The organism is Christiangramia aquimixticola (assembly GCF_048285835.1).
In the GTDB taxonomy this organism is placed as follows: Bacteria; Bacteroidota; Bacteroidia; order Flavobacteriales; family Flavobacteriaceae; genus Christiangramia; species Christiangramia aquimixticola.
Genome location: NZ_JBLVTL010000003.1, coordinates 445,521 through 487,345 on the forward strand (window position 1 = coordinate 445,521; position 41,825 = coordinate 487,345).

Here is a 41,825-nt window from a genome sequence, read left to right on the forward strand (position 1 = left end):
GTGGGAATGCTGGTAGGTTTTTATGTAGCAGGTTTGATCACCAATGCCTATGTTACCGGGGATAAAATGCATGACTGGGAAACCATCTGGATCTATCCGGCAGTATTTGCATTTGGAGTAATGCTACTTTTCGCCTTATTTTTCAAGAACGAAAAGATCGATAAAAAAGATATTGAAATTTAAAAGCATATAATTTTATGAGTAAAATCAAACTTGGAATACTTGGCGGAGGGGAAGATTCTCTTATAGGAATTCTTCATCGTGTTGCCGCCAATATGTTTGATCAATTTGAGATCACCGGTGGAGTGTTTGATGTAAGCCATGAGAAAAGTCTGAATTTTGGAAAAAAACTTCAGTTAGATCCAGGCAGGATTTATAAGGACCTGGATGATCTGGTTGCCAAAGAGGCTGCCCTTCCCGAAGATGAAAGAATGCAGGTGGTTTCTGTGCTTACCCCAAATTTCCTTCACTTCCCTATGGCTAAAAAGCTATTGGAAAACGGTTTTAATGTGATCTGTGAAAAACCTTTGACCACAACTTATGAAGAAGCGAAAATTCTGAATAAACTTCAGAAGGAAAAAAACACGGTATTCGCGGTAACTTATACTTATACAGGTTACCCAATGATACGCCAAATGAAGACCATGATCGCCAATGGTGAAATTGGGAAAATTCAGAAGGTGGATGTACAGTATTATCAGGGCTGGATCAATCCGCTTATCCATGATAAGGAAAAAAGAGGAGCCACCTGGAGGCTCGATCCTGAGAAATCGGGAATAAGCTGCTGTATAGGAGATATTGGTACTCACGCCTTTAATATGGCCGAATTTGTAACCGGTATTGAGGTCAGAGAAATCCTTTCAGACCTTAATTATCTTTACGAAGACAATCCAATGGATATTGACGGGACCGTCCTGCTTCGTTTTTCTGAAAAGGTAAAAGGAGTTTTACGTGCCAGCCAGATCGCTACGGGTGAAGAAAATAGTTTTACCGTCCAGATCTATGGTGATAAAGGTGGTTTGAAATGGGAACAGGAAAATCCTAACTATCTTTATCTGTTAACAGAAGGTAAACCTATGCAGGTGTTAAAGCCCGGCCACGAATACAATAGTGAATTTTCTCTGGAAGGAACCAAATTACCTCCGGGACATCCGGAAGGGATTTTCGATTCCATGGGTAATATTTACTATGGAGTAGCTATGGTTATTAAAGACAAATCAAAATTCAAAGGAGCTTATCCGCAATTAAATGACGGGATGCGCGGGATGCAATTCATAGAAAAAACAGTTGCTTCTCACAAAAACGGAAACGTTTGGACGAAAATGGAAGATTAATCTAAAAGATTATAAATGAAGACAATCAAAGGCCCGGCAGTTTTTTTAGCGCAATTCATCGATGACAAGGAACCTTTCAATTCTTTGGATGGCTTATGTAAATGGGCATCTGGCTTAGGATATAAAGGAATACAGATCCCAACCTGGGAAACGAGGCTTATAGATCTAAAAAAGGCTGCGGAAAGCAAAACTTATTGTGACGAATTAAAAGGAAAAGTGGAATCCTACGGACTCCAAATAACCGAATTAAGCACGCATTTACAGGGGCAACTGGTTGCTGTGCATCCTGCTTACGATATCATGTTCGATAATTTTGCTCCAGACGCATATAAAAATAACCCGGCCGAAAGAACCAAATGGGCGGTTGATCAGTTAATGTATGCCGCCAAAGCAAGTCGAAATTTGGGAATTGATGTACATGGAACATTTAGTGGGGCTTTATTATGGCACACCTTTCACCCCTGGCCACAAAGACCTGAAGGCCTTGTTGAAGCCGGTTTTAGCGAACTCGCCAAAAGATGGATGCCTATTTTGAATGAATTCGATGAACAGGGTGTAGATGTTTGTTACGAGATACATCCTGGGGAAGACCTGCATGATGGAGTCACTTTTGAGCGATTTTTAGAAGCTACCAATAATCATAAAAGGGTGAATATTCTATACGACCCCAGCCATTTTGTGTTGCAGCAACTGGATTACCTTGAGTATATAGACCATTATCATGAATTTATAAAGATGTTCCATGTCAAGGATGCGGAATTCAAACCTAACGGCAAAAAAGGAATGTTTGGTGGATATGGAGACTGGAGAGACAGGGCCGGAAGGTATAGACATCCCGGAGATGGGCAGGTGGATTTCAAAACTGCTTTTTCCAAATTAACCGAATATGGATGTGATGTCTGGGCGGTATTGGAATGGGAATGTTGCATAAAATCACCTGAGCAGGGAGCTCGTGAAGGCGTAGATTTTATTCAGAAACATATTATTGAAGCAACCGAAAAACGCTTTGATGATTTCGCAGGATCAGAAATAGATGAAAATAAATTAAAACGAATTTTAGGAATATAAACCAACGAATATAATGAAGAAAATAGTATTAATAGGCTGTTCTATCCTTGCATTCTCTGCATGTAAAAATGAAGAAAAGGAAACTGAAACACAGGTAGCTGCCTCTGAAGAAATAGAAGTGCAGCAGGAAGAATCACAGAGTGAATGGAAGGAAATTTTCAACGGCAAGAACCTTGATGGATGGAAGGCTTACAACAAGGATTCTGTTTCACACTGGAAAGTAGAAGACGGAGCTATAGCATTTGTACCTTCTAAGGATCAGAAAGCTTCAGAAAATCTTATTACCGAAGAAGAATTTGGTGATTTTGAAATGAGTTTTGAATGGAAAATTTCTGAAGGCGGAAACAGCGGAGTTATGTGGGCCGTACAGGAAGATGAAAAATTCAGTGAACCTTATCTAACCGGACCCGAAATACAGGTATTGGACAATCAGAAACATCCTGATGCCAAGAATGGACTAAACCGTACAGCCGGAGCTTTATACGACATGGTTCCTCCTTCCAAAGACGTAACCAAACCTGCCGGAGAATGGAACAAAGAAGTAATCCATATAGACCATAAAGAAAATAAAGGCTGGGTTGAACTTAACGGCACCAAAGTGGTAGAATTCCCTCTTCATGGAGAGAAATGGGAAGAAATGGTTAAAAAATCCAAATTTGCAGATTGGGAAGGATTTGGAAAACACCGTAAAGGTCATATCGCCCTTCAGGATCATAGCGATAAGGTTTGGTACCGCAACATCAAGATCAAAAGTTTGTAATCAAACTTAAAGTTTATTTAAAGCTGCCTACCGGGCAGCTTTTTTTTTATACTTTCTTTTTCTGAATTCATTTAAGAGACAAAAATCCAACTATGAAAAAGATAGATGTAAGTTTTAAGAATTCCGAGGGAAAGGAGTTACAGGGAGTTTTGGAATTACCTGTCAATAATTCTCCGGAACATTTTGCAATATTCGCACATTGTTTTACCTGTAATAAGAATTTCCATGCGCCCACCAATATAAGCCGAAGTCTTGCTTCTCATGGATTTGGAGTGCTTCGCTTCGATTTTACAGGATTAGGTGAAAGTGAAGGAGATTTCGAGGATACCAATTTCTCGGGAAATGTTGAAGATCTAATTTCTGCAGCAGATTTTTTAAAAGAGAATTACTCCTCACCCAGCCTGATCGTGGGACATTCGCTGGGCGGTGCAGCTGCTCTTTTTGCTTCGAAAAAAATTGAAAGTATCAAGTGTATGGCGACAATAAATTCGCCATCCAATCTATCCCATATCAAACAACATTTTGAATCAAGTTTAGATCAAATTAAAAAAGACGGATTTGCCAATATAAATATTGGAGGCAGGGGTTTTAAGATAAAGAAGCAATTCGTTGAAGATCTTGAAAAGAATAATGATTCCAATGCGCTAAAGGAAATTAAGAAAGCCTTGCTCATTCTTCATTCACCACAAGATAATATAGTATCTGTAGATCATGCCGAAGATTTATATCGCTCCGCGTGGCATCCCAAAAGTTTTATAAGTCTTGACGGGGCAGATCATTTGTTAAGTGACAAAAAAGATTCAGAATATACCGGTAACATTATCGCAGCCTGGTCTTCAAGATATATTGAGAGTGCGACAATTGAGGAAACCGATACCGATCATAAAGTGACTGCTAACCTTGGGAAAGAAGGATTTACTACTCAGATCAAAGCCGGCAACCATAATTTAATCGCCGATGAACCTCCGAAAGTCGGGGGTGCTGACCTTGGTCCTACTCCGTACGAGTTTTTATCCACCGGACTGGCTGCCTGTACTTCAATGACCATACAAATGTATGCCCGAAGAAAAAAATGGGTGATAGATAACGTAGAAACTCAGGTAAATTATTCCAAGAAACATTCTACAGATGGGGAGAATTGTGAAGATAAAGATGCTAAGATCGATACCTTCGAAAGAGAGATCACTTTTAAAGGAGAGCTTGATGAAAAGAAAATTAAAAGATTAATGGAAATCGCAGATAAATGCCCTGTGCATAAAACCCTCTCGGCCGGTGCGAACATACATACTAAACTATCTGATGAATCGTAGGGGCAGCGCATTGTTAAGCTATCCTTAAAACTTTGGCTAAAGTGAGCAATAACTTTAATTTAGAACTAATAATTCAATTTAAACCAATTAGAAAATTATGAAGCGTATTAGTTTATCCCTGATTCTGTGTGCCGGTTTAGTATTTACCGGATGTAAGAATGATAAAAAGGAGAAGGAAATGGACGATCAGCAAGAGACTGAAGTATCCAAAGAAATGGAGAAAGAAGTAAATGAAGAAGTTCGTAAAGTCAAAGTTAACCTTCAACCTGTAAGTGATTCAAAACTTAGCGGAAACGTTGTTTTTACAGACGAAAACGGTAAAGTTTCAATGACCGCAATTATTAGCGGTCTTGCTGAAGGAACTCATGCCATTCATTTGCACGAGAAAGGTGATTGCTCTGCAGCCGATGGAAAATCTGCGGGAGGTCACTGGAATCCTACCGGAGCTGATCATGGAAAATGGGGTGATGACAAAGGTTTTCATAAAGGTGACATAGGTAATTTTAAGGTAGATGCCAATGGAAACGGTACTGTTAACTTAACTACAGACGAGTGGTGTATAGGTTGTGGGGACATGAACAAAGATATTCTTGGTAAAGCCGTTATTGTACATGACGGAGTTGATGACTATACTTCTCAACCATCTGGTGCAGCAGGAACCCGTGTTGGATGTGGTGTTATTAGCAAATAATACATATTGATATAAAAGATTATAAAGCGGCTATCCTGCCGCTTTTTTTATACTTATTTTAAATATATTTAGTTCTTCAATTATAATTTATGCAGCAGGACGGATTAATCCTTGAATTACAGAATGGTAATCAAAGGGCTTTTGAGAGAATCTATGAACTTTATTCAGAAAGTGTTTATGGAATAATCTATAGCATTGTCAATGAAAAAGATGTGGCAGAAGAGATTCTGCAGGATGTTTTCCTTAAGATCTGGAACAATGCTTCTTCTTATAATTCAGAAAAAGGAAGATTTTTCACCTGGATCCTGAATATTGCAAGGAATGCATCTATAGATCAACTAAGGTCAAAATCTCACAGGAACAGCAAAAAAAACCTTGCAGCCGATAATTTCGTAGATATTCTGGAAAGTAAAAGTAATTTTATCGGTACTGCAGATGCTATCGGAATTCAGAAATATATCAAAGTATTAAAACCGGTTTGTAAAAAGCTTATTGACCTTTTATTTTTTAAAGGATTTACTCAAAAAGAAACAGCCGAAGAACTTGAAATTCCCCTGGGGACAGTGAAAACCAGAAACAGGGCATGTATTAATCAACTTCGGGAATTGTTAGCAGATTAATTTATGGAAATAAAAGAATACATATCATCCGGAATACTTGAACTCTATGTTTATGGGGCTCTGCCTGAAGCTGAAAGTCGTGAGGTTACAATAAAATTGAAGGAACACCCTGAAATTAGAAAAGAGGTTGAAGAAATTGAAAATGCCCTATTAAAATTATCCTCTTCTGCAGCACCTTATAATCCGGAAGCGGTTTTAAGCAGGATCAAACAGAAAATAGGTGATAAGGATAACAACGAGGTTATTCAACTGGAAAAGGAATCTGGAACTCCCTGGGTCTCCTATATTGGCTGGGCAGCGAGTATTGCTCTATTGGTGGGCCTTTTCTTCCTTTACCAAACCAATAATGATCTAAAAGAACAATTAATTGCTGAACGAGTTCGCGCTTTACAACTGGAACAACAAATTGCCGATATACGGGATAATGCCGAAAATGCAGAGGAATTACTGGCAGTGCTAAGAGATAAAAATATATCCAGAATTTCGTTACAGGGACAAAATGTAGCTCCGGAAGCTTTTGCAGCAGTTTACTGGAATAAGGAGAAAAACAAGGCCTATGTGGATGCCAAGGAATTACCGGCCCCACCACGGGGAAAAGTATACCAGGTATGGTCTTTAAAACTTGACCCCCTCACCCCCACCAGTATTGGGTTACTGGAAGATTATGCAGTTGACGATAATCTAATTTTCGAATTGGAGAATGCCAACGAATCTCAGGCATTTGGAATCACTCTTGAACCAGAAGGTGGCAGCGATTCACCAAGCATGGATCAACTCTATGTATTGGGAGCGGTATCTGCACCTTAAAATAATAGCTTACCAATAAAATTAACAAAGCCCCGGGAGTCCGGGGCTTTGTATTTTACCATAGATCATTAAATCCATGGCATCTAACCAACCAAAACAATTTCCTGACCTTATAGGGGGAAGTCAGGTAAAATGTAGAATTATATTAATATATACGCAGATTAGATGAATACGGTTTTATCCTTTTAAAAAAATTACAAATTAAGATTCATTAAGCCAGTTTTTAAAGTCTTTTACCCGCTCTCTGCTTACTATTAACTGAAATTCTGAAAAATTTTCAAGCTTTACTTCCAGTCGGGAATTGGTATAAGAAAGTATGTCTTTAATAGCCCTAATATTCAGAATGCATTTACGGTTGATCCTAAAGAATTTAGAAGGATCCAGTTCTCCTTCCAGTTGTTCCAAAGGAATATCTAATGGGTAATTCCGGTTATTATTACAATGAATAAATGTTGCTTTATTTTCAGAATAAAAACAAGCAATATCACCAGTTTCAATAAGTTTTAAATGTTGCCCAACCTGAGCGGTAAATCTGGTTTTGTAGGATCGGTTTTGATTCTGGGAGATGAGAATGGAACGCAACGCCTCCATATTTAACCCCTCATCCAAAGGCTGATTATCCCGGTATTTTTTAACCGCTGCTTCAAGCTCTTCTTCATCTATTGGCTTAAGTAAATAATCGATACTGTTTAGTTTAAAAGCCTGCAAAGCATATTCATCATAAGCCGTAGTGAATATAATAGCGCTCCTGGTTTCTACATGCTCAAAGATCTCAAATGATATCCCATCACTAAGCTGAATATCCAGAAATATAAGATCTGGATGAGGATTGGCATTCAACCAGTCCACCGAGCTCACGACGGAATGTAGTAAGACATCAACTTTGAGTCCCAGTTTTGATATCATTCGTTCTAAACGACGCGCAGCTGGTTTCTCATCTTCAATTATTATAACTTTAATCACTATCTGAATTTAGATTAATATTATTTCCACAATTGTTTTTTGTCCTTCTCCATTATCTCCTTGATCTTCTTTTCTTCCCAATTCTTCCCAAAGAATAACCCGGTACCAAATACACTTACCCAATGGGCCAGCAAGCCAATACCCCAGAAAAAAATAGTAGAGTAATTAGATAATTGGGTTAAACCTTCCATGATCCCTTCCTGCCTGGTTCCTACAATAAAGATGGCGATATTGATCACAATGTAAACCAGCAGGTGTGTGTAAAAGCCTTTGATATCTTTGATCCGTTTCCGCGCATTTTCGTAACGAATGTTTTCTGTATGCTTTTCATCAAAATTTTCCATTATTTCCAGGTTTTTATGTTTTCACGATCCTTTTCCATTAATTCTCTGATTTTTCTTTCCTCCCAGTCTGCTCCATATCCAAATACTGAAAAGCCATGAAAGGTCAATCCTATCCCCCAACCTAAAAGCGGGAACCAGAACCATTGAAAATCCCAATAAGTCCTGTAATTAATAAAGATCAAAAATGGGATAACGATACAATAGGCCACCAAATTAGTATAAAACTCTTTGATCTCCTTTACCCTTTGTTTTGCTTTATAATAAGCGTTTTCCTGATTGTTGTCTACTTTTTCCATGATTGCTATTTGTTTGGTGAGCACCGGTAATTTCACCCTAAAATGATCTTCGGTTTGCTCTATTAAAACTTTCCTTTTGGTTACAAGATTATAACGGTTTACTATATTTTGAAGCCCCACACCTTTTCTGTTTCCCAGCACTTCTTTTTTCTGATAATTATTCTCCACGACCAGATAACCGTCTCTTTCAAAAATGCTGATCTTTAAAGGATGGGCATCGCTAACAATATTATGTTTTATGGTGTTTTCTAAAAGTAGCTGAAGCGATAAGGGAACAACTTTAGCTTCTTCAGAAGATATGGTATCCGGCAGGTCAAAAAAGATGCTGTCTTCAAACCTCATCTTTAATAACTTCATATAAGTACGAGCAAAATTAAGTTCTTCTTCCAGGCTAATAAGTTCCTTATCCTTCTGTTCCAATACATATCTGTAAACCTTGGAAAGCGAGGTGGTGAAGCGTTGCGCCTGTTCGGGATTCTCATCAATTAACGCTGCCAGTACATTTAAACTATTAAAAAGGAAATGAGGATCCAGCTGGTTGCGCAAAGCATCGAACTTTGCAGATGCCGTCCCGGCAATTATCTTCTGCTCCTTAACTTTCTTTTCCTGTAAGGCCCTATAGAAATATATTAGATGGAACAATAGAGAAACTACGGTTGTAAAAAGTAAGGGAAATAAGTAATAGCTTAAATTCTCATTTTTTAAAAACACATCAACCGGAACTTCCCGAAACATGGTTTGATCGACAAACCGACAAAAGAAAAACCCAATCAGAGTCAATATTATAGATCCACCGGAAGCTATCAAAACCCTGGTTAAACCCGCATTTCTCCATCCAATTTTCTTACTGAAATAGGAGAAATACAAAGCGTTTATCGCAGTTAGAACAAACGAATAGAAATAATAAACTGCCCAATACTCCAGGTTTGTCAGCCTCTCATAACTAAATCCATTAAAAAGATTTACCAGTAGGATGATCACTACACAAATGATGGCGCTGATCCTGAATATTTTTAAAAGAGTCTTCATTATTTGTTTTCTTAAGGTAAAGATGCCGGCAATCTCCCTTTTTGCAAAAAGGAATTTACCGAACTGTATAAAATGGCTGCCGAATTGTTTTTGGTCAATTTTGGCATTCCCGTTTGAAAATTAAATAATCTTTAACATTTAATTGAATAACTTGAAAATAATTACAAAAATCAAACAATGACTATTTTCGAAGCGCTGCGACAGGAACACGAAATTCAAAGAGATCTAATAGATAAACTCATAAAGACAGAAGGAAAGACTGAAGAACGCCAAAAAGTATTTAAGGAGTTAAAGCATGAACTCAAGATCCACGAAGATGCTGAAGAACGGCATTTCTATATTCCATTAATGGAAAAGGATATGACTCAGGAGAAGGCGCGACATAGCGTGGCAGAGCATCATGAAATGGACGAATTGGTAGAGAAACTTGATGATACAGAGATGGACGCTTCTAACTGGCTTAAAATTGCAAAAGACCTGGAAGAGCAATTAATTCATCACCTCGATGAAGAGGAGCATGAAGTATTCCAAATGGCAGGAAAGGTATTGACCGAAAAACAAAAAACTCAACTGGCTGAAGATTATAACAAGGCCATTAAGGAAAACCGATAAATTAAAAAGGCTGTCCAACCCAGACAGCCTTTTCTTTTATACTTTATCCCTTTCCCCGGCCATGCTTTCCTCATGACCCTTAAAGGGTCTAATAATAAGCCGGGCTGCTTTATCATAATTCACGTAATTATATATCCAATTAAAAAAGGTTACAGTCCTGTTTCTGAATCCAACCAGGAACCAAAGATGGACAAACATCCATACGAACCAGGCGAAAAATCCCGAGAACTTCCATTTATGTAAATCTACTACTGCCTTATTACGTCCAACGGTAGCCATCGCCCCTTTGTCAAAATAATCAAAGGCCTTCAGTTTTTGACCACGTATCAATCGCTTAAGATTCCCCGCCAGGTGTTTTCCCTGCTGTATTGCCGGTTGAGCTACCATGGGATGACCTTTCGGAAAATCTTCAGTCTGCATCAGGGCAATATCCCCAATGGCAAAAATATTTTCATAACCTTCAACCTGATTAAAGCCATTGACTTTATATCTATTAGCTTTCTCAACCATGGCAGATGCATTCAAACCTTCAACCGGAGCACCGGTCACCCCGGCAGACCAGATAAAGGTTTCAGTTTTAATACGCAAATCGGTATTGGTTTCTACCATATGCCCATCATAATTTTGTACCATGGTATTAAGATGGATCTTTACTCCAAGGTCTTCCAGCATTTTATGGGCTTTTCGCGAAGCATGTTCACTCATTGGAGGCAATACTCTGTCCATCCCTTCCAGCAAATGTATATTCATCTCATTCGGGTCCAGATCTGGATAATCTTTGGGTACTATATGATTTTTAAGTTCAGCTATCGCACCGCTTAATTCAACCCCGGTTGGTCCTGCCCCTGCCAGAACGAAATTCATCAATGCTTTTCTACGTTCCGGGTCATTTGTAATTGTTGCCTGTTCAAGATTCTCCAGAATTAGACTCCGGATATTCAGGGCCTGTGGTACGGTTTTCATCCACATCCCGTGTTCTTCTATACTATCATTCCCAAAGAAATTGGTTTTTGAACCCGTGGCAATCACCAAATAATCATAAACCAGATCCCCTATATTGGTATGTACTGTATTTTCCTGAGCTGAAATTGATTGAACTTCAGCTAATCTAAAAAAACATTTTTTACTTTCCCTGGTGATCTTTCTAAGAGGATAAGCTATTGAATCCGGTTCCAGCCCGGAAGTGGAAACCTGATATAGTAAAGGTTGAAAAGTATGGTAATTATGTCTGTCCAGAAGAACCATCTGTATGTCTTCCTTTAGCAGCTTTCTGGCAAGGGACAATCCTGCGAAACCACCTCCTATTATTACAACCCGGGGTAAATTCGTACGTGGAATATTCATAAACTGGTAGGTTTTACCCAAATTTACCAATTATAGATAGAAAGGAAACCTGATTAACTTTATATTAAAGTTTTTGTAACGTATAAGCCGTTTTTACTACTTATTAGCGCTAACCTACATTTCGTGAACAAAGAATTAGAACATCAGTTTGTAACCAATCTGGAGAAACACCAGAATATTGCGCACAAGATCTGTCGTATCTATACCAATGATCAGGATTCACATAATGATCTGTTTCAGGAAATTACCATTCAATTGTGGAAGGCCTATCCCAAGTTTAGAGGAGAAGCTAAATTTAGCACCTGGATGTACCGAGTTGCCCTGAATACCGCCATTACCTTATACCGTAAAAAGAAAAAATCCCTTAAAACTCAGGATTTTGACACGGTACACTTTAAGATCAAGTCTGAAGAATACGATCCGGCAGCAGAGCAACATCTCAAACTTATGTACGATGCAATCAAGCAGTTAAATGATATTGATAAAGCTCTGGTCTTTCTATATCTTGAAGATAAGAATTATGCCGAGATATCGTATACCCTGGGAATTACTGAGGTGAATGCGCGAGTAAAAATGAACAGGGTGAAATCAAAACTGAAGAAAATAATTAATCCTTAACTGTTATGGACGATCTGGATTTATTAAAACAAGACTGGAAGAAGCAGGAGAAAAATCTCCCGCACCTTTCCTATGATGAATTATATGGACTGATTTGGAAAAGGTCCTCCTCCATTGTTCGATGGATATTTATAATTAGCCTGGTTGAATTTGGCCTGGCTACCCTTTTAAATATCTTCCTTGCCGATGATGAATACTGGAGCGAAATAAAAAAATATGATCTAACTGAATATACCATAGCGGTATATATTATATCCTATGCATTTACCTTCTACTTCATCTATAGGTTCTACAGAAATTACCGGGCCATAAATAGTACCGACAGTGCAGTGGTTCTGATGAAAAATATTATAAGAACAAGGAAAACCGTAAAGTACTATATCGCATATGTGCTCATTTCCACTGCAGTGGTTTTTATGACCACTATCGTGCTAATGCTACGTCAACACGCCTTAACACAAACCGGTGACAGCGATATGGCTTTTGACACCACAAACTGGATACTTTTTATTGGAGGAATACTATTGATCCTTATTGTATTACTTGGTTTGATCTGGCTTATTTATCGCCTGGTCTACGGAATATTACTGCGAAGGTTGAATAAGAATTATAAGGAATTAAAAAAGCTGGAAATGGAATAGGAAAGCTATTGGAAATAAGGCTTTGTGGTTATAATTGGAGTGATTAAAATCCAGTTTTTAAAAGTGGACTTATATATTGCTATACCTGAATTAATAACCCCAGCGTCTTTCCTCATTAAGCTCCTCCATAACCTTGATCTCTTCTTCCGGAATTACCTTTAAAAAGGATGGATGTTGCTCTATGGCATATTCCAGTTTACATACGATATCTTCGATAGAATCGTTATCGTAATCTATGTCTAAAGGTTCTTTGATCTGGAAGCTTTGTAAGATGCCTCTCTTTTTCATGCGAAGGCCTTTCTTATCAAACGATCTTCTAAACCCATCAATTACTATTGGGATAACTATTGGACGGTGATTTTTGATGATATGGGCTGTTCCCTTTCTAATAGGTTTGAAAGGTTTAGTAGTCCCTTGCGGAAATGTAATTACCCAACCATCGTCAAGTGCTTTCCCAATATTTTCGGTATCATTCGGGTTTACCTTCCTTTTCACTTCCTGGCCTTTGGCTCTCCAGGTGCGTTCTACTGTAATGGCCCCGGCGTAAGCCATGATCCTGGCTAAAAGCCCTGCTCTCATGGTCTCCTTAGCTGCTACATAATAAATGTTGAGCTTGGGTTGCCAAATATATCCTACATTCTTAATACTGTCTACTCTCCCACTAAGGCTCGCATTGAAAACATGGAACATAGCTGTAACATCTGCAAAATAAGTTTGATGGTTTGATACAAAAAGTACCTTATTGTCTGGAAGATTGGTGATAATTTCAGATCCTTCTATCTGTAACTCATTAAATCCACGATATCTTCTATGGGTAAGCACCCCAAAGATACGGATCAACCATTTCTTGATATATAGATAATGTCCAAATGGATTCTTCTTAAATAATCCCATTACAGATCGGTTTTATTTTGTTTTAACCACTTTGCAGCTATTAGCAGATCTTCAGCAAATATAGCAATTACTTCATTTAAATTTTCAGGAGGAGCTCCCTTACTTCGGCCAACATCATGCCGGTTGCTCCCCAAACTACATGACCATTCAGCTTATATGCCGGTACTTCAATATTCTCTGCATAGGAGGTGGTAAGATTTTCTGTGATAAGGCTGGACTCATCCAGAAAATCTGCAAGCCTCACTTCCAGAATTTTCTCCACCTCAGATTCCTGCGGAATAAGGATTGGAGTTTTATGCATAATTCCCATATATGGTTGCACCCAAAAATTAGACGGAGGAATATAAAGTCTGGTCAGTTTTTTTAAAACTTCAATTTCCTGTTGGGGAATTCCAACTTCTTCTTCAGTTTCCCGCAATGCAGTTTCTTCCAGATCCCTGTCTTCCAGTTCCAATCTTCCACCGGGAAAGCCCACCTGATTAGAGTGTACACCTTTATAGGTCTTCCGCAGAATGAGCACCAATTTGGTATGCTGCTCCAGATCCGGATAAAAAAGCGCCATCACTCCGGCATGCTGAGGCTTCCTCTTCTCGATATTCAAATTCTCCAGTTCCTGAACTCTCATAAGTGGAGCCAGTTTTCTGTGAGCTTGTTCTCCGGGAAGCGGCATTTTTTTTAACTTTGAAATCCTGTTTCGAAAAATTTCAAATTCCATGCTTAGAAAGCTTTCTTTATTAGCAATTTTTACTGTATTCCTTTTCGCAAGCTGTGAAGATAAGGAAACTTCCAGAGAAAAAAGCAAAACCCATAGCCCTGAACAACTTAAAAAGAAGCGCATGGAAGATTCCATACAAAGGGCCAGAGACAGTATTTTTGAGTTAAGAAAAAGAGAACTGGCAAAGCAGGATATTGAGACGAAAATTGAAAAAAATCCCATGTTCCCAATATCTCAGGAAGAGCTGATCCCTACCCTAAAGGAGTATGGAAATAACAATCCGGAAAACAGCGTTCGCATCAAGACGAAATTTGGAAATATTGAAGTGGAACTTTACCGGGATACTTTTCTGCACCGGGCTAACTTTATTATGCTGGTGAAAAACGACTACTTTAATGACACATTTTTTCATCGGGTGGCTCCGGGATTCGTGATACAGGGAGGAAATGCAGATAACCAAATTACCGCCAGCAATCGTGGTGATGTTGGAAACTATTTAATCCCCAGTGAATTTGAAGCAGGGCATAAACATCACTACGGCGCATTTTCTGCAGCTAAATATGCAGAACAAAATGTGAGCAAAGCTTCCTCTCCTTTTGAATTTTTTATAGTGATGGATAAGGAAGGAACTCCTCATTTAGATAACGACCATACTGTATTTGGCCGGGTGATTAGCGGGATGGACGTTGCTGAAAAGATCGCAAAAGTAAAGACCGGAAATTCTGAATGGCCAATTGACAATGTGGAAATGGATATTGAAATTATAGATTAACTACCTGCCGGTATAATAATTATAATCCTTCAGGACCCGTTCTATAAATACCATAGGCCTTTCCTCGAATTTCACATCCAACAGGCTGGACACCTTTTCGCTTAAGGATAAAATAAGGTGGTGATGGCCTTCCTGTTTAGCCTTGAAATATAAATTTTTAATTTCCTGAATGTCTTTATCGTTCAAAACGGTAACCTGGGAATATTTTGGACGATAATCCGGAGCTACTTCCATGCTCAGGGTACTGTCAATACTATATTTTTTCTTTTCAGAAATAACCGTGGTCCCGGCAGCGATATCACCAAGACGTTGTCCTTTTCCATTAAATAAAATGGTTACTACTGCAACCCCACCACTACTCAAACTAATATCAATAATACGCAGCAGCCACCTTACCAGATAATTTGACAATCCTGGCCTGGTACCGTCAATTTTTACCACCCTGATATTCATAATGGCTTTCCCGGGTGTTTGTCCATTCCACAAGGATTCCCAGAGCAAATAATATAGAAATGCTGGGAGTCCAAGCACCAAATAGTACATCATTCCACTGCCATTTCCAGCGGTGATCCCGGCCATTACAATTCCCGCAAAGATCATATAGACCACTATTATGGCCAGATCTATAAGGAAAGCGAGCATTCTCTCGCCTACTCCTGCCACATTATGTTGAATACTTATATTTTGAGCAGTTTCAACTTGAAAATTATCCATTTAATCAGTTTCTTTGGGTTATATACTTCTAAAAATGCGCGAGGCTGCTTTTGTCAGGCAAAATAAAGATAAATGGGTTAAGTATGAAAAGCTGATCCAGAATAATGAACTGAGTCCCGATCTAATTTCCAATATCTATGTGGACCTGAGTGATGATCTTAGTTATTCCAGGACATTTTACCCCCAAAGCAATACTTCAAAATATTTGAATGGCATTACCTCTGCAGCCCATCAGAAAATTTTCAAATCGAAAAAAGAAAGCGGGAACAGATTTATCAGCTTTTTTACTGAAGATTTTCCTTTAGAGTTCTATAAATATCAGAAACAATTGCTTTTAAGCTTTTTAATATTTGCGCTCTTTAGCTTGATTGGAGCCTACAGCGCGGCTACAGATGGAGCTTTTGTAAGATCTATCCTGGGCGATGCCTATGTGAACATGACCCTGGAAAACATTGCCAATAATGATCCCATGGCGGTTTACAAAAAAGCTTCCGAATTAGATATGTTTCTGGGTATAACCATAAATAACATCCGGGTTTCCCTCATGGCATTTGTCTTTGGGGTTCTGGCGGGAGTGGGTACAGTCTTTCTACTTATGCAGAATGCCGTAATGCTGGGCAGTTTTCAGTATTTCTTTTTCGAACAGGGACTGCTCTGGGAATCGGCACGCACTATCTGGATTCATGGAACCATAGAAATTTCGGTGATTATCATTGCCGGTTGTGCGGGGCTGGTAGTAGGTAAAAGCATATTATTCCCGGGGACTTTCTCCCGGTTAAAGTCCTTTACCATGGGGATCAAGCAAGGGCTAAAAATTGTAATTAGCACAGTACCATTTTTTATAATCGCCGGATTCCTGGAGGGATTCGTAACCAGGATCACAGGAATGCCGGACTGGCTTGCCATTTTGATCATAAGCATATCGCTTGCTTTGATTTTGTTTTATTATGTTTACTACCCAATTTATCTAACCCAAAAATCTAAGAATGGATAACCAGTACATTGAGTTCAAAAGAGAAAGAGAGCTCGGAGAGATCATAAGTATAACTTTTAAGTTTATAAGAGAGAATTATAAAACTGCTTTTAAATTATTCATCAGGCTTGTTGGACCTGCTTTTTTACTACTCATTGCAGCTATAAGCTATTATTCGTGGACTACTCTGGGTAGTTCTTTTCTTGAGGCGGGCGGCTTGAATATGTCTAATTTTATAATTTCCGGAGCAACCTTATTTATTGCTTATCTGTTGTATTATACCTCGATGACCGGAACCATTAACCACATGATCCAGTCTTACATCAACAATAATGGAAAAATTATAGACGCCGAAGTTAGGGCCGGACTTAAAGAAGATTTCGGGAAAATATTCTTACTTACCTTATTATCGGGAATATTGATTTTTGCGGGATTCATTTTTTTTGTGATCCCGGGGATCTATCTAATGGTACCACTTAGCTTAGTAACTGCAATACTTGTGTTTAGAAGAAAAGGAGTTATGGATAGTATTGGAGATAGCTTCCAGCTTATAAAAGACAACTGGTGGATCACATTTGCCAGTATCCTGGTGATCTCTTTGATCGTTTATCTGGTAGGCCTTATATTCCAATTACCTGCCCTTTTCTATATTTTTATAAAAGGGATTACAATGGCAACAGAAGGAGCTGCTAATGACCCATCTCAAGTGTTTGGTACCGGATATGTTATCATTAATACGATAAGTTCTGCAATACAATATATCATCTATAGCATTACTCCAATTGGGCTGGCTTTCGTTTATTTTAATCTGAATGAGAAAAAGAACTTCACGGGAGCACATGAGACCATTCAAAATCTGGGAAATAACCACTAAAAATTGAAAACGCTTTATTTCCTTCTTCTTTTATTAAGCTGCTATTCTGGGTATTCTCAGGTTTCTGAGGCTGATGCATTGCCTCTACGGGTAAAAACCGATGAATCACAGGGCTTACTACCGTTAACTTTTGACAGAAATAAGCTTGAGGAATATAAAAGCAGAGAGGAATTTCAGTATTTACAAATTGAAGAAAAAGCAAACTGGTGGACCAGATTCAAATCCTGGTTAAATCATAAATACAACCAGTTATTATCCTGGATCTTTGGCGAATATGAAGCCAAAGGATTTCTGGCTATGTTAATTTCCATTCTCCCATTCTTATTGATTTTGGGGCTGCTGATATTAATTATCTGGTTATTCTCTAAACTGGATCCAGGAGGAAAAATTCTTCAGAAACCCGCTGCTATGGAAGTTTTTTTAAGCGATGAAGAAGAACTTATAAAAAATGAGGATCTGGATTCACTCATTAAAAATGCAGTTAAGAACCAGAATTACAGGTTAGCGGTTAGATATCACTATTTAAAGGAATTACGTAGGCTGGATGAACTGAATATAATTGAATATCAGTATCAAAAAACAAATAAGGAATATGTACTGGAAATAGTGGATCTGGAGCTACGGAATCTATTTTTAGATATCACCAAACTGTATGAATTTATATGGTATGGAAACTTCAGGGTATCTGAAGGAGATTATCATTTAGCAGAAGCCGGATTTAATAATTTGGATCACAGACTAAATTCTGCCGGGAATGAATAAGACTTATAAAATAGCCTCGGCTTTATTCCTGATACTCGTTATTGGACTAACCTGGCTGGAAAGTTCAGAACCCGATCCAATTAACTGGACTCCCAGCTATACGTCGAACGATGCTCTGCCGTTAGGCGCAAAAGTTTTTTTTAAATCATGGCAGGATTCGAGAGAAGATGAAATTGTAAAATTGAAAGTCCCTCCTTATGAGTTCTTAAATGACCTCTCCCCCAATGGCACTTATTTTTTCCTGAACGATCACATTGGATTTGACGATAAGGAATTAGATCATCTCCTGGAATGGGTCTCGAAAGGAAATACTCTTTTTATCTCGGCCTATGGTTTTGGATCTAATCTTCAGGATACCCTTAACGTAGAACTAAAATCCTTTATAAATTCGAAGGGCTTTACCTCTACACAACAGTTGAATCTCGCTAATCCATTATTAAATACAGATAGAAGTTTTGAATTTGATCAGGATCTGCCGGCAGTATATTTCAGTAAAATTGACACTTTAAATCAAACAGTTTTAGGTTTCTCAAGCTTTGATGTAAAGAAAGATGCTAAAAAAGTTAATTTCATCAAGTCTCCATTTGGAAAAGGAGAGATCTATTTGCATACGGTACCTCAATCTTTCGGCAACTATTTTTTACTGAAGGATAATAATTATGCGTATGCTGAAAATTTGCTGGCATATTTTAAAAATGACGAGATTTTATGGGATGCCTATTATAAATCCGGAAAAAGCTTTTTTTCATCACCACTATATATTTTATTAAATAACCGACCTTTAAAATGGTCTTATTATTTTGTTTTGATAGGCGCAGTTCTTTTTATAATTTTTGAAGGAAAACGAAAACAAAGGCCAATTCCGGTAGTAGAACCTTTAAAAAATAAATCATTTGAGTACACAGGGACCATTGCCAATTTATACCTTGAACAACAAAGGTATCGCGAACTGGGATTAAAGAAGATCATGTTATTTCTGGAATATATAAGACTGGAATACCGACTGGAAACTCAAAATCCTGATAAGGAATTTATTCAAAACCTTTCAGCAAGAAGTGGTAATGATCCAATAACTACGGAAGCACTTTTCAAGCAGATCAAAGCTTACCCGGAGCAACAGAGACACTCCAAAAAAGATTTTATGCAATTAAGCGAACGCATCAATTCATTTAAAAATAAAGATGGAAAATAAAGAACATTCAACCAATCCGGACCAGTTAAAATTCGAAAACCGAATTCCTCTGGAAGGCTTAAAGAATTCAGTAGAAAAACTGATGAAACAACTCTCCGGCATCATCGTAGGTCAGGAAAATTTTGTAGAGCTATTGATCGTTGGTTTGTTATCTAATGGACATGTTTTAATTGAAGGGGTACCCGGAGTGGCAAAAACGGTAACTGCAAAATTATTTGCTAAAAGTCTGGACACCAACTTTAGCAGAATACAATTTACCCCGGACCTTATGCCGAGTGACGTTTTGGGAACTTCGGTTTTTAATATGAAAACCTCAGAATTTGAATTCAAGAAAGGGCCTGTATTTTCTAATATCATACTAATTGATGAAATTAACCGGGCACCGGCTAAAACCCAGTCGGCTTTGTTTGAAGTTATGGAAGAAAGACAGGTGACCATCGACGGGAATTTGTATAAAATGCAACCTCCTTTTATGGTGCTCGCCACTCAAAATCCAATTGAACAGGAAGGAACCTATGCTCTGCCTGAGGCTCAGCTCGACCGATTCCTTTTTAAAATAAAAGTTGATTATCCAAAGCTTGAGGACGAGGTTGAAATTTTAAGGTCGCATCATGAGAGGAAAGGGAAATTACCCGAAACCGGGATCGAACCGGTAATTAGTCCGCAGCAAATAGAAGAATTTCGGGAACAGATACATGAGATCGTGGTGGAAGAAAAACTGATGAATTATATAGCAGAACTTGTCCATAAAACCAGAAATCACCCACACCTTTATCTGGGTGCAAGTCCGCGGGCTTCCATTGCGGTAATGAATGCTTCCAAAGCTTTTGCTGCCATCAACGGTAGAGATTTCGTGATCCCGGAGGATATTAAAAATGCGTTGAAACCGGTATTAAGTCATAGATTGATCCTGTCTCCTGACAGGGAGATGGAAGGAATGACGGCAGATAATGTTGTAGACATGATAACCCAATCCATCGAAATCCCGAGATAGTGATCGCATTCTTCAGGAACTTATACTTTAATTCCAGGCTGTTTTACCTGATCTTTGGCCTCGCTTTGCTATTTCTTTTATCCTACTGGCAGGAATGGCTGTATAGTATTACCTGGATCCTTAGTATGATTCTGGTGCTGTTGGTTCTAATTGATATCATTAGCCTATTCAGAGTTGATGCGATACAGGCCAAAAGGAAAGTCCCTGAGAAATTTTCAAATTCAGATCTCAACGAAGTAATCATAAAACTTAAAAACGGCTATAAGTTTCTGGTCAATCTCGAAATTATAGATGAAATACCCGTTCAATTTCAGAAAAGGGATTTTTTAAAGTCCATTTATTTAAGATCCGGGGAGAAAGAAGTTTTTACATATACCCTTTTACCCAAAGAGCGTGGAGAATACCGTTTTGGGAATCTAAATGTGTATGCTTCTACTTTCTTTAAGCTCGTCAGAAAGCGCTATACTTTTAGTTACGACCAGCCGGTGAAGGTCTACCCTTCATTCATCCAAATGAAGAAACTTGATTTCCTGGCTTTGCACCAGAAGACGAGTATGCATGGGATCAAAAAAATCAGACGGATTGGGCATACTCTGGAGTTTGAGCAGATCAAGGAATACGTGCGGGGGGATGATGTTAGAACGATAAACTGGAAAACTACCGCCAAACACAATCGTTTAATGGTGAACCAGTTTCAGGATGAGAAATCACAACCGGTATATTCTGTAATTGATTCGGGAAGGGTGATGAAGATGCCTTTTGATGGCTTGAGTTTGCTGGATTATGCAATTAATAGTTCTCTGGCTTTCTCTAATGTAGCTCTTCGGAAAAAAGATAAAGTGGGATTGCTTAATTTCTCCAATGAGGTGCATCATTTCCTCAAAGCAAATTCCAGATTAAGTCAGCTTAACCGGATTCTTGAATCATTATATAAGGTTAACACCCAGCATTACGAAAGTGATTTTGGCATATTGTATTCCAGGATTCGGAAACACTTAACGCAAAGAAGTTTAGTCATGCTCTACACAAATTTTGAGCATATGTCCGGACTTAAACGGCAACTCCCCTATCTAAAGGCTATTAATAAAAATCATCTTCTGGTAGTGATTTTCTTTGAAAATACTGAAGTCACCAAATTAATTAAAGAAGAGCCTGAGACTATTAAGGAAGCGGCTCACCAAACCGTCGCTGAACAATTTGTGCACGATAAACACATGATGGCGAAAGAACTTCAGAAATACGGTATCCAAACCATTCTTACCCCTCCCGGGGAGCTGAGCATTAGCACTATCAATAAATACCTGGAAATTAAATCCAGAGGGCTTATTTAATACAATTCAGTTTTAAATTTCAACAGTTCAGCCAGATGGTTTTTTAAATCGAATGATCCGGTGATAAGTTTGTTTCATAATCTTAAAACGAACAATTATGAAAACTATCTTATTCTTACTCGCAATTTTAGCTACAAATCTGGTAAACGCTCAGGACACGGAATCAGGAAACATTGAGGTAAAAGTACCCAATGTATCTTCAAGCACCGGGGAGGTTCTTTTCGCCTTGTATACAGAAGACAATTTTATGCAGGCACCTGTGGCAAGTTTAAAAGCTGAAATTATTGAAGGAGAAGCTTCCGCTAACTTTAAAAATTTAAAAGAGGGAAACTACGCCATTTTGGTTATGCATGATGTTAACATGAATATGCAAATGGATTTTGATATCGATGGTCTACCTCTGGAGGATTATGGGAGCAGTAACAATGTGTACGAGATGGGACCACCAACCTGGGGAAATTCCAATTTTAAATTTACCGGAAAGAATACAAAAATGGAAATCAGGTTTTAGGATCTAGAGCCATTAACATCAAAATGGTTCGCGATAAACTCCTAAAATGAGCATGTTTCTAAAACTAAATGGAATGAAGAAATGCATGAAAACTCTCCCCTAAAGGAGAGTTTTTCTTATAGATAAAACTAAGTTAAATCATTTTTAATATAAGAAAAACTTATACATTTGTAAGACAAAATTTACAACATGACCATCACCCAGCTTCATTATGTACTTGCTGTTGCCGAGCACCAGAATTTCACCAAAGCAGCACAAAAGGTATTCGTTACACAGCCAACGCTTAGTATGCAAATACAAAAGCTGGAAGATGAACTGGAAGTCACCATTTTTGATCGTACCAAAAAACCCATTCAGTTAACTGAAGTTGGTGAAAAGATCGTACAACAGGCCAGAAATATTGTAAACGAAAGCGACAGGATCCAGGATATAGTAGATCAGCAAAAAGGATTTATAGGTGGTATTTTTCGTTTGGGAGTGATCCCTACAATCATGCCTACGTTGTTGCCTATGTTCATTGGGAATTTTATGAAAAAATACCCTAAGGTCAAGCTTAAGATCGAGGAATTACATACTGAAGCAATTCTGGAGAAATTAAAGGAAGGCCACCTTGATGCTGCAATTGCGGCTACGCCTTTAAAAATGGACGGAATCAAAGAATACGTACTGTACTACGAACCCTTTGTGCCATATATTCCATCAAGTGTAAATGCCGAGGTTTCTGAAAAAATAGATGTGGACGACCTTGATATCAACAAAATGTTGCTGCTTGAAGACGGACATTGTTTCAAGGATGGGATATTAAACCTTTGTAATGCATCGAGAGATTATGAAGGGGATCAACTTCAATTGGAAAGCGGAAGTTTTGAAACTTTGATCAAACTGGCGAATGATGGACTTGGAATGACCTTATTACCTTACCTCCATACTCTGGAACTCAAAGAAGAGGAAAAGAAGCATTTAAAAATGTTTAAGGACCCTGTTCCTGCGCGGGAAGTAAGTTTGATCTATAACCGAAGTGAATTAAAGATGCAGATCATCGAGGCACTGCGGAGTACCATTGCCGGAGTAGTGAAAGGTGCAATTACCTTCCAGAATGTCAAAATAATAAGTCCGCTTAGCAAGAAGAAAGAGAACCAGAATAACTAAAAATAAAAGCGGCTAAAAAGCCGCTTTTTTATTAAGTTTTTAAATAAATCAAACATTGATTTAATTCCGGGTTCTGCCTTGTTAACGAAATTATCCAGAGACGTAACTCTTCGATCTCGTGAGGAAGCAATCTATCGATCGCTTTTTCTACCTCTTTGCAGAATAGGCTTGCATCAAAGCTCACCTTATTCAATACAGTTTTAGTGTATTCAAACATCGCTCTCGCCATAATTTGAAATAATTTAAATTTAGGTTAGTATAAAAAAGTAGAATTTTAAACTATATGTGGTTATTTTTTGATATCCCAATATACTAAATTGAATTTTAACATAGTGATTTTCTTAAAATTTTAACAATTTTAAAATCTGTTATCTCCACTCAAAACATCTCCAATTCCTCCCAGAATACTTCCTTCACCTTTATCTTTTCCTCCTCCCTGCGGAGCTGCCTGATGAATTCTGCTGGCTAGTCTGCTAAACGGTAGGGACTGAATATATACTGTACCTGGACCGGTTAAGCTTGCAAAAAACAAACCTTCTCCTCCAAAAATGGTATTCCTTATTCCGCCAACAAATTCAATATCATAATTCACCGTTTGAGTAAAACCAATAATACAACCGGTATCAACTTTTAGTTTTTCCCCCGGCATCAATTCTTTTTTTGCCATGGTTCCTCCGGAATGAACAAAGGCCATTCCATCACCTTCGAGTTTCTGCATTATAAATCCTTCTCCTCCAAAGAAACCACGTCCCAGTTTACGGCTAAACTCGATACCTACCGAAACTCCTTTAGCAGCACATAGGAATGCGTCCTTCTGGCAAATGAACTTACCATTAAACTCTGTAAGATCTATGGGAATGATCTTTCCCGGATAGGGCGATGCAAAGCTAATTTTCTTTTTACCTGATAACTCGTTGGAGAAAATGGTCATGAATAAACTTTCTCCTGTAAGCAGGCGTTTTCCCGCCCCCAGAACCTTCCCTAAAAAGCCTTCATTTTGTTTGGACCCGTCACCAAAGATGGTATCCATCTTTATCCCATCGTCCATCATCATAAAGTTGCCGGCCTCGGCGATCACTGCCTCCCGTGGGTCAAGCTCCAGCTCCACATACTGCATTTCTTCCCCGAAAATTTCAAAATCGATTTCGTGTGCATTCATAATTTAAAAATTTTGATTGATGTAATGTCTTATCAATAGGTAGGAAAAATGCCGGGATTGTTACTTCTATTATTTAAGTTTTATAGACCATTCAAATTCGAAGGTGGAAACATCTTCTCCTTTTTCATTGATTCCAATAGATTTCATCCAGAAGGTTTGCCCCTCCCCGGTTGCAATGGCTCGGGTAAGAGCTTCGTTAACCACATTCCCATCATAACAGGTAAAACTTATTTTGCCGGTAGCTTTTTTTGAAAAAACCGATTTGTTTTGAGCCACCAGCATGGAAACCTTTTTATTGGATTGCTGAATTTTGCTCATCACCAATGCTCCGGTACTAAGTTCTGCCGCCATTGCCTGTACTGCAAAATACATTGAGTTGAATGGATTCTGATTGATCCATGAATGTTTAACCTTAACCTGACATTCGGTTTGATCCAAATGTTTAACCCTAACTCCGCTTAACCAGGCACTTGGTAATTTAAACATTAAAAAGGAGTTAAGTTTTTTAGGGGACAGCTTCATTAGATAGGATTTATAAAGATTTCTATAAAAGTAGGAAATATGTTTTACTTGGTTCATCTTAATTTTTTGTTAAATTTAAGTACTTTGTTTTGCATAATACCTTCTTTTAGACATATATTTGTATAAGATCATAATAGGTTATATAATTGTCAATCAAAATTCATCATGAAAAATTCAGTTAATCATCAGTCAGTTAAGGTAGAAAGCAGGCTAATTTCGGAGAAAACCGGGATCTATTTAATAATAGCTTTGATCTACTCTTACGTTATAATCACCATCATCTTTTAATCAAACTAATCATCAAATCAAAATGACAAAAAAATCAAACGATATCAATCAAACCCTGGCAGCCGTGCTTCATCTCTCGGTTTTCACCAAGTACTTTATCCCATTAGGGAATTTCATCTTCCCCTTATTATTATGGATGGGTAAAAGGAAAGATTCATTTGTAGATCAACATGGGCGGAATGCCTTAAACTTTCAAATAAGCACATTCCTTTACATGGTATTTTTACTAACGGTTGGGGTTGCTTCTTTCATCTACTACGGAGTACAACTTAGTATGGGAGAAGATTTCTATTTTATCAATGAACCTTTTCAAATAGAAACTTTTTCTGAAGCATTTCCCTTCTTTGTGATAGCGGCAACCATCATTACGCTCTTACTGGGATTATTTGTACTTGAAATATTTGCAGTAATCTCGGCAAGTATGAAAGCAAGTGAAGGGAAAGCTTATAAATACCCTTTAACCATCAATTTTTTAGGTTCGGCAAAACCGAACGATCATCATCATCAATTTAATCAATCAAAAAATGAACAGTTTAATGACACCCAAAAACAAACACTATGAAGATTGAAAATACCAAAGCCCAAATGCGTAAGGGTGTTCTGGAATATTGCATCCTCTCCGTTCTTAAAGACGAAGACGCCTATGTTGCGGAGATTCTGGACACCTTGAAAGATGCAAAGCTACTGGTTGTAGAAGGAACTATTTATCCCCTACTAACCAGATTAAAAAACGCCGGACTTCTTAACTATCGCTGGGAAGAATCCACCAGTGGGCCGCCAAGAAAATATTACGGCCTTACCGAAACCGGAAAGATCTTTTTACGGGAACTAACCAGCACCTGGGAAGATCTTCAAACAGCAGTAAATATCGTAACCACTCAAAAAAATAAAAACCATGAATAAGACAGTAAATATAAACCTTGCCGGTATCTTCTTCCATATAGATGAGGATGCATATGCCAGACTTCAGCGTTACCTGGAGACCATACGGCAATCTTTTTCGAATACTCAGGGCCGTGAGGAGATCCTTTCAGATATCGAAGCACGTATTGCTGAATTATTCAATGAAAAGGTAAGCAGTGAGCGGCAGGTAATAGGTATTAAAGAAGTTGAAGAAGTGATCACTATCATGGGACAACCTGAAGATTATATGGTAGATGAAGAAATCTTTGAAGATGAACCAAAACGCACGCAGAGATTAAAAAGCATAGGGAAACAACTCTTCCGTGATACCGAGAGCGGTTATGTTGGAGGCGTTTCTTCTGGGCTTGGACATTACCTGGGAATAGAAGCCATTTGGGTAAGACTGTTGTGGGTTTTATTGACCATCTTTTCAAGTGGAGGATTTGTCCTTATCTATATCGCCTTCTGGATCTTTGTTCCGGAAGCTAAATCAACTGCAGATAAACTTGCAATGCGTGGAGAGGAGGTCACCGTAAGTAATATCGAGAAAAAAATTCGCGAGGGTTTTAACGATGTTTCAGACAGTATAAAAAATGTAGACTATGAAAGATATGGCAAAAAGGCTTCTGCCGGTGCCAGCTCAGCGGCTACAAGTCTTGGTAGTATTATCAAGTTCTGTCTGAAACTTATTGTGAAATTTATTGGAGTTATGGTGTTATTATTTGCAGGTTCTGCCCTAATAATGCTATTTGTTGGACTATTTGCGGTGGGCACATTTGGGATCATTGAAGCCCCGTGGGCAGAATATGTGAATGTGTTAAGCAGTGAAACTCCGCTTTGGCTCATATTTTTACTTGGTTTCTTAGCTTTTGGTATTCCTTTCTTCTTCCTTTTTGTTCTTGGATTGAAGATCCTGGTTAAAAACCTTAAATCCATGGGTAGAATTGCCAAACTGTCTTTACTGGGCATCTGGATCATTTCAGTTTTAGGTCTCAGCGTAATTGGAATAACTCAAATCACGCACAGAGCATTTGACGGGGAATATACCGCATTGGAAACCCTACCCGTAAGAGCATCAGACACCCTGTTTTTAAAGATGAAACACAACTCTGAACTTACCGGCAAAAAATGGAGGTCTTCAGATTTTAGAATCGCTTACGAAAATGGTGAAAAAATGATCGTGGGTAACGACATCAGGCTTATTGTAAAGTCCACCAGAGATTCTTTAGCTAAGATTGAAGTCACCAGATATGCTCAGGGAAAGGATTATACAGATGCCAGAAACCGGGCAGAGAACATTAAATATTCTCATACCATCCAGGGAAATGAATTGTTATTGAACAGTTATTATTACACTCCGGCAACATATGGATACCGTGACCAGAATATAAAGATCACTTTGTTTTTACCTGAAGGCTCCACCCTGTTTGCCGATAATAATATTTCCTCTTTTCATATGAATGAAGACTGGTACGGCGACATCATCATTAGTGGGCAGGAAGAACATTATCTAAAAATTATGGCCAATGAAACGCTATGTGCCGACTGCCCCGATAACGACAGCTGGGATGATGAGGATGATGATTTCTGGGAAGAAGACGAAGATGAAGACCACGACCCTACAGATGATTTTGACAATGAAGAAATAAAGATCAAGGTAGACAGTAACGGGATCGAAGTTCGTGAAGGAAAAAAGAATCGTGTAAAAATTGATGACGACGGGATAGAAATCAACGGTTAGTTAAAAATGAATATTTCCAAAAAGTGTCTTGATTTACCTCTGATTTTTAAAGGATAAGATAAAAAAGCCTCCAAATGGAGGCTTTTTGTATATTTTAGTATTCTAAACAATTTATATGATAAAAAAATCACCCATTCTCTTACTGTTTATTTTCGCTTCCGGTCTTGCACAGGATAAGGTTAAAGGCAGTAGAAATGTCAAAACTGAACAACACGAACTTGCCCCCTTCCATACCATTGAAATGACGGGAGAGTTCAAAATAGGAATTTTGAAAGGCCGGCAGCCGCAGGTGGAAATAAAAGCAGATGATAATGTTCATGATTTAATTCTAACCGATGTTAGAGACGGCGTGCTATACATAAAACCTATCAAGCAACTTGTAAGGACCAAAGCACTGGAACTTAAGGTAACATTTGCCGATACTTTAAGAAGCTTACTCGTTGGCGGAGAAGTAGAAATGGAGTCACTTCAGGATATCTATGTGAAGGACTTTACTCTGGAAACTTCCAATGATGCGAAGGTTTATTTGACCATCACTTCCAATAAATTTAAATTAGTGAACGGAGACGGCGCCAAAGCTCAATTAAATGTAACCGCACAGGAAATAGTTTGTCAATTGAATCAGTCCTCCAAGGTAGAAGCACTTTTTAATGCCCCTTTAATGGACATTGATTTATATGAAAAGGCATCCGGAAAAATTGAAGGTGAAACTGCAGAACTTCAGCTAAGGTTAGATCAATCTTCCAAATTTGAAGGGGAGAATCTAGCGGCATTAAAAGCCAATGTGCTGGCGCAGGGAAATTCTGAAGCCAAAGTAAATGCCAAGGATTCCATCAATGTTTCCCTATCCGGTAAAAGTGAACTGGAAATTTATAACCAGCCGCATATAGTCCTGGACAAGTTTACAGATGAAGCCAAACTTGCCAAAAAGGAATTCAGCAGGGGTTTATTCAAGTAACCAAGTGCTAAAGTTTTCCGAAGCCCGGAATCAAATTATTAACAATTGGTTAGTTTTACATTGATAACCAAATTCAATTAAACATGAAAAAATTAATCAGCTACGGCTTACTAGTGATTTTTTTATCCACCGCTATTATTTCCTGCCGAAATGAGCAGAAAGAAGAAGAGGCTGAAAAAACCGAGGTGGAGCGCATGATGAGCGATCCAGATAATAAAGTTGAAGTTAAAGATGGTGGTGATAAGATCAAGATCGAAACACCTGAAGGTGACGAGATCAAGATAAAAAAGGATGACGGTGAATACAAGAAAAAGGTTGACCGTGCTGATGGCAGTGAAACCAAAGTAAAGATCGATGACGGAGAGGTTAAAGTAAAAACCGATAATTAAATCGAAATACTCTAAACAAAAAAAGTCCCGCCAAAGGCGGGACTTTTTGCTTTATAGAACTCAATCCTTAAACAGTTTCAGGTCTTGTTTGAGGTTTTTGAATATCATCTTCATTTTCAATTTCAGCAAGATATCTTTCTGCATCTAAAGCAGCCATACAACCGGTTCCTGCAGCGGTCACTGCCTGGCGATAGATTTTATCCTGAACATCTCCGGAGGCAAATACACCCGGGATATTGGTTTTGGTTGATTTCCCCTGAGTTACAATATAACCGGTATCATCCATATCTATCCAATTCTTGAAAATATCGGTATTAGGTTTATGTCCAATAGCCACAAAGAATCCGGTGATTTTGATCTCTTCCTTCTCCCCTGTTTGATTATTTACCATTCGTAAACCTTCCACTACCTGTTCTCCCAGGATTTCGTCAACTTCAGTATTATATTTAAGATCAATATTTTTAGTATTCTCCACCCTATGCTGCATTGCCTTGGATGCTTTCATGTAATCCTTACGCACCAGCATGGTCACTTTATTACAGATATTGGCAAGATAAGTTGCCTCTTCCGCAGCGGTATCCCCACCTCCAACTATCGCAACATCCTGGCCTTTATAAAAGAATCCGTCACAAACGGCACAGGCAGAAACTCCTCCACCTCTTAAACGCTGTTCACTTGGAAGTCCAAGATATTTCGCCGTAGCTCCTGTAGAAATGATCACAGATTCTGCTTCGATCCAGGTCTTGTTATCTACTTTGGCTTTGTGAATTCCACCAACTTCTTTAGAAAAATCCACTTCGGTGATCATTCCAATTCTCACTTCAGTACCAAAACGTTCAGCCTGTTGCTGAAGATCCATCATCATTTTTGGACCATCGATACCTTCTGGATATCCCGGAAAATTATCAACTTCTGTGGTTGTGGTTAATTGTCCACCCGGCTCAAGACCAGTATACATAACCGGTTTCATATCAGCTCTGGCGGCATATATTGCAGCGGTATATCCGGCAGGACCGGACCCAATAATCAAACATTTTACTCTTTCTATAGTTTCGCTCATCTTAGTTGATTTTCAATGGTATAAAAGTAGGTAGTTTGCTTCGAAACTTACACTTATAATGATTAATAAAGTCTATATGTTAATAAAGCTGAAAAATAAGGAGTTATCTCAACCTCTATTGAACAAATTTAAAAGATAAAATTACCTTTGCCAAGAATGGAATTGAGTTTATTCAACATACTTGATATACTGGGGACCATCGCTTTTGCGATTTCCGGAGCATTATCTGCAATGAACAGGCGCCTGGATCTTTTCGGGATCTTTATTATTGCTTTTGTAACGGCAATTGGAGGCGGAACCGTACGTGATATCCTTATTGGAAATACACCTGTTGCCTGGATGGAAAATACAGTGTATGTCTATCTAATTGGGGTTGTGACCATCTTTGCCATCGTTTTCAGGAATAAATTGGATTATTTAAAAAAATCGCTTTTTTTATTCGATACTATTGGCCTTGGGGTATTTACCATTACCGGGGTTGAAACAGGGATCATGAATGGGCTGGATCCCATTATTTCTGTTGCACTGGGCGCCATGACCGGTACTTTTGGTGGAGTTATACGTGATATTTTATGTAATGAGATCCCGGTGATTTTTAGAAAAGAGATCTATGCGACTGCTTGTTTAATAGGGGCACTTGCGTATGTTACATTATATGACTGGGGTGTGGATGCAGATATCATATATGTTGTTACCTCCTTAACCGTTATTAGCATCAGGCTGGTGGTAGTTAAATATCATCTTACTTTACCTTCGTTCTACCCCACCTCTCCCAAAAGTTCGAAAATACAGTAAAACATCTATAATACTGATTTTCAATACTTTCAGTATATTTATTAAAATTTACTGAATGTACGGGCGGGAGAAAATAATAATTGTTGAAAATGATATTCCCTTAGCTGCAAGGTTATCCCTGGAGCTTAACAGGCTTGGGTATAATATAACCGGGATCTTTTCCAGGACCAAAGATGCGCTTCATTTTATTGAACAGGAATTTCCTGACCTTATTCTGTTGGACGAAAGTTTAAAAGGTGAATTAAATGGTATAGAATCTGAAAATCCCAAAAGCAGTAAATTCGCATCACCAATTATTTATTTTAATAAATCCAATCCCGGAATAATTGATAAACTTTTACCGGAAACAGTCGTTAATGGAAAGAAGAAACTAAAAAAAGGCCTTACAGATTCATTTAGGAAACTTCAAAAAAAAGCCGGTAAATCTAAAGTTAAAAATAAGGAGCATTGTTTTCTAAAAGACCGGATTTTTATCCGGAATCGTGATAAGATGCTGAAATTATCCCTGGACGACATTAGGTATATAGAAGCTGATAGAAATTACTGCCGGGTTTTTACAAAAGATCGTAATTATTTGATCGTAACCACGCTTAAGGAAGTCGATGAAAAATTAACGGATAAGCGCTTTTTAAGGATACACAGATCTTATATTGTCAACATATCCCATATAGATGAAATCGGGAATAATTTTGTGGTTATCTCAGCACATTCACTTCCTATAAGCAAAAATATGCGGCAGGAACTATTCACTCATCTTCAGGTGATCTAAACTTCTTTTATTCAGAGGACTTTATAGCCTTAGGAAAGTAGATCTGCCTTCCTGCTAAAAATTTGGACCACTTCGTCCTTAATTCAATTTATCTCCCGGCTTTGATTGCTAACTTGATAGGTCATTAACCATAAATTTTAAACCAAATGAAATCAAACCAATCAATTACGGTCTTGTTGCTCTTTGTATTCCTTTCCACAATGGCCTGGGCGCAGAGCGACAGATATCAGATGTATGTAGTACACGAAGACCGGGTAAAAGCCGATATGCTGGAAAAGCATAAACAATTAGATAAAGACATTCTAAAAGCTGCGAAGGATCATAAGATGAAAGACATGAGCTGGTTAACCTTTGTAGGGGAAAATAACAGATTCATGTATCTCACGCCCATTAAAAATATAGCCGATTTGGATAAAAATCCTTTTGAAGAGCTTAAAAACAGCATGGGAGAAGAAGCCTATGGTAAATTGTTTGAATCATATGGAGAGACCTTTACAGAGCATGGTGATTATGTAATAAGGTTAGATAAAGAGCTCTCTTATATGCCGGAAGGTATCACGCAAGCTCCCGAAAGCCAGAATTACCGGGAACTAGTGTATTACCATATTCCTCCGGGAAAATGGGAGAAAGCAGAAGAACTTGCCATGGCCGTAAAAGAACTTTATACCAGTAAAGACGCGAAATTGTATTACAGAGTTTATAAAAGTGGATTTGGGACCATGGGAAGTTACTTTCTTGTAGCAGTAGCCGCTGAGAATCCGGAAGCACTGGAAAAACTTCGCACAGAGACACAACAGTTAATTGGAGAAGAAGGAAAATCAATCTTTGACAAGATCGAAAAAACCATTTCTAAAAAGGAAACTGTAAAAGGACATGTAAGCCCGGAGTTATCTTATATGAATAAGTAAGAAACGACCGGATCGAAAATCTTCCACTTAAAAATTATTAGGGGAAACATTCCCGGCAACTCGCTAAATAAATTACAGTATGAAAAAATATAATATCGTATTCCTGTATATCCTAGGGCTATTGCTCATACCCGTTCCGGAATTACTAGCTCAGGATGCTGCAAAAATAGATCCTGAACATTATAAGGTTGAATTAGAAAATGACCAGGTAAGGGTGCTGAGAATTCAATATAAACCTGGTGAAAAATCAAAGATGCATAGTCATCCTGAAGGGGTGGTAGTCTTTCTCACCGATTCTAAAGGCAAAATGAAAACGCCGGATGGGAAAGTTCATGATCTGGACGAAAAAGCCGGAAAAGTACTATGGACGGGACCATCCAGTCACGAGCCGGCAAATGCAGGTGATAATGCTTTTGAAATTATTCAGGTGGAATTGAAGCAAGCCGTCCCAAGTAAAAAAAGTTTGCATTTATTCGAACTTCCCGAAGAGGTAACTGAAAAGGAGCTGAGCGACTTTCTAAAGGAAATGAATCAGGCCATAAGCGAGGAAGGATTTACCAATGCAGGTTATCATTTATATAAGATCCCCGGAGATAATAGCGAAAACTATCAATACTTTATGGAAGGTGTCTGGCCGGATGCAGCCACTTATGATAAGGTGCATAATTCTGAAAAGTGGAAAGCTATGGCCGAAAAAGGAAAGACGATGATCGATAAGATCAGGGCTAATGAATTATATCTAAAAGCTGAAAAAGTAGAATAATAACGGCCTTGAAGTATTCTCAAATCCTTAAACCAAAAGATCCTGAAATTCGATAATTCCAGGATCTTTATTTTGTTGAAAATTATGCGTTTAATGAGGAAGTTTGTCTCTCAATAATCCGTAAATGTAAGTTCCTAATAAAGCAGCAAGCAATACCACGATCACTGAAACATAACCTGCACCTATCAAGGTGTAGATAGGACCGGGACAAGCACCTGCAAGCGCCCAGCCAAGACCAAAAATTATCCCACCAAACATATACCTGCTAAAGCTTTTTTCTTTTGGTGCGAAACTGATGGTTTCACCATTAAGATCTTTGGCTCCTTTTTTCTTGATCAATTGTACTCCAATTATTCCCAGGATCAATGCAGACCCTATAATTCCATACATGTGAAACGCCTGGAACTGGAACATTTCATAAATCCTGAACCATGAAGCGGCTTCAGATTTAAACATTACGATCCCGAAAAATATACCTATAAATAAATAACCTATTACTCTCATCTTCTAAAATATTAAAGGAAATAATACATGTACCATAAACAATCCGCCAAGGAAAAATCCTATTACCGCTATTAGCGAAGGCAATTGCAGGTTACTAAGTCCGGAGATGGCATGTCCGGAAGTACATCCTCCTGCCCATCTTGCTCCAAAACCTATCAATAAACCTCCTATAATCAATATACTAAGCGCTTTCCAGTCGGTTAAAGCTTCAAGGCTGTATAGTTCGTCCGGCAAATATGCATTTCCGGCACTATTAAAACCAAGCTCTTTCAAGTTGGAAACGGTATCCGGGTTAATGGCTACGGCAGCTTCAGCAGTTAGAAAGTTCATGGCGATAAATCCCCCAAGAGCTGCTCCAATAACTACTACCAGATTCCATTTCTGGGCTTTCCAGTTAAAATCGAAAAATCCGGCTGTTTTACCTGCACCACACATGGTACACATGGTTCTTAAATTGGAAGACATTCCAAACTGTTTACCCATAAAGATCAGCATAAACATGATCAGGGCGATTAACGGTCCGGCAACATACCAGGGCCAGGGTTGTAATATTAAATCCATAGTTTTAATTTGAGATACAAATAAACAATAACAAACAGCTGTTCACAGTAACAATAGTTACATTACTGCTGGTTTTCCTTACAAAACTCACTTAGGTTTTGTAGTACTTTTTGTGAAAGCCTTACATGAGTTTGAGCTGACCAGCCGGCACTTTTTTTAGAGGCTAAAACCTGAGGCAAATTCAGGACCTCATCTTTCAAGTCACTTTTTCCATCGGCATCAAAAATTGCATAATTCCCTTCTATTTGCACCCATTCAACAAAAGCTTCAGGTTCAAAGGGTAAACCCAGGGAGGTATTGATCAGGATCTTAGGTTGGTTAAATGCTTTGAAATGATCTTCTTCCATTACACAGGTGTTCTTGGGAAGATGAAAACTCAGCACCTCACATTTTTGCAGCAGATCTTCAAATTTCAGGAACTTTACTCCTTTCGCTTCAAAGTCTTTTTTCCTGGTGCGGCTATGGTAATAAAGATCGGCGCCGAAAGGTAGTAGACAATCTGCCAGCAATTTCCCCGTAACTCCAAGTCCTGTAATTCCAATTTTTAAATCGGTTAACTCCAGCGGGGTTTCTTTCCATTGAGGGCCTTTATAACCGTTAAGAAATTGAATGAGTTCAGAAATAATGAATTCTGCTACTCCGGGATCTCCATAATCAAAAATACCTTTTACCGTAATCCCTTTCTCCCGAGCGTGTTTTACAGCAACATTCGCAGATTCATCATCAAATAAACTGCAAGCCATGCCAATATATTTAAGCTTTGGACAGGCATCGATAATTTCTTTATGGAGCTGAGTTCTCCAGGAAACGATCACGGCTTCAGCATCTTCAATCCGCCTGATTATTTCCTCGTCGGTTTCCGGGTAATCTGAATAAACCTCAACTTTAGTATCGCTATATTGATCGAGCTGCTTAATGGTTTTATCATTAAGCTTGGCATGATCCACACAAACGATCCTGTTGAATTTCATAAATCGGCATTTATATAAAGAAAGGAAAAAGGATGCTGAAGACTTTTCAGCATCCTATAATTAATATTATAATGGAATATTCCCGTGCTTTCGGTTAGGCCTTAAAACCGATTTATTTTCCAGTGCACTAAATGCTTTGATCAGCTTTCTTCTGGTATCCTTCGGCATGATGACTTCATCAATAAAACCTCTTTTAGCGGCTTCGAATGGAGTGGCAAATTTTTCAGCATATTCCGCTTCTTTTTCTGCCAGTTTTTGTTCAGGATCATCAGCCTGGGAAATCTCTTTTCTAAAAATGATCTCAGATGCTCCTTTTGCTCCCATTACCGCAATTTCGGCAGTTGGCCACGCATAGTTAAAGTCGGCACCAATATGTTTAGAATTCATCACATCATAAGCACCACCATAGGCTTTTCTGGTGATCACCGTAACTTTTGGAACGGTTGCCTCACTCAGGGCATAAAGTAGCTTAGCACCATGTAAAATGATCCCGTTCCACTCCTGATCTGTCCCCGGAAGGAATCCCGGAACATCTACCAGCACCAGTAACGGAATATTGAAACAGTCACAGAATCTGGTGAACCTCGCTGCTTTTTTAGAAGAATCCACATCCAGAACGCCCGCCAAACTCATGGGCTGATTGGCAATTACACCAACACTGCGGCCGCCAATTCTCGCAAATCCCACGATGATATTATCGGCATAATTCTTATGAATTTCAAAGAATGAATCTTCATCTATGATCCCCTGGATCACCTCATGCATGTCGTAAGGCTTATTAGAACTATCCGGCACTATATTTTCCAGAACTTCTCTATGTTCATCACCAAGTTCGAACGGAAGCTTATCTGGTGCGGTTTTATTATTCTGCGGCATGTAACTTATCAACTGCTTGATGTTCTCAAGGCAGATGATATCATTCGCAGCAGTTATATGAGTAACTCCAGATTTTGTAGAGTGCGTGCTCGCACCTCCTAATTCTTCTGAAGTCACCTCTTCATTAGTCACAGTTTTCACAACGTTAGGTCCCGTCACGAACATATAGGAAGTATCTTCCACCATCAGCGTGAAATCTGTCATCGCCGGAGAATAAACCGCTCCCCCGGCACATGGTCCCATGATCGCTGAAATTTGAGGTACAACCCCAGAAGCTTTTACATTTCTGTGAAAAATATCGGCATAACCACCCAGTGATTTTACACCTTCCTGAATTCTGGCTCCCCCGGAATCATTTAAACCAATTATTGGCGCACCTACTTTCACCGCCATGTCCATGATCTTACAGATCTTTTCGGCGTGAGTTTCAGAAAGCGAACCTCCAAAAACAGTAAAATCCTGAGCAAACACATAAACCAGTCGGCCATTAATGGTTCCATAACCGGTCACCACCCCGTCTCCGTAGAATTGTTGTTTCTCCATCCCAAAGTCGGTAGTTCGATGGGTTACCAGAATACCTATTTCTTCGAAAGAATTTTCGTCAAGCAGGTATTCCACCCTTTCCCGCGCGGTAAGCTTCTTCTTTTCGTGTTGCTTCGCTATTCTCTTCTCGCCTCCACCCTTATGGGCTTCTGCGATCATTTCTTTTAATTTATGTATATTCTGACTCATGTCTATGATTCTGAATTTTCTGGAATTAGTTTAAAGGAATTCTAAGTTGTTCCTTGTCTTTTAAATATTGCTTTAAAGCCATCAAAGCTGCCAGTTTCGCCTCTTTTTCGGTTTCTTCCTTAAGGGCATCCGGCGAATAATACTTCTTTACAAAATGAGTATCAAAATCCCCGCTTCTAAAGGCTTCATGCTGAAAAACAAATTTTCCGAAGGCAAGAGTAGTGCTTACACCTTCTACAATATAATCGTCAATAGCTTTGATCATCATTTGAATCGCTTCCTCACGGGTTTTCCCGTAAGTGATAAGCTTGGCCAGCATAGGGTCGTAATAGATAGGAACTTCCATCCCTTCTTCAAAACCATTATCCATACGAATGCCTTCCCCTGCAGGAATTTTGTATTTTTCAAGAGTTCCGGTACTTGGCATAAAGTCTTCCAGAGGATCTTCAGCATAAACCCTTAATTCCAGCGCGTGGCCGGAAATTTTAAGATCATCCTGAGAAAAACTTATTTTTTCACCTCGGGCAATCAGGATTTGTTGTTCTACCAGATCCACTCCGGTAATATATTCGGTTACCGGGTGCTCTACCTGCAAACGGGTATTCATTTCCAGGAAGTAGAAATTACGGTTCTCATCGAATAAGAATTCCACAGTCCCCGCTCCAACATAATCACAGGCTTTGGCAACTTTTACAGCAGCTTCACCCATTTGTTTTCTTAAGGTATCATCCAGCACGACAGACGGTGCTTCTTCCACCACTTTTTGATGTCTCCGCTGCACGCTACATTCTCTTTCAAAGAGGTGTAAGTGATTTCCATGGGTATCTGATAATACCTGAATCTCAATATGACGAGGAGAAGAAACATATTTTTCTATAAAAACAGATCCGTCACCAAATGCCGATTCGGCTTCGCTGATGGCTCGTTTCATCTGGTCTTCAAGATCCTTTTCCTGCTCTACCACTCTCATTCCCTTTCCACCACCACCGGCAGAAGCTTTTATAAGAATTGGGAAACCAATATCCCGGGCAATGGCTTTAGCTTTCTCCACATCGGTAATAGCCTCATCGATTCCGGGTACCATGGGGATGTCGTATTTTTTTACCGCATCCTTGGCCGCCAGTTTACTACCCATCACTTTGATAGCTTTAGAGCCAGGACCAATCCAGGTGATTCCGTTTTTTTCCACCGCTTCGGCAAAAGAGGCATTTTCACTTAAGAAACCATAGCCGGGATGAATCCCGTCCACGTTTAGTTCTTTGGCTACTTCAATTATTTTATCTCCTCTAAGGTAAGATTCACTTGAAGGCGCTGCACCTATACAAACAGCTTCATCGGCAAATTTTACGTGAGGAGCATTTCTATCGGCTGTAGAATAAACCGCAACCGTTTGAATTCCCATTCGCTTCACGGTTTTCATCACGCGTAATGCGATCTCTCCCCGGTTTGCTACTAATATTTTTTTCATGCTGTAATTTTAATAAGACCTCCCCATTAGGCGAGGTGACTTCTCATTAATATTAAATTCTTTATGTTTTGCTGAATTCACAGAAGGATTACTCCATCTCGATCAACAACTGATTTTTTTCAACGGTATCACTTTTTGATACAGTAACAGATTTCACTACTCCGCCGCGAGGTGCGGTTAGGGTGTTTTCCATTTTCATGGCTTCCAGAACCAGCAAATAATCGCCTTCTTTCACCTCATCACCTTCCTTTACGTTTACTTCAAGGATAAGTCCGGGCATTGGAGCTTTGATATCGTTGATCTGCTGGGAGGTTCCAAGAGAAAGTCCCATTTCATCTATTAGCAAGTCCAGATCGTTATTGATCTTGACTGAATAGATATTGGAATTGATGTGAACCTCATAAGAACGGGCATGGAAATCTGCCCCTGTTAGCGCTGCTTTAAAGGATCTATTGTTCTTTAAGATATGATAATTAGAATCTGAAGTTTTTTGAGTGTCAAGAGCCTCGATCTCGCTTTCAGAGAATTCGAAATCGAAATTATTATTTACTCTGACTTTGTATTTTTTATCCATAAATACGTGAGTATTTGATTGTTTTTAACCGTAGCGGTGTAAATATAGAAAATTTAGGAAGTATCCGGTGTTGCAGAAATCTCAAATTATGAAGTAATGGATGGTATTTTCATGGAAACTTTTTAGGTAAAAGGAAAATGGATTGAGAATTTGATGAAATTTTCCTGATTTCCGGTTCATACTTGTTCTCCCCTCCTATCGTGAGATTGCTTCGTTTCACTCGCAATGACGGAGCTAAAAGAGGTTCGATTGCAAGTTGCTTTAAAATGATTAATGACTGCTACTTCTCTGCCACCGTCACTGCGAAGGAGGGTAGCGACTGAAGCAGTCTGCGTGTTGGTTGATGGATCACTGTTTTAGGTTCATACATGTTTCCTGCTTCCATCGTGAGATTGCTTCGCTTCCCTCGCAATGACGGAGCTAAGTTTTCACCGTCACTGCGAAGGAGGGTAGCGACTGAAGCAGTCTGCCTGTTGGTTTACGAATCAACTTTTCTGGTTCCTACATGTTTCCTACTCCTATCGTGAGATTGCTTCGCTGCGCTCGCAATGACGGAGCGTTTGGTGGTTGGTAAAACCCAGGAATTCATAAGAAAATTGCTTTAAAAAGGTAAATGACCGCTACCACCCAGTCACCGTCACTGCGAAGGAGTGGAATGGCTGAAGCAGTCTGCCTGTTGGTTTATGAATCATTGTTTTAGGTTCGTACTTGTTTTCTGCTCATTTGGTGAGATTGCTTCGCTGCGCTCGCAATGACGGAGCTAACTTTTCACCGTCACTGCGAAGGAGGGTAACGACTGAAGCAGTCTGCCGGTTGGTTTACGAATCAACTTTTCTGGTTCCTACGTGTTTCCTACTCCTGTCGTGAGATTGCTTCGTTTCACTCGCAATGACGGAGCGTATGTGGGTAGGTGAAACCCAGAAACACACGGAAGATTGCTTCGCTGCGCTCGCAATGACGGAGCGTATGATGGTTGATGCAGTCATTAATTACCCAGATTGCTTCGTTTCACTTGCAATGACGGTCGCAACAAAGGTCGATAGAAAGGTGACTTCTGGTCCAATCAAAAGATTGCTTCGCTGCGCTCGCAATGACGGAGTTAACATAGAGTCAGTTCAACCATGGTCACTATAACAAATAATGCACGTTACTACCCATAAAAAAACCCCGGATGCGAGATCCGGGGTTTTGGTTTGATAGAGAACTAAGCTTATATTATTTGAAGTCCTTAATGGCTTCACTTAGATCGTACACTTTAGTGTCCTTATAGATCTTATCCAGAATACTACTTCCGGCAGCAGATCTGTATCCACCTGCACAGTGAACAACGATTGGTTTGCTTGATGAAATCTTATCTGCTTCATCTCTTAGTTCGTTTAAAGGAACTGCGATGGCATCTTCAAAGATCTTACCTTCAGCAACCTCATTATTGTTTCTAATGTCCACAATAGTATAGTTGTCCTTGTTTGCCTTAAAGTCTTCAAGATCGAACTCATCTGACTTTTTAGATACTTCCTGACTTAAAGTAAGTACGGCTTTCACTTGTTTCTCGTAACCTATCTTAGCGGTTCTTTCCAATAATTCCTCAAGATTATCAACTGAATCTATTACAAGGTAGAAAGCTTCTTCAGGCTTAATGATTGCTCCCAGCCAGGTTTCATATTTATCACTTTCAGATCTTGCCATAATGTTGATACTGTTTGGCAAGTGACCTGCTTTAAAAGAAGCTTCATCTCTGGTATCTACTACCACCACATCTTTTAATGCAACCTCATCAACATTCACCTTGAGTGAAGTCGCCCATTTAGTTCTCTGAACATTTTCCGGTCCCTGCTTATTGATATCTACATTGAAGCCGAAATATGCCGGAATAAATGGCTGATCTTTCAGGATCTCTTCCACGAATTCCTCTTCTGTCTGCTCTTTAAAAGCCCAGTTACCCTGACGCTCATTTCCAAGAGTACTTGAAGAAGCATCGCTCATGTTCTTTCCACAAAGGGAACCGGCACCATGGGCAGGATATACCAAAGCATCATCAGGAAGATCTGTAAACTTGGTTTTAATGGTATTATACATTGCGCTGGCAAGTTCTTTTCTCTTTGCAGTCATATTCCCAGCTTTCTCTCTAAGATCTGGTCTACCAACATTCCCAATGAAAAGTGTATCACCGGTGAACAAAGCGGTTTCACCATCTTCTTTAGCCACTATGGTTATACTATCCGGTGAATGTCCGGGAGTATTGATCGCTTTAAATTCGGCGTTTCCTATTTTAAGAGCATCACCATCATCAAATCCTTTATGAGGATAATCTGCGCCAACCAGTTTACTTACGTAAATAGTAGCTCCGGTTTCTTCATGAATCTGCATATGGCTACTAACAAAATCGGCATGCGGGTGAGTTTCAAATACCGCTACAATCTTTGCTTTTTGCTCTTCAGCATACTTATAATAATCCAGCGGATTTCTTGAAGGGTCTACCAGGGCCATTTCTCCATTACTTACAATAGCGTAAGAATAATGGGCCAATGGGCTATCTTTAAATTGTTTTATAATCATAATTTCAGAT

46 protein-coding genes and 1 pseudogene are annotated in these 41,825 nt (G+C 38.9%); 29 read left to right on the forward strand and 18 right to left on the reverse strand.

What is annotated here, in order from left to right:
- The 8 genes and pseudogenes from ACNKXV_RS08915 to ACNKXV_RS08950 all read left to right on the forward strand — a co-directional run.
- Window positions 1-183 (forward strand): annotated as a pseudogene (locus tag ACNKXV_RS08915) (MFS transporter); the annotation flags it as partial.
- Window positions 184-197: 14 nt separating this feature from the next.
- Window positions 198-1,334: a Gfo/Idh/MocA family protein gene (locus tag ACNKXV_RS08920; protein ID WP_417907360.1), complete on the forward strand. Its 1,137-nt coding sequence runs from the start codon at window positions 198-200 to the stop codon at window positions 1,332-1,334.
- A gap of 15 nt (window positions 1,335-1,349) precedes the next feature.
- On the forward strand, window positions 1,350-2,402 hold the full coding sequence (locus ACNKXV_RS08925; protein ID WP_417907361.1) for a sugar phosphate isomerase/epimerase family protein: 1,053 nt from the start codon (window positions 1,350-1,352) through the stop codon (window positions 2,400-2,402).
- A 13-nt stretch (window positions 2,403-2,415) separates the two neighbouring features.
- The gene (locus ACNKXV_RS08930; RefSeq protein WP_417907362.1) at window positions 2,416-3,162 is read left to right on the forward strand and encodes a 3-keto-disaccharide hydrolase; all 747 of its coding nucleotides are present in this window, start codon (window positions 2,416-2,418) and stop codon (window positions 3,160-3,162) included.
- A 92-nt stretch (window positions 3,163-3,254) separates the two neighbouring features.
- Window positions 3,255-4,472 carry a bifunctional alpha/beta hydrolase/OsmC family protein gene (locus ACNKXV_RS08935; protein ID WP_417907363.1) on the forward strand — a complete coding sequence of 406 codons (1,218 nt, stop codon included), beginning with the start codon at window positions 3,255-3,257 and terminating at the stop codon, window positions 4,470-4,472.
- A gap of 97 nt (window positions 4,473-4,569) precedes the next feature.
- Complete coding sequence (locus ACNKXV_RS08940; protein WP_417907364.1) at window positions 4,570-5,163, forward strand: superoxide dismutase family protein; 594 nt, start codon at window positions 4,570-4,572, stop codon at window positions 5,161-5,163.
- Window positions 5,164-5,252: 89 nt separating this feature from the next.
- Window positions 5,253-5,783: an RNA polymerase sigma factor gene (locus ACNKXV_RS08945; protein WP_417907365.1), complete on the forward strand. Its 531-nt coding sequence runs from the start codon at window positions 5,253-5,255 to the stop codon at window positions 5,781-5,783.
- A gap of 3 nt (window positions 5,784-5,786) precedes the next feature.
- Window positions 5,787-6,590, forward strand: a complete 804-nt coding sequence (locus ACNKXV_RS08950; RefSeq protein ID WP_417907366.1) for an anti-sigma factor — start codon at window positions 5,787-5,789, stop codon at window positions 6,588-6,590.
- A 201-nt stretch (window positions 6,591-6,791) separates the two neighbouring features.
- Here ACNKXV_RS08950 and ACNKXV_RS08955 read toward each other — a convergent pair whose 3' ends face one another.
- Genes ACNKXV_RS08955 through ACNKXV_RS08965 form a run of 3 tightly spaced genes read right to left on the reverse strand, consistent with a single transcriptional unit; the run spans window position 6,792 to window position 9,222 of the window.
- Window positions 6,792-7,550, reverse strand: a complete 759-nt coding sequence (locus ACNKXV_RS08955; protein WP_417907433.1) for a LytR/AlgR family response regulator transcription factor — start codon at window positions 7,548-7,550, stop codon at window positions 6,792-6,794.
- Window positions 7,551-7,573: 23 nt separating this feature from the next.
- On the reverse strand, window positions 7,574-7,897 hold the full coding sequence (locus ACNKXV_RS08960; protein WP_417907367.1) for a 2TM domain-containing protein: 324 nt from the start codon (window positions 7,895-7,897) through the stop codon (window positions 7,574-7,576).
- Complete coding sequence (locus ACNKXV_RS08965) at window positions 7,897-9,222, reverse strand: 2TM domain-containing protein (RefSeq protein ID WP_417907368.1); 1,326 nt, start codon at window positions 9,220-9,222, stop codon at window positions 7,897-7,899. The genes ACNKXV_RS08960 and ACNKXV_RS08965 overlap by 1 nt, the downstream gene beginning before the upstream one ends.
- Before the next feature lie 177 nt (window positions 9,223-9,399).
- Here ACNKXV_RS08965 and ACNKXV_RS08970 point away from each other — a divergent pair, with 177 nt between their 5' ends.
- The gene (locus tag ACNKXV_RS08970; protein WP_417907369.1) at window positions 9,400-9,834 is read left to right on the forward strand and encodes a hemerythrin domain-containing protein; all 435 of its coding nucleotides are present in this window, start codon (window positions 9,400-9,402) and stop codon (window positions 9,832-9,834) included.
- Window positions 9,835-9,870: 36 nt separating this feature from the next.
- On the opposite strand, the gene ACNKXV_RS08975 is transcribed toward ACNKXV_RS08970, so the two are convergent.
- Window positions 9,871-11,178: an NAD(P)/FAD-dependent oxidoreductase gene (locus ACNKXV_RS08975; RefSeq protein WP_417907370.1), complete on the reverse strand. Its 1,308-nt coding sequence runs from the start codon at window positions 11,176-11,178 to the stop codon at window positions 9,871-9,873.
- Window positions 11,179-11,301: 123 nt separating this feature from the next.
- Here ACNKXV_RS08975 and ACNKXV_RS08980 point away from each other — a divergent pair, with 123 nt between their 5' ends.
- Both ACNKXV_RS08980 and ACNKXV_RS08985 read left to right on the forward strand, forming a co-directional pair.
- The gene (locus ACNKXV_RS08980; protein WP_417907371.1) at window positions 11,302-11,796 is read left to right on the forward strand and encodes an RNA polymerase sigma factor; all 495 of its coding nucleotides are present in this window, start codon (window positions 11,302-11,304) and stop codon (window positions 11,794-11,796) included.
- Window positions 11,797-11,801: 5 nt separating this feature from the next.
- Entirely contained in the window at window positions 11,802-12,437 is a 636-nt protein-coding gene (locus ACNKXV_RS08985; RefSeq protein WP_417907372.1) for a hypothetical protein, read from the forward strand.
- 90 nt (window positions 12,438-12,527) lie between these two features.
- On the opposite strand, the gene ACNKXV_RS08990 is transcribed toward ACNKXV_RS08985, so the two are convergent.
- Together ACNKXV_RS08990 and ACNKXV_RS08995 are read right to left on the reverse strand one after the other, a co-directional pair.
- Entirely contained in the window at window positions 12,528-13,331 is an 804-nt protein-coding gene (locus ACNKXV_RS08990) for a lysophospholipid acyltransferase family protein (RefSeq protein WP_417907373.1), read from the reverse strand.
- Window positions 13,332-13,407: 76 nt separating this feature from the next.
- Window positions 13,408-14,046, reverse strand: a complete 639-nt coding sequence (locus tag ACNKXV_RS08995) for an NUDIX hydrolase (RefSeq protein ID WP_417907374.1) — start codon at window positions 14,044-14,046, stop codon at window positions 13,408-13,410.
- Here ACNKXV_RS08995 and ACNKXV_RS09000 point away from each other — a divergent pair.
- Complete coding sequence (locus ACNKXV_RS09000) at window positions 14,045-14,818, forward strand: peptidylprolyl isomerase (protein ID WP_417907375.1); 774 nt, start codon at window positions 14,045-14,047, stop codon at window positions 14,816-14,818. The two genes, ACNKXV_RS08995 and ACNKXV_RS09000, sit on opposite strands and share 2 nt — an antisense overlap.
- On the opposite strand, the gene ACNKXV_RS09005 is transcribed toward ACNKXV_RS09000, so the two are convergent.
- On the reverse strand, window positions 14,819-15,532 hold the full coding sequence (locus ACNKXV_RS09005; RefSeq protein WP_417907376.1) for an RDD family protein: 714 nt from the start codon (window positions 15,530-15,532) through the stop codon (window positions 14,819-14,821). It abuts the gene before it with no gap.
- Window positions 15,533-15,566: 34 nt separating this feature from the next.
- Between ACNKXV_RS09005 and ACNKXV_RS09010 the strand changes: the two genes are divergently transcribed.
- From ACNKXV_RS09010 to ACNKXV_RS09045, 8 genes are all read left to right on the forward strand, one after another.
- Entirely contained in the window at window positions 15,567-16,526 is a 960-nt protein-coding gene (locus tag ACNKXV_RS09010) for a stage II sporulation protein M (protein ID WP_417907434.1), read from the forward strand.
- Entirely contained in the window at window positions 16,519-17,379 is an 861-nt protein-coding gene (locus tag ACNKXV_RS09015; protein WP_417907377.1) for a YciC family protein, read from the forward strand. The genes ACNKXV_RS09010 and ACNKXV_RS09015 overlap by 8 nt, the downstream gene beginning before the upstream one ends.
- A 3-nt stretch (window positions 17,380-17,382) precedes the next feature.
- Complete coding sequence (locus tag ACNKXV_RS09020; RefSeq protein WP_417907378.1) at window positions 17,383-18,141, forward strand: DUF4129 domain-containing protein; 759 nt, start codon at window positions 17,383-17,385, stop codon at window positions 18,139-18,141.
- A complete protein-coding gene (locus ACNKXV_RS09025; RefSeq protein WP_417907379.1) occupies window positions 18,134-19,333 on the forward strand; it encodes a DUF4350 domain-containing protein in 1,200 nt (399 codons plus the stop codon). The genes ACNKXV_RS09020 and ACNKXV_RS09025 overlap by 8 nt, the downstream gene beginning before the upstream one ends.
- Window positions 19,323-20,327 (forward strand): AAA family ATPase, encoded by a 1,005-nt coding sequence (locus ACNKXV_RS09030; RefSeq protein WP_417907380.1) that lies wholly within the window; start codon window positions 19,323-19,325, stop codon window positions 20,325-20,327. Before ACNKXV_RS09025 ends, ACNKXV_RS09030 begins: the two co-directional genes overlap by 11 nt.
- Window positions 20,327-21,658 (forward strand): DUF58 domain-containing protein, encoded by a 1,332-nt coding sequence (locus tag ACNKXV_RS09035; protein WP_417907381.1) that lies wholly within the window; start codon window positions 20,327-20,329, stop codon window positions 21,656-21,658. Before ACNKXV_RS09030 ends, ACNKXV_RS09035 begins: the two co-directional genes overlap by 1 nt.
- 97 nt (window positions 21,659-21,755) lie before the next feature.
- Window positions 21,756-22,169, forward strand: a complete 414-nt coding sequence (locus tag ACNKXV_RS09040; RefSeq protein WP_417907382.1) for a DUF2141 domain-containing protein — start codon at window positions 21,756-21,758, stop codon at window positions 22,167-22,169.
- A 189-nt stretch (window positions 22,170-22,358) separates the two neighbouring features.
- On the forward strand, window positions 22,359-23,318 hold the full coding sequence (locus ACNKXV_RS09045) for a hydrogen peroxide-inducible genes activator (RefSeq protein ID WP_417907383.1): 960 nt from the start codon (window positions 22,359-22,361) through the stop codon (window positions 23,316-23,318).
- Window positions 23,319-23,349: 31 nt separating this feature from the next.
- On the opposite strand, the gene ACNKXV_RS09050 is transcribed toward ACNKXV_RS09045, so the two are convergent.
- The 3 genes from ACNKXV_RS09050 to ACNKXV_RS09060 all read right to left on the reverse strand — a co-directional run bounded on the left by ACNKXV_RS09050 (window position 23,350) and on the right by ACNKXV_RS09060 (window position 24,999).
- Window positions 23,350-23,547 (reverse strand): hypothetical protein, encoded by a 198-nt coding sequence (locus tag ACNKXV_RS09050; RefSeq protein WP_417907384.1) that lies wholly within the window; start codon window positions 23,545-23,547, stop codon window positions 23,350-23,352.
- Window positions 23,548-23,676: 129 nt separating this feature from the next.
- A complete protein-coding gene (locus ACNKXV_RS09055; RefSeq protein WP_417907385.1) occupies window positions 23,677-24,477 on the reverse strand; it encodes a TIGR00266 family protein in 801 nt (266 codons plus the stop codon).
- A 69-nt stretch (window positions 24,478-24,546) separates the two neighbouring features.
- A complete protein-coding gene (locus ACNKXV_RS09060) occupies window positions 24,547-24,999 on the reverse strand; it encodes a DUF4442 domain-containing protein (protein ID WP_417907386.1) in 453 nt (150 codons plus the stop codon).
- A gap of 310 nt (window positions 25,000-25,309) precedes the next feature.
- Between ACNKXV_RS09060 and ACNKXV_RS09065 the strand changes: the two genes are divergently transcribed.
- The 5 genes from ACNKXV_RS09065 to ACNKXV_RS09085 all read left to right on the forward strand — a co-directional run bounded on the left by ACNKXV_RS09065 (window position 25,310) and on the right by ACNKXV_RS09085 (window position 29,278).
- Complete coding sequence (locus ACNKXV_RS09065) at window positions 25,310-25,849, forward strand: DUF4870 domain-containing protein (RefSeq protein WP_417907387.1); 540 nt, start codon at window positions 25,310-25,312, stop codon at window positions 25,847-25,849.
- The gene (locus ACNKXV_RS09070; protein WP_417907388.1) at window positions 25,846-26,190 is read left to right on the forward strand and encodes a PadR family transcriptional regulator; all 345 of its coding nucleotides are present in this window, start codon (window positions 25,846-25,848) and stop codon (window positions 26,188-26,190) included. The genes ACNKXV_RS09065 and ACNKXV_RS09070 overlap by 4 nt, the downstream gene beginning before the upstream one ends.
- Window positions 26,183-27,931 (forward strand): PspC domain-containing protein, encoded by a 1,749-nt coding sequence (locus ACNKXV_RS09075; RefSeq protein WP_417907389.1) that lies wholly within the window; start codon window positions 26,183-26,185, stop codon window positions 27,929-27,931. The genes ACNKXV_RS09070 and ACNKXV_RS09075 overlap by 8 nt, the downstream gene beginning before the upstream one ends.
- Before the next feature lie 115 nt (window positions 27,932-28,046).
- Window positions 28,047-28,889 carry a GIN domain-containing protein gene (locus ACNKXV_RS09080; RefSeq protein WP_417907390.1) on the forward strand — a complete coding sequence of 281 codons (843 nt, stop codon included), beginning with the start codon at window positions 28,047-28,049 and terminating at the stop codon, window positions 28,887-28,889.
- Window positions 28,890-28,972: 83 nt separating this feature from the next.
- Window positions 28,973-29,278 (forward strand): hypothetical protein, encoded by a 306-nt coding sequence (locus ACNKXV_RS09085; protein WP_417907391.1) that lies wholly within the window; start codon window positions 28,973-28,975, stop codon window positions 29,276-29,278.
- 67 nt (window positions 29,279-29,345) lie between these two features.
- Here ACNKXV_RS09085 and trxB read toward each other — a convergent pair whose 3' ends face one another.
- A complete protein-coding gene (gene trxB, locus ACNKXV_RS09090) occupies window positions 29,346-30,338 on the reverse strand; it encodes a thioredoxin-disulfide reductase (RefSeq protein WP_417907392.1) in 993 nt (330 codons plus the stop codon).
- A gap of 156 nt (window positions 30,339-30,494) precedes the next feature.
- Between trxB and ACNKXV_RS09095 the strand changes: the two genes are divergently transcribed.
- The 4 genes from ACNKXV_RS09095 (at window position 30,495) to ACNKXV_RS09110 (ending at window position 33,573) form a co-directional block, all read left to right on the forward strand.
- On the forward strand, window positions 30,495-31,133 hold the full coding sequence (locus tag ACNKXV_RS09095) for a trimeric intracellular cation channel family protein (protein WP_417907393.1): 639 nt from the start codon (window positions 30,495-30,497) through the stop codon (window positions 31,131-31,133).
- A 55-nt stretch (window positions 31,134-31,188) separates the two neighbouring features.
- Entirely contained in the window at window positions 31,189-31,902 is a 714-nt protein-coding gene (locus tag ACNKXV_RS09100; RefSeq protein ID WP_417907394.1) for a LytR/AlgR family response regulator transcription factor, read from the forward strand.
- 146 nt (window positions 31,903-32,048) lie between these two features.
- The gene (locus ACNKXV_RS09105) at window positions 32,049-32,810 is read left to right on the forward strand and encodes a hypothetical protein (protein ID WP_417907395.1); all 762 of its coding nucleotides are present in this window, start codon (window positions 32,049-32,051) and stop codon (window positions 32,808-32,810) included.
- A gap of 79 nt (window positions 32,811-32,889) precedes the next feature.
- A complete protein-coding gene (locus ACNKXV_RS09110) occupies window positions 32,890-33,573 on the forward strand; it encodes a cupin domain-containing protein (protein ID WP_417907396.1) in 684 nt (227 codons plus the stop codon).
- Between the two features lie 90 nt (window positions 33,574-33,663).
- Here the strand turns inward: ACNKXV_RS09110 and ACNKXV_RS09115 are convergent, their stop codons facing one another.
- From ACNKXV_RS09115 to ACNKXV_RS09145, 7 genes are all read right to left on the reverse strand, one after another.
- Entirely contained in the window at window positions 33,664-34,077 is a 414-nt protein-coding gene (locus ACNKXV_RS09115) for a YeeE/YedE family protein (protein ID WP_417907397.1), read from the reverse strand.
- Window positions 34,078-34,080: 3 nt separating this feature from the next.
- Window positions 34,081-34,638, reverse strand: coding sequence for a YeeE/YedE family protein (locus tag ACNKXV_RS09120; protein ID WP_417907398.1), 558 nt, complete (start codon window positions 34,636-34,638; stop codon window positions 34,081-34,083).
- Between the two features lie 62 nt (window positions 34,639-34,700).
- Window positions 34,701-35,609, reverse strand: coding sequence for an NAD(P)-dependent oxidoreductase (locus ACNKXV_RS09125; protein WP_417907399.1), 909 nt, complete (start codon window positions 35,607-35,609; stop codon window positions 34,701-34,703).
- A gap of 66 nt (window positions 35,610-35,675) precedes the next feature.
- The gene (locus tag ACNKXV_RS09130) at window positions 35,676-37,217 is read right to left on the reverse strand and encodes an acyl-CoA carboxylase subunit beta (protein WP_417907400.1); all 1,542 of its coding nucleotides are present in this window, start codon (window positions 37,215-37,217) and stop codon (window positions 35,676-35,678) included.
- Between the two features lie 25 nt (window positions 37,218-37,242).
- Window positions 37,243-38,685 (reverse strand): acetyl-CoA carboxylase biotin carboxylase subunit, encoded by a 1,443-nt coding sequence (gene accC / locus ACNKXV_RS09135; protein ID WP_417907401.1) that lies wholly within the window; start codon window positions 38,683-38,685, stop codon window positions 37,243-37,245.
- Window positions 38,686-38,773: 88 nt separating this feature from the next.
- Window positions 38,774-39,259 carry an acyl-CoA carboxylase biotin carboxyl carrier protein subunit gene (locus tag ACNKXV_RS09140; protein WP_417907402.1) on the reverse strand — a complete coding sequence of 162 codons (486 nt, stop codon included), beginning with the start codon at window positions 39,257-39,259 and terminating at the stop codon, window positions 38,774-38,776.
- 1,215 nt (window positions 39,260-40,474) lie between these two features.
- Window positions 40,475-41,815, reverse strand: a complete 1,341-nt coding sequence (locus ACNKXV_RS09145) for an MBL fold metallo-hydrolase (RefSeq protein ID WP_417907435.1) — start codon at window positions 41,813-41,815, stop codon at window positions 40,475-40,477.
- Between the last annotated feature and the right edge of the window lie 10 nt (window positions 41,816-41,825).

Excerpts from the sequence above, each read along its gene's own strand:
- ACNKXV_RS08920 (WP_417907360.1), top strand. The coding sequence starts at position 198 with ATGAGTAAAATCAAACTTGGAATACTTGGCGGAGGGGAAGATTCTCTT.
- ACNKXV_RS08925 (WP_417907361.1), top strand. The coding sequence starts at position 1,350 with ATGAAGACAATCAAAGGCCCGGCAGTTTTTTTAGCGCAATTCATCGAT.
- ACNKXV_RS08930 (WP_417907362.1), top strand. The coding sequence starts at position 2,416 with ATGAAGAAAATAGTATTAATAGGCTGTTCTATCCTTGCATTCTCTGCA.
- ACNKXV_RS08935 (WP_417907363.1), top strand. The coding sequence starts at position 3,255 with ATGAAAAAGATAGATGTAAGTTTTAAGAATTCCGAGGGAAAGGAGTTA.
- ACNKXV_RS08940 (WP_417907364.1), top strand. The coding sequence starts at position 4,570 with ATGAAGCGTATTAGTTTATCCCTGATTCTGTGTGCCGGTTTAGTATTT.
- ACNKXV_RS08945 (WP_417907365.1), top strand. The coding sequence starts at position 5,253 with ATGCAGCAGGACGGATTAATCCTTGAATTACAGAATGGTAATCAAAGG.
- ACNKXV_RS08950 (WP_417907366.1), top strand. The coding sequence starts at position 5,787 with ATGGAAATAAAAGAATACATATCATCCGGAATACTTGAACTCTATGTT.
- ACNKXV_RS08960 (WP_417907367.1), bottom strand. The coding sequence starts at position 7,897 with ATGGAAAATTTTGATGAAAAGCATACAGAAAACATTCGTTACGAAAAT.
- ACNKXV_RS08965 (WP_417907368.1), bottom strand. The coding sequence starts at position 9,222 with ATGAAGACTCTTTTAAAAATATTCAGGATCAGCGCCATCATTTGTGTA.
- ACNKXV_RS08970 (WP_417907369.1), top strand. The coding sequence starts at position 9,400 with ATGACTATTTTCGAAGCGCTGCGACAGGAACACGAAATTCAAAGAGAT.
- ACNKXV_RS08975 (WP_417907370.1), bottom strand. The coding sequence starts at position 11,178 with ATGAATATTCCACGTACGAATTTACCCCGGGTTGTAATAATAGGAGGT.
- ACNKXV_RS08985 (WP_417907372.1), top strand. The coding sequence starts at position 11,802 with ATGGACGATCTGGATTTATTAAAACAAGACTGGAAGAAGCAGGAGAAA.
- ACNKXV_RS08990 (WP_417907373.1), bottom strand. The coding sequence starts at position 13,331 with ATGGGATTATTTAAGAAGAATCCATTTGGACATTATCTATATATCAAG.
- ACNKXV_RS09000 (WP_417907375.1), top strand. The coding sequence starts at position 14,045 with ATGCTTAGAAAGCTTTCTTTATTAGCAATTTTTACTGTATTCCTTTTC.
- ACNKXV_RS08995 (WP_417907374.1), bottom strand. The coding sequence starts at position 14,046 with ATGGAATTTGAAATTTTTCGAAACAGGATTTCAAAGTTAAAAAAAATG.
- ACNKXV_RS09005 (WP_417907376.1), bottom strand. The coding sequence starts at position 15,532 with ATGGATAATTTTCAAGTTGAAACTGCTCAAAATATAAGTATTCAACAT.
- ACNKXV_RS09010 (WP_417907434.1), top strand. The coding sequence starts at position 15,567 with ATGCGCGAGGCTGCTTTTGTCAGGCAAAATAAAGATAAATGGGTTAAG.
- ACNKXV_RS09015 (WP_417907377.1), top strand. The coding sequence starts at position 16,519 with ATGGATAACCAGTACATTGAGTTCAAAAGAGAAAGAGAGCTCGGAGAG.
- ACNKXV_RS09025 (WP_417907379.1), top strand. The coding sequence starts at position 18,134 with ATGAATAAGACTTATAAAATAGCCTCGGCTTTATTCCTGATACTCGTT.
- ACNKXV_RS09030 (WP_417907380.1), top strand. The coding sequence starts at position 19,323 with ATGGAAAATAAAGAACATTCAACCAATCCGGACCAGTTAAAATTCGAA.
- ACNKXV_RS09040 (WP_417907382.1), top strand. The coding sequence starts at position 21,756 with ATGAAAACTATCTTATTCTTACTCGCAATTTTAGCTACAAATCTGGTA.
- ACNKXV_RS09045 (WP_417907383.1), top strand. The coding sequence starts at position 22,359 with ATGACCATCACCCAGCTTCATTATGTACTTGCTGTTGCCGAGCACCAG.
- ACNKXV_RS09050 (WP_417907384.1), bottom strand. The coding sequence starts at position 23,547 with ATGGCGAGAGCGATGTTTGAATACACTAAAACTGTATTGAATAAGGTG.
- ACNKXV_RS09055 (WP_417907385.1), bottom strand. The coding sequence starts at position 24,477 with ATGAATGCACACGAAATCGATTTTGAAATTTTCGGGGAAGAAATGCAG.
- ACNKXV_RS09060 (WP_417907386.1), bottom strand. The coding sequence starts at position 24,999 with ATGAAGCTGTCCCCTAAAAAACTTAACTCCTTTTTAATGTTTAAATTA.
- ACNKXV_RS09065 (WP_417907387.1), top strand. The coding sequence starts at position 25,310 with ATGACAAAAAAATCAAACGATATCAATCAAACCCTGGCAGCCGTGCTT.
- ACNKXV_RS09070 (WP_417907388.1), top strand. The coding sequence starts at position 25,846 with ATGAAGATTGAAAATACCAAAGCCCAAATGCGTAAGGGTGTTCTGGAA.
- ACNKXV_RS09075 (WP_417907389.1), top strand. The coding sequence starts at position 26,183 with ATGAATAAGACAGTAAATATAAACCTTGCCGGTATCTTCTTCCATATA.
- ACNKXV_RS09080 (WP_417907390.1), top strand. The coding sequence starts at position 28,047 with ATGATAAAAAAATCACCCATTCTCTTACTGTTTATTTTCGCTTCCGGT.
- ACNKXV_RS09085 (WP_417907391.1), top strand. The coding sequence starts at position 28,973 with ATGAAAAAATTAATCAGCTACGGCTTACTAGTGATTTTTTTATCCACC.
- trxB (WP_417907392.1), bottom strand. The coding sequence starts at position 30,338 with ATGAGCGAAACTATAGAAAGAGTAAAATGTTTGATTATTGGGTCCGGT.
- ACNKXV_RS09095 (WP_417907393.1), top strand. The coding sequence starts at position 30,495 with ATGGAATTGAGTTTATTCAACATACTTGATATACTGGGGACCATCGCT.
- ACNKXV_RS09100 (WP_417907394.1), top strand. The coding sequence starts at position 31,189 with ATGTACGGGCGGGAGAAAATAATAATTGTTGAAAATGATATTCCCTTA.
- ACNKXV_RS09105 (WP_417907395.1), top strand. The coding sequence starts at position 32,049 with ATGAAATCAAACCAATCAATTACGGTCTTGTTGCTCTTTGTATTCCTT.
- ACNKXV_RS09110 (WP_417907396.1), top strand. The coding sequence starts at position 32,890 with ATGAAAAAATATAATATCGTATTCCTGTATATCCTAGGGCTATTGCTC.
- ACNKXV_RS09115 (WP_417907397.1), bottom strand. The coding sequence starts at position 34,077 with ATGAGAGTAATAGGTTATTTATTTATAGGTATATTTTTCGGGATCGTA.
- ACNKXV_RS09120 (WP_417907398.1), bottom strand. The coding sequence starts at position 34,638 with ATGGATTTAATATTACAACCCTGGCCCTGGTATGTTGCCGGACCGTTA.
- ACNKXV_RS09125 (WP_417907399.1), bottom strand. The coding sequence starts at position 35,609 with ATGAAATTCAACAGGATCGTTTGTGTGGATCATGCCAAGCTTAATGAT.
- ACNKXV_RS09130 (WP_417907400.1), bottom strand. The coding sequence starts at position 37,217 with ATGAGTCAGAATATACATAAATTAAAAGAAATGATCGCAGAAGCCCAT.
- accC (WP_417907401.1), bottom strand. The coding sequence starts at position 38,685 with ATGAAAAAAATATTAGTAGCAAACCGGGGAGAGATCGCATTACGCGTG.
- ACNKXV_RS09140 (WP_417907402.1), bottom strand. The coding sequence starts at position 39,259 with ATGGATAAAAAATACAAAGTCAGAGTAAATAATAATTTCGATTTCGAA.
- ACNKXV_RS09145 (WP_417907435.1), bottom strand. The coding sequence starts at position 41,815 with ATGATTATAAAACAATTTAAAGATAGCCCATTGGCCCATTATTCTTAC.